This window comes from Kitasatospora sp. NE20-6, assembly GCF_045862635.1.
Genome location: NZ_BPRL01000081.1, coordinates 1 through 44,848 on the forward strand (window position 1 = coordinate 1; position 44,848 = coordinate 44,848).

36 protein-coding genes, 1 tRNA gene, 1 rRNA gene and 1 pseudogene are annotated in these 44,848 nt (G+C 74.0%); 14 read left to right on the forward strand and 25 right to left on the reverse strand.

Annotated elements, in window-relative coordinates:
* Positions 1-99 (forward strand): 5S ribosomal RNA (rrf, locus tag SNE206_RS35640); the annotation flags it as partial.
* 99 nt (positions 100-198) lie between these two features.
* On the opposite strand, the gene SNE206_RS35645 is transcribed toward rrf, so the two are convergent.
* Positions 199-855 carry a class I SAM-dependent methyltransferase gene (locus SNE206_RS35645; protein ID WP_407917722.1) on the reverse strand — a complete coding sequence of 219 codons (657 nt, stop codon included), beginning with the start codon at positions 853-855 and terminating at the stop codon, positions 199-201.
* A 106-nt stretch (positions 856-961) separates the two neighbouring features.
* On the reverse strand, positions 962-1,414 hold the full coding sequence (locus SNE206_RS35650; protein ID WP_407917723.1) for an N-acetyltransferase family protein: 453 nt from the start codon (positions 1,412-1,414) through the stop codon (positions 962-964).
* Positions 1,415-1,549: 135 nt separating this feature from the next.
* Between SNE206_RS35650 and SNE206_RS35655 the strand changes: the two genes are divergently transcribed.
* Positions 1,550-3,793: an ATP-dependent RecD-like DNA helicase gene (locus tag SNE206_RS35655; RefSeq protein ID WP_407917724.1), complete on the forward strand. Its 2,244-nt coding sequence runs from the start codon at positions 1,550-1,552 to the stop codon at positions 3,791-3,793.
* 225 nt (positions 3,794-4,018) lie between these two features.
* Positions 4,019-5,308 (forward strand): citrate synthase, encoded by a 1,290-nt coding sequence (locus SNE206_RS35660; RefSeq protein WP_405011286.1) that lies wholly within the window; start codon positions 4,019-4,021, stop codon positions 5,306-5,308.
* Positions 5,309-5,386: 78 nt separating this feature from the next.
* Here the strand turns inward: SNE206_RS35660 and SNE206_RS35665 are convergent, their stop codons facing one another.
* Entirely contained in the window at positions 5,387-6,427 is a 1,041-nt protein-coding gene (locus SNE206_RS35665) for an IS30 family transposase (RefSeq protein WP_407917755.1), read from the reverse strand.
* Positions 6,428-7,350: 923 nt separating this feature from the next.
* Here SNE206_RS35665 and SNE206_RS35670 point away from each other — a divergent pair.
* The gene (locus tag SNE206_RS35670) at positions 7,351-8,070 is read left to right on the forward strand and encodes an SDR family NAD(P)-dependent oxidoreductase (protein ID WP_407917725.1); all 720 of its coding nucleotides are present in this window, start codon (positions 7,351-7,353) and stop codon (positions 8,068-8,070) included.
* 60 nt (positions 8,071-8,130) lie between these two features.
* Here SNE206_RS35670 and SNE206_RS35675 read toward each other — a convergent pair whose 3' ends face one another.
* Together SNE206_RS35675 and SNE206_RS35680 are read right to left on the reverse strand one after the other, a co-directional pair.
* The gene (locus tag SNE206_RS35675; protein ID WP_407917726.1) at positions 8,131-10,395 is read right to left on the reverse strand and encodes a heavy metal translocating P-type ATPase; all 2,265 of its coding nucleotides are present in this window, start codon (positions 10,393-10,395) and stop codon (positions 8,131-8,133) included.
* 63 nt (positions 10,396-10,458) lie between these two features.
* Positions 10,459-10,677: a heavy-metal-associated domain-containing protein gene (locus SNE206_RS35680; RefSeq protein WP_407917727.1), complete on the reverse strand. Its 219-nt coding sequence runs from the start codon at positions 10,675-10,677 to the stop codon at positions 10,459-10,461.
* Positions 10,678-10,924: 247 nt separating this feature from the next.
* Between SNE206_RS35680 and SNE206_RS35685 the strand changes: the two genes are divergently transcribed.
* On the forward strand, positions 10,925-12,100 hold the full coding sequence (locus tag SNE206_RS35685; protein WP_407917728.1) for a PP2C family protein-serine/threonine phosphatase: 1,176 nt from the start codon (positions 10,925-10,927) through the stop codon (positions 12,098-12,100).
* 40 nt (positions 12,101-12,140) lie between these two features.
* Here SNE206_RS35685 and SNE206_RS35690 read toward each other — a convergent pair whose 3' ends face one another.
* The gene (locus SNE206_RS35690; protein WP_407917729.1) at positions 12,141-13,835 is read right to left on the reverse strand and encodes a bifunctional 3'-5' exonuclease/DNA polymerase; all 1,695 of its coding nucleotides are present in this window, start codon (positions 13,833-13,835) and stop codon (positions 12,141-12,143) included.
* A gap of 182 nt (positions 13,836-14,017) precedes the next feature.
* On the opposite strand from SNE206_RS35690, the gene SNE206_RS35695 reads away from it, so the two are divergent.
* Positions 14,018-16,042 carry a M3 family metallopeptidase gene (locus SNE206_RS35695; RefSeq protein ID WP_407917730.1) on the forward strand — a complete coding sequence of 675 codons (2,025 nt, stop codon included), beginning with the start codon at positions 14,018-14,020 and terminating at the stop codon, positions 16,040-16,042.
* A gap of 24 nt (positions 16,043-16,066) precedes the next feature.
* On the opposite strand, the gene SNE206_RS35700 is transcribed toward SNE206_RS35695, so the two are convergent.
* Positions 16,067-16,744 (reverse strand): TetR family transcriptional regulator, encoded by a 678-nt coding sequence (locus tag SNE206_RS35700; RefSeq protein ID WP_407917731.1) that lies wholly within the window; start codon positions 16,742-16,744, stop codon positions 16,067-16,069.
* Positions 16,745-16,873: 129 nt separating this feature from the next.
* On the opposite strand from SNE206_RS35700, the gene SNE206_RS35705 reads away from it, so the two are divergent.
* Complete coding sequence (locus SNE206_RS35705) at positions 16,874-18,109, forward strand: acyl-CoA dehydrogenase family protein (protein WP_407917732.1); 1,236 nt, start codon at positions 16,874-16,876, stop codon at positions 18,107-18,109.
* 51 nt (positions 18,110-18,160) lie between these two features.
* Here the strand turns inward: SNE206_RS35705 and SNE206_RS35710 are convergent, their stop codons facing one another.
* The 3 genes from SNE206_RS35710 to SNE206_RS35720 form a co-directional block, all read right to left on the reverse strand.
* On the reverse strand, positions 18,161-18,943 hold the full coding sequence (locus tag SNE206_RS35710) for an enoyl-CoA hydratase/isomerase family protein (RefSeq protein WP_407917733.1): 783 nt from the start codon (positions 18,941-18,943) through the stop codon (positions 18,161-18,163).
* A 32-nt stretch (positions 18,944-18,975) separates the two neighbouring features.
* Positions 18,976-19,395 (reverse strand): RidA family protein, encoded by a 420-nt coding sequence (locus SNE206_RS35715; RefSeq protein ID WP_407917734.1) that lies wholly within the window; start codon positions 19,393-19,395, stop codon positions 18,976-18,978.
* An 86-nt stretch (positions 19,396-19,481) separates the two neighbouring features.
* Complete coding sequence (locus tag SNE206_RS35720; RefSeq protein WP_407917735.1) at positions 19,482-20,063, reverse strand: GNAT family N-acetyltransferase; 582 nt, start codon at positions 20,061-20,063, stop codon at positions 19,482-19,484.
* Positions 20,064-20,126: 63 nt separating this feature from the next.
* Here SNE206_RS35720 and SNE206_RS35725 point away from each other — a divergent pair, with 63 nt between their 5' ends.
* Complete coding sequence (locus tag SNE206_RS35725; protein ID WP_407917736.1) at positions 20,127-20,732, forward strand: TetR/AcrR family transcriptional regulator; 606 nt, start codon at positions 20,127-20,129, stop codon at positions 20,730-20,732.
* Between the two features lie 49 nt (positions 20,733-20,781).
* On the opposite strand, the gene SNE206_RS35730 is transcribed toward SNE206_RS35725, so the two are convergent.
* Positions 20,782-20,857 (reverse strand) — tRNA-Arg (locus tag SNE206_RS35730).
* A gap of 643 nt (positions 20,858-21,500) precedes the next feature.
* Between SNE206_RS35730 and ssb the strand changes: the two genes are divergently transcribed.
* The 5 genes from ssb to SNE206_RS35755 all read left to right on the forward strand — a co-directional run bounded on the left by ssb (position 21,501) and on the right by SNE206_RS35755 (position 27,092).
* Complete coding sequence (ssb, locus tag SNE206_RS35735; RefSeq protein WP_407917737.1) at positions 21,501-22,124, forward strand: single-stranded DNA-binding protein; 624 nt, start codon at positions 21,501-21,503, stop codon at positions 22,122-22,124.
* Positions 22,125-22,436: 312 nt separating this feature from the next.
* Positions 22,437-23,813, forward strand: a complete 1,377-nt coding sequence (locus SNE206_RS35740) for a Cys-Gln thioester bond-forming surface protein (protein WP_407917738.1) — start codon at positions 22,437-22,439, stop codon at positions 23,811-23,813.
* A gap of 233 nt (positions 23,814-24,046) precedes the next feature.
* The gene (gene ettA, locus SNE206_RS35745) at positions 24,047-25,711 is read left to right on the forward strand and encodes an energy-dependent translational throttle protein EttA (protein ID WP_407917739.1); all 1,665 of its coding nucleotides are present in this window, start codon (positions 24,047-24,049) and stop codon (positions 25,709-25,711) included.
* Between the two features lie 134 nt (positions 25,712-25,845).
* Positions 25,846-26,286, forward strand: coding sequence for an acyl-CoA thioesterase (locus tag SNE206_RS35750; protein WP_407917740.1), 441 nt, complete (start codon positions 25,846-25,848; stop codon positions 26,284-26,286).
* A gap of 20 nt (positions 26,287-26,306) precedes the next feature.
* A complete protein-coding gene (locus SNE206_RS35755; RefSeq protein WP_407917741.1) occupies positions 26,307-27,092 on the forward strand; it encodes a hypothetical protein in 786 nt (261 codons plus the stop codon).
* A 134-nt stretch (positions 27,093-27,226) separates the two neighbouring features.
* On the opposite strand, the gene SNE206_RS35760 is transcribed toward SNE206_RS35755, so the two are convergent.
* From SNE206_RS35760 to SNE206_RS35805, 10 genes are all read right to left on the reverse strand, one after another.
* On the reverse strand, positions 27,227-27,631 hold the full coding sequence (locus SNE206_RS35760; RefSeq protein WP_407917742.1) for a globin: 405 nt from the start codon (positions 27,629-27,631) through the stop codon (positions 27,227-27,229).
* 112 nt (positions 27,632-27,743) lie between these two features.
* Complete coding sequence (locus SNE206_RS35765; protein ID WP_407917743.1) at positions 27,744-28,880, reverse strand: ABC transporter permease; 1,137 nt, start codon at positions 28,878-28,880, stop codon at positions 27,744-27,746.
* The gene (locus tag SNE206_RS35770; RefSeq protein WP_407917744.1) at positions 28,877-29,794 is read right to left on the reverse strand and encodes an ABC transporter ATP-binding protein; all 918 of its coding nucleotides are present in this window, start codon (positions 29,792-29,794) and stop codon (positions 28,877-28,879) included. Before SNE206_RS35770 ends, SNE206_RS35765 begins: the two co-directional genes overlap by 4 nt.
* 109 nt (positions 29,795-29,903) lie before the next feature.
* Positions 29,904-31,412, reverse strand: coding sequence for an FHA domain-containing protein (locus SNE206_RS35775; protein ID WP_407917745.1), 1,509 nt, complete (start codon positions 31,410-31,412; stop codon positions 29,904-29,906).
* Between the two features lie 45 nt (positions 31,413-31,457).
* The gene (locus SNE206_RS35780) at positions 31,458-32,789 is read right to left on the reverse strand and encodes a VWA domain-containing protein (RefSeq protein ID WP_407917746.1); all 1,332 of its coding nucleotides are present in this window, start codon (positions 32,787-32,789) and stop codon (positions 31,458-31,460) included.
* Between the two features lie 49 nt (positions 32,790-32,838).
* Positions 32,839-34,239, reverse strand: a complete 1,401-nt coding sequence (locus SNE206_RS35785) for a PP2C family protein-serine/threonine phosphatase (protein ID WP_407917747.1) — start codon at positions 34,237-34,239, stop codon at positions 32,839-32,841.
* A gap of 3 nt (positions 34,240-34,242) precedes the next feature.
* Positions 34,243-36,741, reverse strand: coding sequence for a tetratricopeptide repeat protein (locus tag SNE206_RS35790; RefSeq protein ID WP_407917748.1), 2,499 nt, complete (start codon positions 36,739-36,741; stop codon positions 34,243-34,245).
* Positions 36,734-38,161, reverse strand: a complete 1,428-nt coding sequence (locus SNE206_RS35795; RefSeq protein WP_407917756.1) for a hypothetical protein — start codon at positions 38,159-38,161, stop codon at positions 36,734-36,736. The genes SNE206_RS35790 and SNE206_RS35795 overlap by 8 nt, the downstream gene beginning before the upstream one ends.
* Before the next feature lie 172 nt (positions 38,162-38,333).
* Entirely contained in the window at positions 38,334-39,293 is a 960-nt protein-coding gene (locus SNE206_RS35800) for a glutamate ABC transporter substrate-binding protein (protein ID WP_407917749.1), read from the reverse strand.
* Between the two features lie 13 nt (positions 39,294-39,306).
* Positions 39,307-40,716 (reverse strand): hypothetical protein, encoded by a 1,410-nt coding sequence (locus SNE206_RS35805; protein ID WP_407917750.1) that lies wholly within the window; start codon positions 40,714-40,716, stop codon positions 39,307-39,309.
* 251 nt (positions 40,717-40,967) lie between these two features.
* Between SNE206_RS35805 and SNE206_RS35810 the strand changes: the two genes are divergently transcribed.
* Positions 40,968-41,543 (forward strand): nucleosidase, encoded by a 576-nt coding sequence (locus SNE206_RS35810; RefSeq protein ID WP_407917751.1) that lies wholly within the window; start codon positions 40,968-40,970, stop codon positions 41,541-41,543.
* A gap of 77 nt (positions 41,544-41,620) precedes the next feature.
* Here SNE206_RS35810 and SNE206_RS35815 read toward each other — a convergent pair whose 3' ends face one another.
* The 4 genes and pseudogenes from SNE206_RS35815 to SNE206_RS35830 all read right to left on the reverse strand — a co-directional run.
* On the reverse strand, positions 41,621-42,043 hold the full coding sequence (locus SNE206_RS35815; protein ID WP_407917752.1) for a hypothetical protein: 423 nt from the start codon (positions 42,041-42,043) through the stop codon (positions 41,621-41,623).
* A 235-nt stretch (positions 42,044-42,278) separates the two neighbouring features.
* Positions 42,279-43,295 (reverse strand): N-acetylglucosamine kinase, encoded by a 1,017-nt coding sequence (locus SNE206_RS35820; RefSeq protein ID WP_407917753.1) that lies wholly within the window; start codon positions 43,293-43,295, stop codon positions 42,279-42,281.
* A 40-nt stretch (positions 43,296-43,335) separates the two neighbouring features.
* Complete coding sequence (locus tag SNE206_RS35825; RefSeq protein WP_407917754.1) at positions 43,336-44,625, reverse strand: 6-phospho-beta-glucosidase; 1,290 nt, start codon at positions 44,623-44,625, stop codon at positions 43,336-43,338.
* A pseudogene (locus SNE206_RS35830) lies at positions 44,625-44,848 on the reverse strand (carbohydrate ABC transporter permease); the annotation flags it as partial. The gene SNE206_RS35825 and the pseudogene SNE206_RS35830, both read right to left, overlap by 1 nt.

The window sequence follows — 44,848 nt, forward strand, 5'->3', positions numbered from 1 at the left end:
AGGGAAACGCCCGGTTACATTCCGAACCCGGAAGCTAAGCCTCGTAGCGCCGATGGTACTGCAGGGGGGACCCTGTGGGAGAGTAGGACGCCGCCGAACAATTCTTCGAGAGAAGCCCCCTCCCCTTGCCGGGAGGGGGCTTCTCTGCGTTTCCGGCCCAGTTTCCGGCACATGCGTGCCGGCGTGGATTTCCGGAGCTCAGGTCCGTGCGATCAGGGCGTACCGTTCGTCGGGCACGACGCGGCCCCAGAGCGCGGCGTCGTGTTCGAGCGGGACGACCGTCAGCTCGCGTACGTGCGGCCGGAGCGCCGCCGCGAGGGTCTCGGCGCGCACACCGCCGGCCCAGGGCAGTCGGGGCACCCCGGGTGCGTACGGGCGGCCGTCGCCGTCGGCCTGGGCCCATCGGCCCTCGACGAGAACGAGGGTGCCGCCGGGCCTGAGCAGTGTCGTCCAGTGGTGGAGGGCGCTCTCCGGCGAGGGCAGGGTCCACACCAGGTGCCGCGAGAGCAGGGCGTCGTAGCCGTCGGGCCGGGCCGGCGGTGCGGCGGCGTCGCCGACGTGCAGGTCGGCCCGGAGCCCCGCGGCGGTGAGCTTGGCCCGGGCCCGGGCGACCATGCGCGGGGCGAGATCGATGCCGGTCACCCGGTGTCCCTGCCGGGCGAGCAGGACGGCGAGCGATCCGGTGCCGCATCCGAGGTCCAGGACGTGGCCGGGCGCGGCCGGGAGCCAGTCGTGGAGGCGGGCGGCCCAGGCGGCCCGGGTGGCCGGGTCGCGGAGCCCGTGGTCGGGTTCTTCGTCGAAGGTGGCGGCTGCGGTGTCCCAGTAGGTGCTGATCGGTGATCGGGCGTCGGTCATCGGCCGAGTGTCGCACCCGCTCCGGACACCGGGGCGGGGACACCGGGGCGGGGACGGCGGGCAAGGGGCGGCGGGCAAGGGGCGGCGGGGAGGGCGTGCGAGGCGGTCAGAGGGCGCGTTTGAAGCCCACGTGGGAGGCGGTGAAGCCGAGGCGCTCGTAGAACCGGTGGGCGTCCGTCCGGGAGGCGTCCGAGGTCAGCTGGACGAGGTCCGCCCCGAGCTCGCGGGCGCGTTCGACGGCCCACCCGACCAGGTGGCCGCCGAGGCCCCTGCCGCGCTCCTCGGCGTGGACCCGGACGGCCTCGATGATCGCCCGGGTGGCGCCGCGGCGGGCGAGGCAGGGCACCAGGGTGAGCTGGAGGGTGCCGACCGTCCGGCCGCCGCGTTCGGCGACGACCAGGTGCTGCTGCGGGTCGGCCGTGATGCGGGCGAACGCCGCGCGGTAGGGCGCGAGGTCGTCGGGCGTCTCCCGGGCGGCGCCGAGCGGATCGTCGGCGAGCAGGGCGACCACGGCGGGCAGGTCGGCACAGGTGGCGGGTCGGATGATCGGATCGGTCATGGACCGACCCTACGGGCGGCCCAGCCGGGCAGGTCGGAGGGTTCCGGGGACGGTGTCCGGTTGTCGGTGCAGGGCGGTACGGTGCGTGGCAGGACGGTCACCGCGTCGAGCGTCGCCAGCACCGGGAGGGGCCACGTGGACACGAAGCAGCAGCCGGAGGTGCCCCGGCAGCTCGCGCAGGTGGACGGTGTGCTGGAGCGGATCACCTACGCCAACGAGGAGACCGGTTACACCGTGGCCCGGGTCGACACCGGGCGCGGCGCCAACGACCTGCTGACCGTGGTCGGGGCGCTGCTGGGTGCCCAGCCGGGGGAGTCGCTGCGGCTGTTCGGCCGGTGGGGCTCGCACCCGCAGTACGGGCGGCAGTTCACGGTGGAGAACTACACGACGGTGCTGCCCGCCACGGTGCAGGGCATCCAGCGCTATCTCGGGTCCGGGCTGATCAAGGGGATCGGCCCGCGTTTCGCCGAGCGGATCGTGGAGCGGTTCGGCGTGGAGACGCTGGAGGTCATCGAGAACGAGCCGAAGCGCCTGATCGAGGTGCCGGGTCTCGGGCCGAAGCGGACGAAGATGATCGCGGCCGCGTGGGAGGAGCAGAAGTCCATCAAGGAGGTGATGGTCTTCCTGCAGGGGGTCGGGGTGTCGACCTCCCTCGCGGTGCGGATCTTCAAGAAGTACGGGGACGCCTCGATCGGCGTGGTGAAGAACGAGCCGTACCGGCTGGCCTCGGACGTCTGGGGCATCGGCTTCCTGACGGCCGATCGGATCGCGCAGGCGGTGGGCATCCCGCACGACAGCCCGGAGCGGGTGAAGGCGGGTCTGCAGTACGCGCTCTCGCAGAGCAGCGACCAGGGGCACTGCTACCTGCCGGAGGAGCGGCTGATCGCCGACGGGGTGAAACTGCTGCAGGTCGACGTGGGGCTGGTGATCGACTGCCTGGCGGAGCTGGTGGCGGAGGAGGGGGTGGTCCGCGAGAGCCTGCCGGGAGGGGGCGGTGACCCGGTCTCGGCGGTCTACCTGGTGCCGTTCCACCGGGCGGAGATCTCGCTGGCCAACCAGTTGCTGCGGTTGCTGAACACGCCGGAGGACCGGATGCCGGCCTTCTCCGGCGCGGCCGGTGCCGCGCTCGACTGGGATGCCGCGCTGGGCTGGCTCGCAGGCCGGACGGGTGCTCAACTCGCGCCCGAGCAGCGGGATTCGGTGAAGCTCGCGCTCACCCGGAAGGTGGCGGTGCTGACCGGCGGCCCGGGGTGCGGCAAGTCGTTCACGGTGAAGTCGATCGTGACGCTCGCCCTGGCGAAGCGGGCGAAGGTGGTGCTGGCCGCGCCGACCGGGCGGGCGGCCAAGCGGCTGGCGGAGCTGACGGGGGCCGAGGCGTCGACGGTGCACCGGCTGCTGGAGCTGCGGCCGGGCGGCGAGGCCGCGTACGACCGGGACCGCCCGCTGGACGCGGACCTGGTGGTGGTGGACGAGGCCTCGATGCTGGACCTGATCCTGGCGAACAAGCTGGTGAAGGCGGTGGCGCCGGGCGCGCACCTGCTGTTCGTCGGGGACGTCGACCAGCTGCCGTCCGTCGGTGCCGGCGAGGTGCTGCGGGACATGCTGTCGGAGGCGAGCCCGATCCCGTCGGTGCGGCTGACCAGGATCTTCCGGCAGGCCCAGCAGTCGGGGGTGGTGACCAACGCGCACCGGATCAACGAGGGTCTGCCGCCGGTGACGGAGGGTCTGCCGGACTTCTTCCTCTTCGCGGAGGAGGACACCGAGCGGGCGGCGGGGCTGACGGTCGACGTGGTGGCGCGGCGCATCCCGCAGCGCTTCGGGCTGGACCCGCGGCGTGACGTGCAGGTGCTGGCGCCGATGCACCGCGGTCCGGCCGGCGCGGGCAACCTGAACACGCTGCTGCAGGCGGCCGTGACGCCGGCGCGGGAGGGTCTGGCGGAGCGCCGTTTCGGTGGCCGGACGTTCCGGGTGGGCGACAAGGTGACGCAGATCCGGAACAACTACGAGAAGGGCGAGAACGGCGTCTTCAACGGGACCGTCGGGGTCGTCACGTCGCTGAGCGTGGAGGACCAGCGACTGACGGTGCGCACCGACGAGGACGAGGAGGTGCCGTACGACTTCGACGAGCTCGACGAACTGGCGCACGCGTACGCCGTGACGATCCATCGGTCGCAGGGGAGCGAGTACCCGGCGGTGGTGATTCCGGTCACTGCATCGGCATGGTCGATGCTGCAGAGAAACCTGCTGTACACGGCCGTGACGAGGGCGAAGAAGCTGGTTGTGCTCGTAGGGTCACGGAGGGCGATCGCGCAGGCCGTTCGGGCCGTCAGTGCAGGTCGCAGGCACTCTGCGCTCGATCACAGGCTCGCGGTTGGATGATCGTCCCAGGGTGCGCTACGGTCCCGGGTTGTCTTGACGTGAAGAGATTTAGGGCGGAACCTGGTTGGGCGCCGATCTTGTCCGGTTCGGACCGGTCATGGCGACAGGTTTTGTATGGCGGGCCCCTTTTCGGCCCACCCCGGGTGCGCGGCTGTCCTCCGGATGGGGGATCGTGGAGACAGTCAGGGCAGTCGGATGAGGATTCATTTCGTCGGTGAGGAAGACGTGAGCGACAACTCGGTAGTACTGCGGTACCAGGACGGCGAGTACGAGTACCCCGTCGTCGAGAGCACTGCGGGCAACGCCGGCTTCGACATCTCGAAGCTGCTCCCGCAGACCGGCCTGGTCACCCTGGACAACGGCTTCGGCAACACCGCCGCGTACAAGTCCGCGATCACTTTCGTGGACGGTGACAACGGCATCCTGCGCTACCGCGGTTACCCCATCGAGCAGCTCGCCGAGCGGGGCAACTTCATCGAGACCGCGTACCTGCTGATCAACGGTGAACTGCCGAAGGCCGAGGAGCTCTCGGTCTTCACCAACGAGATCACCCAGCACACCCTGCTGCACGAGGACGTCAAGCGCTTCTACCAGGGCTTCCCCCGGGACGCGCACCCCATGGCGATGCTGTCCTCGGTCGTCGGCGCGCTCTCCACGTTCTACCCGGAGAGCCACAACCCGTTCGACGCGGAGCAGCGCCACATCTCGACGGTGCGCCTGCTCGCCAAGCTGCCGACGATCGCGGCCTACGCGTACAAGAAGGCGATGGGCCAGCCCTTCGTCTACCCGCGCAACGACCTGAGCTACGTCGAGAACTTCCTGCGGATGATGTTCGCGGTCCCCGCCGAGGACTACGAGATCAACCCGGTCATCGTGAACGCCCTCGACAAGCTGCTGATCCTGCACGCGGACCACGAGCAGAACTGCTCGACCTCCACCGTGCGCCTCGTGGGTTCCAGCCACGCGAACCTCTTCGCCTCGATCTCGGCCGGCATCTCGGCGCTGTGGGGCCCGCTCCACGGCGGCGCCAACCAGGCCGTGCTGGAGATGCTGGAGCAGATCCAGAAGGACGGCGGCGACGTCGACGCCTTCATCCGCAAGGTGAAGAACCGCGAGGACGGCGTCAAGCTGATGGGCTTCGGCCACCGCGTGTACAAGGCCTTCGACCCGCGCGCCGCGCAGGTCAAGATCCTTGCGCACGAGGTGCTCGGCCAGCTCGGCAAGAGCGACGAGCTGCTCGACATCGCGCTCAAGCTGGAGGAGCACGCGCTCAGCGACGACTTCTTCGTCTCGCGCAAGCTCTACCCGAACGTGGACTTCTACACGGGCCTGATCTACCGCGCGATGGGCTTCCCGACCAGCATGTTCACCGTGCTGTTCGCGCTCGGCCGCCTGCCCGGCTGGATCGCCCACTGGCACGAGATGATCAACGACCCGACCAGCCGCATCGGCCGCCCGCGGCAGATCTACACCGGCACCGCGATCCGCGACTACGTGGAGCTCGGCGAGCGCTGACCCGGCTCGTACGAAGGGCCCGGCCGTCCCCCCTCGCGGGGGCTTGGATTCCAGGGGTCGTCGCAACACCATCTGGTTTTAGGTGGTGAGTAGATCACGTAGACGCTCGGCTGGGGTATCCCAGTCGAGCGTCTTGCGTGGGCGGCCGTTGAGTTCCTGGGCGACGTGTTCGAGGTCTTCGGGGCCGTGGACGCTCAGGTCGGTGCCTTTGGGGAAGTACTGCCGCAGCAGCCCGTTCGTGTTCTCGTTGGAGCCGCGCTGCCAGGGTGAGGCCGGATCGCAGAAGTAGACGGGCATGCCGGTGGCCGTGCTGAACTGCTTGTGGCGTGCCATCTCGCTGCCCTGGTCCCAGGTGAGGGAGCCGCGCAGGTGGGCGGGCAGGGTCCGGATCGTGGTGACGAGGCCGTCGCGGACGGTCTCGGCGTCGCGGGCTCCGCCCGGCAGGTGGACCAGCATGGTGTAGCGGGTGCTGCGCTCGACCAGGGTGGCGATCGCGGAACGGCCGCCCGCGCCGATGATGAGGTCGCCCTCCCAGTGGCCGGGCACCGCCCGGTCCTCGACGTCGGCGGGACGGTCGCTGATCATCACCATCGGATCGGTGAAGCGCGAAGTGCGCCGTTCGGGGTCCCGGTGTGGCCTGCGACGGGTCCGGCCGGAACGGATCGCGGCCTGGACCTCGCGTTTCAGGCCGCCGCGGGCCTGGAAGTACAGCGCCTGGTAGATCGTCTCCACGCTCACCCGCATGCTCTCGTCGTCGGGATGCTCCTTGCGCAGAGCGTGGCAGATCTGCTCCGGCGACCACCGCCTGCGCAGCCGCTCCTGGACGAAACGGCGCAGCCGGCCCTCCCGCGACAGTTTGCGTTCCTTGGGACGGGGCCTGCGTGCGGCGGCGGCCCGGTGGGCGGCGTAGGGCTGGTAGCCGTCGTTGCCGAAGTTCGCGTCGAGCTCCCGCTTGACCGTGCTTGCCGGCCGTCCCAGAGTGCGTCCGATCGCCCGCAGCGACCGGCCCGCCGTATGGAGGTCGCGGATCTCCTCGCGCTCGGCGAGCGTCAGGAAACGTGGGTGAAGCTGCTTCTCCAGGGCCGTCAGGCCCACCGGTGCCGTGGTCACACCGCCCATCGTGACGGTCCCCGCCGTGTAGTCGACACGGCGCCCGTCGGGGTAGGTGCGCGAAGAGCTGGTCTTCTTGACGCCCCGGTCCCAGTCCCGGGCCGTGCGCTCGTTCACGCCGACCCGCCGGGCCGCCTCCCGGCCCGCGACGCCCCCGGCCCGCAGCCGCTCGTACTCCTCCCGCCCGGGATGCCTGCGGGGCAGACGCTCCGAACGCCGCCCGGCCTTCCGCGCCCAGCCGAAAGCGGTATTCCGGTTCACCCCCAGCTCACGCGCCACCACGGTCACATTCCCCACGACATCCAGCCGCGCAAGGAAACGCTCCCGCAACCCGGCAAGATCACGCTCAACGCCCACGGTCCTCGCAACTCCCACAGATCGCGGGTGTTGCGAGGACCGTTAGAACCCGAGGGGAGTGGCCGGGCCCTTCGCCGTGCGCGGCCCGGGGGCCGCGGACGAGGTCTGCGGCGCACGGCACCCAGGTGCGACAGCTCCAGGAACGGCCGCTCAAAGCGTCCCTGGCCCCTCGCACCCCGGCGCCGTGCGCCGTGCCGCCGATGAGGTCGGCAGCCGTTCCGGGGCCCGCCGGAGCCCCGTGTGCGGCGGCCGCCCGGAGCGGGGACGCGAAGCCGTTCGCCGCGTCGCCGCGGGCCGGGCACCCGCTGCACTACACACGGTATGACGTATCGGGGGGCCGGGAGTTACGTTCCGGCAGTGTGAGTTCGCTCTCTCCACCCTCCGTGTGCGGGCGTGCCGGATCCGCGCTGTCCCTTATCACACGCTTTCCGGCGTGCTGCGTCACCCTCCCCGCATCGCCGGCGACCCAGCGTGATACGAATCGTCCCGTCCCCGGCCGCGGCCGGGGAGGCCCCGCCGGTGCGGTCCGCCCGCACCTCCGCCGGGCCGTACCCGGACAGGGAGGGAACGCGAGGATGACCAGGAACGTCGTCGTCACCGGTGGCGGTACGGGCATCGGCTTCGAGGTGGCCCGCAGGTTCGCCGACGCCGGCGAACGGGTCGTGATCGTCGGCCGCCGCCGGGCCGTGCTCGAACAGGCCGCCGCGGAGCTGGGCGGGAACGTCACCCCGCTGGTGTGCGACCTCGCCGATCCCGATGCCGTCGAGGCGGCGCTCGGCTCGCTCCCCGCCACCGTCGACGTGCTGGTCAACAACGCGGGCAGCCGCGAGACGGTGATCGGCGCCGGCCCGCACGCCGTCCTCGCCCGCTGGCGCGGCGACTTCGAGCGGAACGTGCTCACCGTCGTGCTGCTCACCGAGTCGATCCGCGACCGGCTCCCCCCGGGCTCCGGCCGGGTCGTCACCGTCAGCTCCATCGCGGCGCTGCGCGGGGCCGGCTCCTACGGTGCCGCGAAGGCGTCGCTGCACGCCTGGAACCACTTCCTCGCGGCGCAGCTCGGGCCGTCCGGCATCACGGCCAACATCGTCGCCCCGGGCACGGTGGCGGGCACCGAGTTCTTCGGGCCGCGGCTGGACGACGCCGAGGTGTCCCGGCGGGCCGCCCGCACCCTGCTCGGCCGGATCGGCGAGCCCGCCGAGGTGGCGGCCGCCGTGTACTTCCTGGCGTCGCCGGAGGCCGCGTTCATCACCGGCGAGATCCTGCACTGCAACGGCGGCGAGCTGCTCGGGCGCTGAGCCCGCACGCCGGAAGGCCCCGGTCGGCGGCTGCCGACCGGGGCCTTGGGCGTACGGGGGTCAGGAGGCGTCGAAGCTCCGCAGCCGGAGGCTGTTGGTGACGACGAAGACCGACGAGAACGCCATGGTGGCGCCGGCCACCACCGGGTTGAGCAGCCCCGCCGCGGCGAGCGGCACCGCCGCGACGTTGTAGGCGAACGCCCAGAAGAGGTTGCCCTTGATGGTGGCGAGGGTGCGCCGGGAGAGCCGGATGGCGTCGCCGGCGGCACGGAGGTCGCCGCGGACGAGGGTCAGGTCGGCGGCCTCGATGGCGGCGTCGGTGCCGGTGCCCATCGCCAGACCGAGGTCGGCCTGGGCCAGTGCGGCGGCGTCGTTCACGCCGTCCCCGACCATGGCCACGGAGCGGCCCTCGGCCTGCAGCCGCCGAACGGTGGCGACCTTGTCCTCCGGCAGCACCTCGGCGATCACGTCCTCGGCGGGGATGCCGACCTCGGCCGCGACCGCCTCGGCGGAGGCCCGGTTGTCGCCGGTCAGCAGCACCGGCCGCAGGCCGAGGGCGCGCAGGTCGGCCACGGCCTCGGCGCTGCCGGGTCGGACGGTGTCGGCGACGACGAGGACCGCGCGGGCGGCGCCGTCCCATCCGACGGCGACGGCGGTGCGTCCGGCCTGTTCGGCGGCGGCACGGGCGGCCGCGAGCTCGGGCGGCAGGTGCTGGGCGTGGTCGGCGAGCAGGGCCTCGCGTCCGGCGACGACGGCGTGGCCCTCGACGGTGCCGAGGACACCGCGGCCGGGCACGTTCCGGAAGCCGTCGACGGGCGGCAGGTCGCCGGTGCGCGCGGCTGCGGCGGCGGCCACGGCGGCGGCGATCGGGTGCTCGGAGGCGTGCTCCAGGGCGCCCGCGAGGCGCAGTGCCTGCCGTTCGTCGACCCCGGCGGCGGTGTGGACGGAGATCAGGGACATCCGTCCGCTGGTGACGGTGCCGGTCTTGTCGAGGACGACGGTGTCGACGCGGCGGGTGGTCTCCAGCACCTCGGGGCCCTTGATGAGGATGCCGAGCTGGGCGCCGCGTCCGGTGCCGACCATCAGGGCGGTCGGGGTGGCGAGGCCGAGGGCGCAGGGGCAGGCGATGATCAGGACGGCCACGGCGGCGGTGAAGGCCTCGGTGGGGCTCCGGTCGAGCAGCAGCCAGGCGACCAGGGTGGCGAGGGCGACGAGGATGACCACGGGGACGAAGACGGCGGAGATCCGGTCGGCCAGCCGCTGGGCGGCGGCCTTGCCGTTCTGGGCGTCCTCGACGAGCTTCGCCATGCGGGCGAGCCGGGTGTCGGCGCCGACCCGGGTGGCCTCGACGACGAGGCGTCCGCCCGCGTTGACCGTGGCGCCGGTCACGGTGTCGCCGGCGGCGACCTCGACCGGCACGGACTCGCCGGTGAGCATGGAGGCGTCGACGGCGGAGGTGCCGTCGGTGACGACGCCGTCGGTGGCGATCTTCTCGCCGGGGCGGACGACGAAGCGCATGCCGACGGCCAGCCGGTCGACGGGGATGCGTTCCTCGCGACCGTCGCGGAGGACGGCGACGTCCTTGGCGCCGAGGTCCATGAGGGCGTGCAGGGCGGCGCCCGCGCGGCGCTTGGAGCGGGCCTCCAGCCAGCGTCCGAGCAGGATCAGGGTGGTGACGGCGGCGGCGGTCTCCAGGTAGAGGGTGGAGGAGGCGTCGCCGGGGCCGGTGGTCAGGGAGAAGCCGTGGCGCATGCCGGGCATGCCGGCGTCGCCGAGGAAGAGGGCCCAGACCGACCAGCCGAACGCGGCGAGGGTGCCGAGCGAGATCAGGGTGTCCATGGTGGCGGCGCCGTGCCGGAGGTTCGTCCAGGCGGCGCGGTGGAACGGGAGGCCGCCGTACACCACGACCGGGCCGGTGAGGGCGAACGCCAGCCACTGCCAGTTGTCGAACTGCAGGGCGGGGACCATCGACAGGAGGACCACGGGCACGGACAGTGCGGCGCCGATCAGCAGCCGGTCGCGGAGCGGGTCGGGGGCGGCGGCCCCCGGGGTGTCCGCCGCGGCCGGCTCGGCGGCGGGCGGCGGGGGGAGTTCGGCGGTGTAGCCGGTCCGCTCGACGGTGGCGATCAGGTCGTCGACGGCGATGCCCTCGCCGAAGTCGATCCGGGCCTTCTCGGTGGCGTAGTTGACGGTGGCCTCGACGCCGTCCATCCGGTTCAGCTTCTTCTCGACCCGGGCGGCGCAGGAGGCGCAGGTCATGCCACCGATCGTCAGCTCGACGCGCTGCCGTGCGGCGGAGTCCGTGCCGTGCGTGGTGGTGCTCATCTCATCTGCTCCTAGGACGAGCGTAGTGGGGACGCGGACGGGGGCCGCGCCCCCGGGACGGCGTCAGGCCGTGCGTCCGACCAGCTCGTAGCCGGCCTCGTCGACCGCGGCGCGGATGCTGTCGTCGTCGACCGGCCGGGCGGAGGTGACGGTGACGGTGCCGGCCCCGGCGTCGGCGGTGACCCCGGTGACGCCCGGGATGCCGGAGACCTCCGCGCTCACCGACTTCTCGCAGTGGCCGCAGCTCATGCCGGTGACGGTGTAGGTGACGGTGCTGGACATCGGGTGCCTCCGGTCGGTCTGTCGGGCGCGGGCAGTGGCGCCCGTGCTCCCTTCCTCTCACAACACCATACCCCCCTGGGGTATTTCCGCCCGGGGTGGAGGATGTGGCGTGGATCGCGGAGCGCTCCGCCGACAGCAGACGGTAGCCGCAGCGGCACCGTGGGCTCCCGTCCGGGCCCCGCGTGTCACCCGGTGGCCGACGGCGGCGCGCACGGCCGCCCGCGCTGCCGTCCGCTATGTTCGGCCTGTGTTCCGGATCAGCCGAGCCCAGCGGGCCGAAGCGCCCGACCCCACCGGGCTGGCACCTGCCCGCCGCAGGACCGCCCTGCTGGCGACGGACCTCCAGGACCTGTCGTTCCGGCGCCGCGCCACCCCGTCCCTGCTGGCCGTCCTCGCCGTGTCCGTCGTCGACTTCGTCTCCGGCCAGGACCGCTACCTCGCCCCGCTGATGGTCATGGTGCCGTCCATCTCCGCCCTCCTGCTGACCCCGGTCGAACTCCTGCTGGTGTGCGGGGTCGGCTTCCTCTCCCTGCTGTGGCTCAGCAACTACGACCAGGTCGCCACTTTCAACGACGGCCGCTTCCTCTACGGCGCGCTGCTCAGCTACATCGTGCTGACCTTCTTCAGCGCGTACGTCGCCGAGCTGCGCATGCGGCGCGCCGCCGCGTTCGCCGCGGTCAGCTCCGTTGCCGAGGCGGCCCAGCGCGCCCTCCTGCGACGGCCGGGACCGACCGTCGGCCCGCTCGACCTCGCCGTGCGGTACGTCTCCGCCGCGGACGCCGCCCGGATCGGCGGCGACCTCTACTCCGTGCTCGACACCCCGCACGGCACCCGGGTGCTCGTCGGAGACGTCCGCGGCAAGGGGCTCGGCGCCGTGCAGACCGCCGCCGTCGTGCTCGGCGCCTTCCGGGAAGCCGCGTACGACGAGGAACGCGTCACCGCGGTCGCCGGGCGGGTCGAGGCGAGCGTGGAGCGGCACGTGCCGGACGGCGAGTTCACCACGGCGCTGTTCGCGGACTTCCGCGAACCCGGCTCGGTGGAGCTGCTGCACTTCGGGCACGTCCCGCCGATCCGGGTGGGCCAGGACGGCACCGTGAGCGTGCTGGAGGCCGACGAGCCGTGGGTGCCGCTCGGCCTCGGCCCCCTGGTGCCGGGCGAACCCACCGGCTCCCGGGTGCGGTTCGGCCCGCACGACGTGCTGGTGCTCTGCACCGACGGCGTGGTCGAGGCCCGCCACCGCCGTACCGGTGACTTCTACCCGCTCGCCGCCCGGGTCGGCCCGCTCGTCCGCGGCGCGTCACGCTCCGCCGGCGAGCTGGAGGCCGCGGTCGGCCGCGTCTACGCGGACCTGCTCGCCCACACCGGGGGCGAGCTCGGCGACGACGCGCTGCTGATGCTCGTCAGCCGCCCCGACCGGACCTGACCGGACCTGACCCGACCGCCGCACCCCGGCGTGCCGGCCGCTACTTCGCGTCCGCGTAGCAGTCGACCACCGCGGTGCTCATCGGGAAACGGACGGGCGAGTCGCCGAACACCAGGGTCCGGGCCTCGTCCGCCGCCGCGGCGATCTCCGCGGCGACCGCGTCGGCGAGGTCCGTCGGGGTGTGCACCAGCACCTCGTCGTGCTGGAAGAACACCAGGTGCGGCCGGTCGGCCCCGGAGCCGAACACGGCGAGGCGGCGGCGCAGCCCGGCGAGCAGGGCCAGCGCCCAGTCGGCGGCGCTGGCCTGGATGACGAAGTTGCGGGTGAACCGGCCGCGGGCCCGGGCCGAGCGGCCGCCGGCCTCGCCCGCGGTCTCGGGCGCCTCGGTCAGGTCGAGCCAGTCGGCGGACGGCGGCGGGCAGGTGCGGCCCAGCCGGGAGCGGACGATGCCGCCGTCCTCGCCGGTGCGGGCCGCGGCCTCCACGTGGCCCATGGCGGCCGGGTAGCGGCGGCGCAGGGTGGCGAGGAGCGGGCCGATGTCGCCGCCGGTCTGGCCGTACATGGCGCCGAGCAGGCCGAGTTTGGCCTTGGCCCGGTCGCCGTGGAAGGCGGTGGCGGCGAGCGCCTCGTACAGGTCGCCCTCGGCGGCGCTGCGGGCCAGACCGGTGTCGCCGGACAGGGCGGCGAGCACCCGGGGCTCCAGCTGGGCGGCGTCGGCGACGACCAGGGACCAGCCGGGGTCGGCGACCACCGCGCGGCGCAGGATCCGCGGGATCTGCAGGGCGCCGCCGCCGCGGCTCGCCCAGCGGCCGGAGACGACGCCGCCGACGACGTACTCCGGGCGGAAGCGCCCGCCCCGCGCCCACGCGGCCTGCCACGCCCAGCCGTGCGCGGCGTGCAGCCGCGACAGTTCCTTGTAGCGGATCAGCAGGTCGGCGGCGGGGTGCCCGACGCCCCGCAGCTCCCAGCTGCGGGTGGAGGACAGCTGCACGCCCCGGTCGGCGAAGGCGCGCAGCACCTGGGTGTGCGAGTCCGGGTTGAACGGGCGGCCCCCGAGGGCCTGCTGCAGTTCGTCGGCCAGCTCGGCGAGCCGGCGCGGCTGCGCGCCGGGGATCTGCGGGCGCGGCCCGAGCAGCTCGGTCAGCAGGAGGTCGTGCAGGTCGGTGCGCCAGGGCAGGCCGTCGCGGGCCATCTCCGCGGCCAGCAGGCCGCCGGCCGACTCCGCGGCCACCAGCACCCGGAAGCGGGCGCGGGCCGCGTCGTCGCCGATCGCGGCGATCCGGCGCAGCTGCTCCGCGTGGACGGCGACGACGGCCTCCAGCGGGTCGGCCCCCGGGGGGAGCTGGAGCCGGTCCGGGGCGAAGAGGCCGGCCTGTTCGTCGTCGTCCGGGGCCGCCTCGGGCAGGTCGGCGGGCACGGGCAGGCCGCGCAGCCGGGCCCACGCGGCGCCCAGCGAGCGCGGTTCGCCCCAGCCCCCCTCGTGGCCGAGCAGCAGCGGCTCGGTCAGCCGCAGGTCGTGGCAGCGGGCGAGCCGGACGGGCAGCAGCGGCGCGTAGGCGCTGTCGGCGGCCGCGTACACCCAGCGGGGCCGTTCGGCTGCCTCGACGGCCGCGACGGCGGGGCCGAGGAGGGCGGCGTGCTCGGGCGGGCCGAGGGGGGTGCCGTCGTCGGCGAGCGGCTGCAGCCGGCCGCCGGGGCCGTGCGGGTCGGGCGCCAGGGCGTAGCGGGGGGCCATCGGCGGCCTCCTCTCCTCGGTCGTCGCAGCCCGGCGCGGGTACGGCGGCGGGCCTGCTCCGACCGTAGCGCGGTGGACCGACAACGCCCCGCCCCGGCCGTGCGCGGCGAGCTTCCGCCAGCGAGGGAACCCGCCTCCGCAGTCCGTAGGCGGCGGTCATGACGGCGCGTAGGGTCGGCGGAATGAGCGACAATCCCTTCTTCACGACCAGCACCCTGGTCCACGAGCTGCCGCCCTTCGCCGAGATCCGCGAGGAGCACTACCTGCCGGCGTTCGAGCAGGGCATGGCGCTGCAGCTCACCGAGATCGCCGGGATCGTGGCCGACCCCGAGCCGCCGACCTTCGACAACACCCTCGTCGCGCTGGAGCGTTCGGGGGCACTGCTGCGGCGGGTCCGGCTCGCCTTCGAGAACAAGGGCGACGCGGACACCACCCCCGGTCTGCAGGAGCTCGACGCGGTGATCAGCCCGCGGCTCGCCGGTCACCAGGACGCGATCCACCTCGATGCGGGGCTGTTCGCCCGGATCGACGCCCTGCACCGCACCCGCGGCACCCTCGGGCTGGACGGGGAGTCGCTGCGGCTGCTGGAGCGCCGCCACACCGCGTTCGTGCGGGCCGGTGCCGAACTGCCGGCCGACAAGCAGCTGCGGATGCGCGCCGTCAACGCCGAACTCGCCTCGTGCGCGACCGAGTTCCGCCGCAACCTGCTCGACGGCACCCGGGCCCGCGCGGTCGTCGTGGACGACCCCGCCCGGCTGGCCGGGCTGTCGCCCGACGCGATCGCCGCCGCCGCCGCGAACGGCCGCGCCCTCGGGCACGACGGCCGCTACGTGCTCAGCCTGAAGAACTTCTCCAACCAGACCGAGCTGGCCCAGCTCGCCGACCGCCCGCTGCGCGAGCAGCTGCTGGCCGCGTCGCTCGGCCGGGCCGCCGGCACCAACGGCCCGCTCGCGATCCGGATGGCCGCCCTGCGCGCCGAACGCGCCGCCCTGCTCGGCCACCCCAGCCACGCCGCGTACGTCGTCGCCGACGAGACGGCCGGCAGCGTGGCGGCGGTCGAGGCGATGCTCGGGCGGCTGGTCGCGCCCGCGGTCGCCAACGCGGAGCGGGAGGCGGCCGAACTCCTCGCCGCCGCCCGCGCCGACGGTCTCGACACCATCGCCGCGCACGACTGGGCGTACTACGCGGAGCGGGTGCGGCAGGAGTCGTACCAGGTGGACGCGGCCGCCCTGCGTCCGTACCTGGAACTCGAACGGGTGCTCCACGACGGGGTGTTCCACGCGGCCCGGCTGGCCTACGGGGTGACGCTCACCGAGCGGCTCGACCTCACCGCCTACCACCCGGACGCCCGGGTCTTCGAGGTCGCCGACGAGGACGGCACGGCGCTCGGCCTGTTCGTCGGCGACTTCCACGCCCGTGACTCCAAGCGCGGCGGCGCGTGGATGAACGAGCTGGTGCCGCAGTCCGGTCTGCTCGGCAAGCGTCCGGTGGTGGTCAACAACCTCAACATCGCCAAGCCCGCGCCGGGCGAGCCCGCGCTGCTCACCTGGGACGAGGTGCGCACGCTGTTCCACGAGTTCGGGCACGCCCTGCACGGGCTGTTCTCCGACGTCCGCTACCCGCTGTTCTCCGGCACCGCGGTGCCCCGCGACTTCGTCGAGTTCCCCTCGCAGGTCAACGAGATGTGGATGGTGCGGCCGGAGGTGCTGGCGGCCTACGCGCGCCACCACGTCACCGGGGAGCCCATGCCGGCCGCGCTCGTCGAGCGGATGGCCGCCGCGGAGGCCTTCGGGCAGGGCTTCCGGACGGTCGAGTACCTCGCCGCCGCCCTGCTGGACTGGGCCTGGCACACGCTGCCGGCCGGCCGGGAGGTCGCGGACGCCGAGGAGTTCGAGCGCGAGGCGCTGCGCGGGTACGGGCTCGCGGTGGACGCGATCCCGCCGCGCTACCGGACGGCGTACTTCAGCCACGTCTTCGCGGGCGACTACAGCGCCGGGTACTACGCCTACATCTGGTCGGAGGTGCTGGACGCCGACACCGTCGAGTGGTTCCGCACCAACGGCCGCGACGTGCGCGGCAGCGGCGAGGTGTTCCGGCGCGAACTCCTCGCCCGCGGCGGCAGCCGGCCCGCCCTGGACTGCTTCCGGGCCGTGGTCGGCCGCGACCCGGAGATCGGGCCGCTGCTGGAGCGCCGCCGGCTCGGCTGAGGGCTGTCCGCCGTCGGCCGGGGCTCAGTCCTCCCCGGCCGGCGGCGTCACCGGCGGCAGGACGGGCGGCAGTGCGGCGGCCGCCGCGAGGCGCCCCCACAGCAGGTCGGCGAGGGCCTGCACCATCCGGGCCCGCGGGCAGGGCCGCTGCTCCAGCCACCAGTCGCCGGCGGCGAGCACCATGCCGGTGATCGCCCGGCCCCAGGCCTCGGAGAGCAGCGGCCCGTCCGCGCCGAGGTCGACCTGCCGCTGCACGGCGCCGGTGATCTCCTCGGCGATCCGGCGGAGCGCGGGGGCCAGTGCGTTGCCGGCGCCGGTCGGGTCGCCGGGCTCGGGGTGGGTGAGCAGCCGGTAGACCTGCGGCCGGGACTCGATCGCGGCGAGGTAGGTGTCGATGACGTGCTCGACCTGGTCGCGGCGCTCCAGGGGCTCGGTGAGCGCGGCGCGCACGGCGGCCAGCAGGCCGGCGGTGTGGCGCTCGGTGAGTGCGCCGATGAGGCCGTTCCGGTCGCCGAAGTGCCGGTAGAGGATCGGCTTGGTGATGCCGGCCTCGGCGGCGATGGTGTTCATGCTGGCGCCCGGGCCCTCGCGCTGGACCACCCGGTCCGCGGCGTTGAGCAACTGCTCGCGGCGGTGCTCGCCGGAGGGTGCTGCGGCTGGGGTCGGCACGGTGGTGCGCCTCCTCGGTACGGGCGTTGACATGGGCTACCAATGAGTAGCAGACTCCGTCGATGTTACCCGAGGTAACACGCGTTCGGGCACCGCCGTCCCGGCCGCACGCACCCTTCTCCTGCGCACGCCCCTGCGCACACTCCTGCGGAGGTACGCCCGATGAGCACCTTCTCCCTCGACCCCGGCCCGGACCAGATCGCCGTCCGCGACTGGCTGCACGGCTTCGCCGCCGACGTCATCCGGCCCGCGGCGGCCGAGTGGGACGAGCGCGAGGAGACCCCCTGGCCGGTCATCCAGGAAGCCGCCAAGCTCGGCATCTACTCGCTGGACTTCTACGCCCAGCAGTACTTCGACCCCTCCGGCATCGGCATCCCGATCGCCATGGAGGAGCTCTTCTGGGGCGACGCCGGCATCGGCCTCTCCATCGTCGGCACCACGCTGGCCGCCGTCGCGGTGCTCGCGAACGGCACCGAGGAGCAGATCGGCACCTGGGCGCCGCAGATGTTCGGCACCCCGGACGACGTCAAGGTCGCCGCGTTCTGCTCGTCCGAGCCCGACGCCGGGTCGGACGTCTCCGCCCTGCGCACCCGGGCCGTCCACGACGAGGCCACCGACGAGTGGGTGATCGACGGCACCAAGACCTGGGCCACCAACGGCGGCATCGCCCACGTGCACGTCGTCGTCGCCACCGTCGACCCGGCGCTCGGCGCCCGCGGCCAGGCGTCCTTCGTCGTACCGCCCGGCACCCCGGGCCTCGCGCAGGGCCAGAAGTTCAAGAAGCACGGCATCCGCGCCTCGCACACCGCCGAGGTCGTCCTCGACGGCGTCCGGGTGCCCGGCCACTGCCTGCTCGGGGGCAAGGAGAAGCTCGACGAGCGCCTCGCCCGGGCCCGCGAGCGGGCGGCGGGCGGCGGATCCCCCTCGTCCAGGGGCCGGAACGCGGCCATGGCGACCTTCGAGGCCTCCCGGCCCGCCGTCGGCGCCCAGGCGATCGGCATCGCCCGCGCCGCCTACGAGGTCGCGCTCGACTACGCGAAGACCCGCGTGCAGTTCGGCCGGCCGATCATCGACAACCAGGGCGTCGCCTTCCAGCTCGCCGACATGAAGACCCGCATCGACGCGGCCCGGCTCCTCGTCTGGCGCGCCTCCTGGATGGCGGCCAACAACCAGCCGTTCACCGGCGCCGAGGGCTCGATGTCCAAGCTGTACGCGGGCGAGACCGCGAAGTGGGTGACGTCCCAGGCCATGCAGATCCTCGGCGGCAACGGCTTCACCCGCGAGTACCCCGTCGAGCGGATGCACCGCGACAGCGCGATCTACACCATCTTCGAGGGCACCAGCGAGATCCAGCGCCTGGTCATCGCACGGGCCGTCTCGGGGATGCCGATCCGCTGACGCGCCCCGGACCGGGCCCCGGCCGCCCCGGCGCCGGGGCCCGGTCCGCGCTCAGAACCGCGGCTCGCGCCGCTCCAGGAACGCCGCCAGGCCCTCGCGGACGTCCGGCGCCGCACGGGACGCGCGCTCCCACGGCGCCACGGCGGCCGCCGCCTCCTGCGGCGGGACGGCCAGCGCCGCCTTCACCGCGCCGATCGACTGCGGCGAGCGCTTCGCCAGCAGCCGGGCGAACTCCGCCGCCCGCCCGTCGAGCTCGGTGGCCGGCAGCACCTCGTCCACCAGCCCGAACCGCTCCGCCCGCTCGGCGGTCACCAACTCGCCGGAGAACAGCAGGTACTTCGCGCGGGCCGGCCCGACCAGCCCGGCCAGCCGCACCGTCGGCACCGCCGGGTAGACCACGCCCAGCTTCGCCGGGGTGATGCCGAACCGTGCGTCGTGCGCGGCGAACCGCAGGTCGCAGGCGACCGCCAACTGGCACCCGCCGCCCACGCACGCGCCGTGCACCACCGCGACGGTCGGATGCGGGAAGGCCGCCAGCGCCTCCTCGGCGGCCACGTTCTGCGCGTGGTAGGCGTCGGCCCGCGCCGGGTCCGCGTACACCTCGGACAGCTCGGCGATGTCCGCGCCGGCGCAGAACGTGCGCTCCGCGCCGGTCACCAGCAGGACGCGCACGGCGGGCACCGCCGCCAGGCGCTCCAGCACGCCCGGCAGGCCCTGCCACATCGCGAGCGTCATGGCGTTGCGCCGGGCCGGCCTGTCCAGGACGAGCGTGGCCACTGGGCCGTCGAGCTCCGCGCCCAGCCCGGCGACGCCGGTCTCGAACACTTCGGCCATCACTGCCTCCGGGGGGTGGGACGGGGTGCTCCTCACCCTTCCACAGCGGCCTCGCCGCCCACCACGGCCGTCACTGTGATCTCCACCAACTGGCCGGTGTAGCCGAGGCAGGAGACCCCGAGCAGCGTCGAGGTGTGCGGGCCCTCGGCCAGGCCGGACGCGTCGACGACGTCCCAGACCTCCGCCAGCGCCGCCGGCTCGTCCGACACGACGTACACGGTGCTGGCGACCACGTCCGGGAGGGTGCTGCCGACGTGCGCGAGCGCCGCCTCCAGGTTGGCGAGCACCTGCCGGGTCTGCGCGACCCGGTCACCCGGGCCGACCAGGCCGCCCCCGGCGTCCAGCGGCACGCCGCCGGCCAGGAACGCCAGCCGGGTGCCCGGAGCCACCACCGCGGTGTGGGCGTAGCCGGGAGGGGGGAACAGGCTGGGGACCGTACTGCGCTGCACCATGCGGAGGGCCTCCTCGGTCGGGGTGTCGGAAGGCGGCCGGCGGACCGGCGCGCCCGCCCCGATGATCGGCGGCCGGTGACGTCCTGTCACCCGGATTTCGCGGCGTCCCCCTCCGGGGCCGCCGGTCCGCCGCGCCACTCGTGCGCGAGGACCGACCAGACCTCCATGTCCTGCCGGACGCCGTCGTTGAGGAAGTGCTCGCGCATGACGCCGTCCAGGTGCATGCCCATCCGCCGGGCGACCGCCCGGCTGCGGGCGTTGTGCGTGCCGTTCCACCACTCGACCCGGTGCAGGCCGCGCTCGACGAGGGCGTAGTCGATCAGGCACCGGACGGCCGCGCTCACCAGGCCGCGACCCTCGCCCTGCTTCTCCGTCCACGCGCCGATCTCGCACACCCCGGCGGCGGCGTCGAAGGAGACGAACATGACGCCGCCCACCAGCGTGCCGCCGCGCCGGATCCCGAAGATGCGCCCGCCGCCGGCGGCCTGCCGGTCGGCATATCCCTGCAGGGTCGCGCGGGCGGATTCGAGGTCGACCGACCGCCGGGCCCACGGTATCCACGGGTCGGTGTGCGCGCGGGCGCGATCCATGTGGGCGAGGAATTCCTCGGCCTGCCAGGGTTCGAGCGGGCGCAGCTCGGCATCCTCGGCGAGCGGTACGGCGTACACGGCGGATCCCTCCGGTCGGGGCGGCGTCTGCATAACAAACGTTTGGTAGGTACCATAGCGCCCATGACGCCCGCCCGCGGAGACCACGACGCCCGCCGCCGCGACGTCTCCGAGGCGGTGTGGCGGGTGCTCGCGGACCGCGGGTTCGGCGGCCTGACCCTGCGCGCCGTCGCCGCCGAGATGGGCGCCACCACCGGGCTGCTCACCCACTACTTCCCGAACAAGCGGGCCCTGGTCGCCTACGCGCTCGACCTCCTGGACCGGAGGTCGGCCGCCCGGCCCAGGCCTGCGTCGGAGGCGTCCGCCCCGGCCGGGGGGCTCGCACTGCTGCGCGCCGTGCTGCTCGACATCCTGCCGCTGGACGCCGAGAGCGCGGCCGGCAACCGGATCTGGGTGAGCTCGTGGGACGTGGCGCTCGCCGACACCGAGCTCGCGGCCGAGCACGCCGAACGCTACCGGCGGTCGCGGCGGCGGCTCACCGCGCTCGTCGCCGAGGCGCAGCGGTGCGGCGAACTGCCCGCCCGGGATTCCGCCGCCGCGGTCGCCGCCGCCGCCCAGAGCTTCGTGCTGGGCCTGGTGGTGCAGGCGCTGTTCGCGGCGGAGGAGTTCTCCGCGGAGCGCCAGACCGCCCTGCTGGACGGGTTCCTGGCGGGCCTGGCGGCGGCCTGAGGCCGCGGCCCGGGGGCCCTGCGGGTGGTACGGCGCGCATGCGCCGCGGTGGCGCCCCCAGCAGGATTCGAACCTGCGACCTACCGCTTAGAAGGCGGGTGCTCTATCCGCTGAGCTATGGGGGCAAGACCGTGGTCGGGCCCGCCGTGCGCCGACCGCCGGGGCGGTCTGCCTGCGGGCACGCGGCGGTGCCCGTGGCCGGGCTCCGTGGTGCGCTCCGGCGACCGGACCTCCACCCGTACCGGCAGGGCGTGCCCGGGACAGGATAAGGGTGACCGGATCCTTCGCCGGGCCTTGCAGCGCCGCGTCGGGTGTGTCGGCCCGGGCGGAGCGGTCCGATAATCGCAGGTGAAGGCCGGACGTGCAGCGGTCTGGGAGCATCTGGAGCCGGACGTTGTGCAGTCGTTACGGGGCTGCCGCCCCACCTGTTATGGATTCGCCCGGGCGGGGATTGCCCCGGGTCCGCGGGGTGGGGGCCGGATATGGCTTCCTTCGGTCGGATGACCTGGACGGAAGCGGAGCGGGGCCACCCGTTCGGGGCCCGGAGGCGGGCCGGGGTGGCCGAGTGATTGTCATGACCTCGCAGGCCGCAGGGGTTCCGGAGTGGTGGAATTTCCGCCGAAATTCATTCTCCCGAGTGTGTCGAGTTGTCCACACCCTTGAGTTTTCCACAGGTTCGCGGGGTGCGTCCCGGAATTTCCGCCCGCTCGGCCAACATCTCGGTGCGGGCGAATCCGCCCGGGTATTTCCGCAACAGGGAGGCTTTCCGTGAACGAGACCCTCGTGACGATCGTCGGCAATGTCGCGTCGACGGTCACGTACGGGCAGACGTCGGCCGGCGTGCCCGTGGCCAACTTCCGGATGGCGACGACCGAGCGCCGCTTCGACCGGGCGGCCGGCGACTGGGTGGACGGCGAGACGAGCTGGGTGACGGTGGTGGCCTGGCGGTGGCTGGCGACCAATCTCGTGAGCTCGGTCACCAAGGGAGACCCCGTGCTGGTCAGCGGCCGACTGAGGGTCAGGGAGTGGGGCGAGGACGACCGTCGGCGTACGAGCGTCGAGATCGACGCGCGCTCCGTGGGGCACGATCTGTCGCGCGGCACCTCGGCGTTCAGGTGGGCCGTCCGCGGGCGGTCCGATCCGCAGGGTGCCGGGAGCGGCACGGCGCGCCCGGCACGGGCCGACGCCGGTGGGCCGACCGGGATCGGCGAGGCCGTGCCGGAGTGGATCGTCGCCGCGGTCGGCGCCCGCCGCGCGGCCGAACAGGCCGCGGTGCAGGCCGCCGAACGGGCCGCGGCCGGTGCGACGGACCCTGCCGGCGGTGCCGGAGCCGCGGCCCCGGCGTCCGGGGCGCCGGCGCTGTCCGCGGCGGCCGGGTCGGATGCGGACTGACCGTCGCGAAGGCCACTGGGTCGCCCACGGATCAATCAGGAGGGCGGGGTGATTGCCCGTAAGTTCCGGCGAAGCGTCAACCGCGCCGATGCGCAAGATCCTTGATAACGGAACAGCAACGGAACTGTCCTGGTTCGGCACGGTCGTGGGATGCGTCTCGCGGCTCAATATGATGCGTCTGGTCCACAGATGTGCAGCGGTGCCACAGGGGGCACCGCTTTGCAGGGCGGGCTGCCATCGGCAGAACCCGGCCCGGAGGGATCACTCATGTTCCACACCCAGAGGCGGGCTGTCTCCCGCATAGCAACTGTCATGCTCGCGTCCGGTATGGCCGTGACGGGCGGCCTGATGGCCGCCGGGGCGGCGTTCGCCGACGGCGGCGCGGGCATCACCGCGACGCTGCAGCCCACACTGCTCAGCGGCTCGGTCGACACCGGCGGCGGCCACGTGATCCAGGGCGGCCTGTTCACGCTCAAGACGGACGACGGCAAGTACATCCAGACGTACTGCATCGACATCGACCACGGCGTCAAGATCAAGGACTCCGTCAAGTACCAGGAGTCCAACTGGGCCTCCAGCTCCCTCGGTGCCCCCGGCAAGGCCGAGGCGGCGGGCAAGATCCGCTGGATCCTGGAGCACTCCTACCCGAAGCTCTCCCTCGACGCGGTCAAGACCGCCGTGGGCATCACGGGTGAGTTCACCAAGGAGGACGCCGCCGCCGGCACCCAGGCCGCCATCTGGCGCTACTCGGACAACAAGACCGCGGCGACCCCCCTCGACGCCGAGGCCAAGCAGCTCACCGAGTACCTCGCCGGCAGCAAGAACACGGGCCTGCCGTCCGAGCCGGCGCCCTCGCTCGACCTCGACCCGGCCGAGGTCGCCGGCAAGTCCGGCACCAAGCTCGGCCCGTTCACGCTCAGCAGCAGCGCCGACCTGGTGAAGCTCTCCCTGACGGGTGACTCCTCCGGCGGCAAGGTCAAGCTGCTCGACAAGGACGGCAAGGCCGTCACCGACCTCAAGGGTCCGATCGCCAAGAACACCCAGCTGTTCCTGGACGTCCCCGCCGGCACCGCGGCCGGCTCGGCCTCCGTCAAGGCCTCCGCCACGGTCACCGTGCCGACCGGCCGGGTGTTCCTCAGCGTGGGCTACACCCCGTCCAAGCACAGCCAGACGATGATCCTCGCCGGGTCCGAGGAGCTGAGCGTCTCCAAGACCGCCAAGGCGACGTGGACCCAGGCGAAGGGCCCGCTGCTGGCCACCTCCGCCAAGGTCGACTGCACCGCGAACGGCGTCCGGGTCAGCGTCACCAACTCGGGTGACCAGCAGGCCACGGTCACCGTGACCCCCGGCAAGAGCATCACCGTCCCGGCCGGCAAGACCGAGACCCTGCTCGTGCCCGTCGCCGAGGACGCCACCTACGACATCAAGGTGAGCGGCCCCGGCCTCACCGAGGAGTTCAAGGGCATCCTCGACTGCAAGACCAGCAGCACCACGGGCGGCGGAAGCGGCACCCCCACGCCGACCCCGACCCCGAGCACCGGCACCACCACGGGCGGCAGCCTCGCCACCACCGGTGGCGGCAGTGAGACCCCGGTCATCGCCGGTGTCGCCGGTGCCCTCGTGGTCGCCGGCGGTGCCGCGGTCTTCGCCCTGCGCCGCCGCGGACGCCACGGCCGCACCTCGGCCTGAGCGGACCGCACCGGGGCGGTGCCCGTACCCGGCAGCCGCCGCCCGGCGGTGACGCCGCCGGACCGGGCACCACCCCCCGGCCCCGTCCTCCGTACCGATCGGAGGGCGGGGCCGTTCCCGTTCCCGTTCCTGTTCCCGGGCCTGCGACCGGCAGAGTTCGGGAGGCCCGGCCCGGTGCGGCACAATGGAAGGCTGCAAGCCGAATACTCCCGACGACGCCGGAGCGATCTCACGTGGCGGAATACATCTACACCATGCGCAAGGTGCGCAAGGCGCACGGCGACAAGGTCATTCTTGACGACGTGACGCTCTCCTTCCTCCCCGGAGCGAAGATCGGCGTCGTCGGCCCCAACGGCGCGGGCAAGTCCACGGTGCTCAAGATGATGGCCGGGCTCGAGCACCCCTCGAACGGTGACGCCTTCCTGTCCCCGGGCTTCACCGTCGGCATGCTCCTCCAGGAGCCCCCGCTCGACGACTCCAAGACCGTCCTCGAGAACGTCGAGGACGGTGTCAAGGAGATCAAGGGCAAGCTCAACCGGTTCAACGAGATCGCCGAACTCATGGCGACCGACTACTCCGACGCGCTGCTCGACGAGATGGGCCGCCTCCAGGAGGACCTGGACCACGCCAACGCGTGGGACCTCGACGCCCAGCTGGAGCAGGCCATGGACGCCCTGGGCTGCCCGCCCGGCGACTGGCCGGTCACCAAGCTCTCCGGCGGCGAGAAGCGCCGCGTGGCACTCTGCAAGCTGCTGCTGGAGGCCCCCGACCTCCTGCTCCTCGACGAGCCCACCAACCACCTCGACGCCGAGTCGGTGAACTGGCTGGAGCAGCACCTCGCCAAGTACGCCGGCACCGTCGTCGCGGTCACCCACGACCGGTACTTCCTCGACAACGTCGCCCAGTGGATCCTGGAGCTCGACCGCGGTCGCGCGTTCCCCTACGAGGGCAACTACTCCACCTACCTGGAGTCGAAGCAGAGCCGCCTCAAGGTCGAGGGCCAGAAGGACGCGAAGCGCGCCAAGCGGCTCAGGGAAGAGCTGGAGTGGGTCCGCTCCAACGCCAAGGGCCGCCAGGCCAAGTCCAAGGCCCGCCTCGCCCGCTACGAGGAGATGGCGGCCGAGGCCGACAAGATGCGGAAGCTGGACTTCGAGGAGATCCAGATCCCGCCGGGCCCGCGCCTGGGCAGCATCGTCGTCGAGGTCGACAAGCTCTCCAAGGGCTTCGGCGAGAAGCTCCTGATCGAGAACCTCAGCTTCACCCTGCCCCGCAACGGCATCGTCGGCGTGATCGGCCCCAACGGTGCCGGCAAGACCACGCTCTTCAAGATGCTCCAGGGCCTGGAGACGCCGGACGACGGCATGGTCAAGGTCGGCGAGACCGTCAAGATCAGCTACGTCGACCAGAACCGCGCCAACATCGACCCGAAGAAGACCCTGTGGGAGGTCGTCTCCGACGGCCTCGACTGGATCAACGTCGGCCAGGTCGAGATGCCGTCCCGCGCCTACGTGTCCGCGTTCGGCTTCAAGGGCCCGGACCAGCAGAAGCCCGCAGGCGTGCTCTCCGGCGGTGAGCGCAACCGCCTCAACCTGGCGCTCACCCTCAAGCAGGGCGGCAACCTGCTGCTCCTCGACGAGCCGACCAACGACCTCGACGTCGAGACCCTCTCCTCGCTGGAGAACGCCCTGCTCGACTTCCCCGGCTGCGCCGTGGTCATCTCCCACGACCGCTGGTTCCTGGACCGGGTCGCCACCCACATCCTCGCGTACGAGGGTGACAGCAAGTGGTTCTGGTTCGAGGGCAACTTCGACTCGTACGAGAAGAACAAGATCGAGCGGCTGGGTGCGGACGCGGCCCGCCCGCACCGCGCCACCTACAAGAAGCTGACCCGCGGCTGATCGTCCACGGATGGACAGCCGGCGGCAACGCCGACGCAACAACGGCCGGGCAGGCTGCCTCTCGGGGCGGCCCGCCCGGCCACCCGCCCGGGTTCGTCGATCCACGGGCGAACGGAAGTCTGAGGAGAACGTTCGTGGCACGCCACATCTACGCCTGCCCGCTGAGGTGGTCCGACATGGACGCCTTCGGCCACGTCAACAACGTGGTCTTCCTCCGCTACCTGGAGGAGGCCCGGATCGACTTCATGTTCACCCAGGCCGCCGAGGCCGGTGCGGGGGAGTTCGCGGGCGGCTCCGTGGTGGCGCGCCACGAGATCGAGTACAAGCGGCCGCTGGTCCACCGCCCGGCCCCGGTGACCATCGAGACCTGGGTGACCAAGATCGGCGGCGCCTCGCTGACGGTCTCGTACGAGATCAAGGACACGGCCGCCGACGGCACCGACACCGTCTACGTCAAGGCCTCGACCGTCGTCGTCCCCTACGACCTCGCCGAGGGCCGGCCGCGCCGGATCAGCCCCGTCGAGCGGGAGTTCCTCTCCCGCTTCATGGACGTGCCCGCCGTGGCCGCCGCCTGAGCCGGACGGTACGAACCGACGTGAACCGCACCCCGGTGACCGGCAGTCCCCCGGCCCTCCTCCTGGCCGAGAACGGCGGCGCCGCCGACCTCGCCGCCTTCCTCACCCGCCTGCTGCGCTTCGACCGCGCCGCAGCGGTGCGGCTGCAGGCCGTCCCCGGCAGCGGCGGCGACGGCGTCCTCGCCGTCTTCGGCCGGCTCCCGCTCGGAACGTCCGGCGCCCTCGCGATCCGTACCGCACGCCTCGCCGGACCCGGCACGCCCGGTACGCCCGGCATCTCCGGCACGCCGGCCGGAGCGGTCGGCGCTCCGCGCCCCGCCGTCGGGATCACCGTCTCCGCCGACGTCACGGTCTCCGCCGGGCAGCTCCTCGACGCCGTCGACACCGCCTCGGGCACCGTCCGCCTGCCCGCGCCGGTCACCGGCCCCGCCTGGGCCGGCCTGCTGCCGCCCCGGACGGGCTGGCAGCTCGTCGCGGAACCCGCGGCGTTCGAGGTCTTCCCCGAAGTGATGGCAGCCGTGCGGGAGTTCCGCGAGCGCAGCGAGGCCGTCCCGGAGCACCACCGCAACCGCCAGGTGCTGGACGCCCTCGCGGACGAGATCTGGGCCCGGCCGCTCGGCGGCGTTCCCGGGCTTCCCCTGCGGGCGGCGCACGCGGCCCACGTCATCGGCTTCCTGCGGCCGGCCGTGCCGCTCACGGTGCACCGGGCGGGCGGGTGGCTGCGGCTCAGCGCGCCGGCCGGTTCGATCGCCGTCCGCGGTGCCGCGGCGCCCGGTGCAGGTCTCGGCCTGAGCCCGCTGCGCTGACGCGCCCGCCCGGGAGCGGCCGCCCGGCACACCTGCGTCCGGCACACGTGCGCCCCGGCACGCGTACGTCCGGCACAGGCCCGGCAGGTGCGGTCCGGGCGCGGCTCACGAGGCGCGGGCCCGGGGCCCGGCGGTCAGCCGGCGGTGTTGATCATCGAGGCGGCGGCGTAGGTCAGGTAATCCCAGAGCTGCCGCTCGGCGTCCTCCGGCAGGGCCAGCTCGTCGAGCGCCGTGCGCATGTGCCGCAGCCAGGCGTCGTGCGCGGCACGGTCCACCTGGAACGGGGCGTGCCGCATCCGCAGCCGCGGGTGGCCGCGCTGCTCGCTGTAGGTGCGGGGGCCGCCCCAGTACTGCATGAGGAACAGCGCGAAGCGCTCCTCGGCGGGCCCCAGGTCGCCCTCCGGATACATCGGCCGCAGCAACTCGTCCGTGGCGACGCCCTGGTAGAAGCGGTGCACCAGCCGGCGGAAGGTGTCCTCGCCGCCGACGGCGTCGAAGAAGGTCTCCTCGGGAAGCGTGCTCTGCCGGATCTCGTTCACCCGACCATGGTCGCAGACGGCCGCGAGGCCGTACACCAGGACCTTCGGCGTACGACCTCCGCGGCTGCTGCGGCCGGGACGGCTCCGGACGGAACCGCTCCGGGCCGGACGGCTAGACGTCGTCCCAGTTGAAGAAGCGCCATGCGACCAGGCAGAGCACCGCCGAGAAGGCGAGCAGGCCGCCCATGGTGGGCAGGGCGTCCATCACGCCGCCGCCGCGGCTGAGCACGGACTGCGCGGCGGTGACCAGGTAGCGCAGCGGCAGCAGCTTGGAGACCGTCTGCAGCCAGCCGGGGCCGCCGTCGAGCGGGAAGAACGCGCCGCCGAGGAAGGACATCGGGAGGATGATCAGCTGGTTGATGCCGTTGGCCGCCTCCTCGGTCTTGGCGAGGCTGCCGGTGACGAGCCCGATCGACATGAAGGCGATGGTCGCGCAGAGCACGAGGGGCACCACCAGCCACCAGCTCCCCGTGAGCTTGAGCCCGAAGAACGGCATGGTGGCGATGGCCAGGAAGATCGCGGTCTGGGCCAGTGCCACGATGCAGTTGACCGTGACCCGGGCGCCGATCACGGAGCCGATCGAGACCGGGGCCAGCCGCAGCCGGCGGAGCACCCGCTTGGTGCGCCAGTTGATCAGGGTGAACGACGCGCCGTAGACCGCGCCCATCGCGATGGCCCAGCCCAGCAGGCCGGGGGTGAGGTACTGGATCGGCTTGAGCGACTCGTCCTCGACCTGGCTCGGGGCCAGCGTGTACGCGGGCGGCCTGCCCGCCGCGGCCTGGTTGGCGGCCTGCACGACGGAGTCGATGACCGCCCGGACGCTGCCCGCGGTGACCTGGTCGGACGCGCTGTAGCGGAGCACCACCCGGCCACCGGGGCCCTGCTCCACGAGGGCGTCGAGGTCGCCCTTGCGGACCTTCTCCAGGGCGGCGCCCTCGTCCTCGAACTTCGTGATCTTGAGGACCTTCTCCAGATCGGCACGGCTGTCGCCCTGGACGGCGTCCAGCACCTGCACCGGGCCCACCTGGGCGATCTCGACGTGGGCGGTGCCCGCGCCCTTGAGCAGGGTGCCGAAGAGCAGCAGGAAGATCAGCGGCATGATCAGGGTGAAGAAGAGCGTGCCGCGGTCGCGGACGAAGCCCAGCAGCATCACCCTGACCAGCCCGACGAACGCGCTGGCGCGCTCGCCGTCGGACGGCGGGCGTTCGGCGGGGCGCGGCCCGGCCGTCGTGGGGGTGGTGACGGTCATGCCCGGTACTCCCGTCCGGTCAGCCGGAGGAAGACGTCCTCCAGGGTGGCGCCGCGGACCTCCAGGCCACGCAGGGCGTTCTGTTCGGCGAGGACGGAGAGCACCGGCGCCGGGATGCGGGTGGAGACGCTCAGGGAGACGCCGTCGTCGTCCAGCGCGGAGACGTCGGCCCCGGCCGCGGTGAAGAGCGCACGGGCGGACTCCGGGGCGAGCAGACCGGATTCCACGCTGATCCGGACGGTGTCGTCGATCTCGCGGACCAGGGCCGCGGGGGCGCCCGTCCTGAGCACCTTGCCGTGGTCCATGACCGAGACGCGGTCGCAGAGCACCTCGGCCTCGTCCAGGTAGTGGGTGGTGAGGACGACGGTGCGGCCCTCGGCGTTGATGTCGCGCAGGAGGTCCCACAGGTTGCGGCGGGCCTGCGGGTCGAGTCCGGTGGTCGGCTCGTCGAGGAACACCAGCTCCGGGTCGTGGACGAGGGCGCAGGCGATGGAGAGTCGCTGTGCCTGGCCGCCGGACATCTTCTCGGTCTGCACCCCGGCGGAGTCCGTGAGGCCGACCCGTTCCAGCATGGCGTCGGCCCGCTTCGGTCCGACACCGTAGAAGGAGGCGAAGGTGCGGATCGTCTCGCGGGCGGTGAGCCGGTTGAAGAAGGCGGACGCCTGGAACTGCACGCCGATGCGCGGCAGCAGGGCGGTGTTGCGCGGCCAGGGCTTCAGCCCCAGCAGTTCGACGCGGCCCTCGTCGGGCTCGCGGATGCCTTCCAGAATTTCCAGCGTGGTGGTCTTTCCGGCGCCGTTGGGACCGAGGATCCCGTAGAACTCGCCGGTGTCGACGGTGAGTGACACACCGTCGACGGCTTGGACGTCCCCGTACCGCTTCCGTATTCCCTCGGCGGATATCGCTGCAGTCATGTCACATGACCCTAGGCCGTGGGACGGCGTTCCTGCAGGTGGTTGCCGACAAAGCAGGGCCGGCACCGGAGTTCCGGCGCCGGCCCTGCTCCGTCGTGCGGACGTTCCGTCAGGCGCGGTGCAGCGTGATCGTCGTCCACGCCCCGATGTGGATGCGGTCGCCGTCGTTCAACGGGATCGCGGTGTGCGGCGGCACCGGCTCGGCGCCGCCGTTCATCGTGGTGCCGTTGGTGGAGTCCTGGTCGACCAGCACCCAGCTGCCGTCCGGCTGCTCGGCGAGCAGCGCGTGCTGGTGCGAGGCGCCCGGGTCCTCCGGCGGCACCGACAGGTCGATCTCCGGCACGGTGCCGCGCTGCTGGCTGCGGCGGCCGATCCGCAGCTGGCCGCGGCCGGTCAGCGGGATCCGCCGCTCGGGGCTGTACGGCGGGAAGTACAGCCCGGAGGCGTCGGGGCCGCTGCGGGTCATCATGTCCGTGAAGTAGTCACGGTCGGCGCCGACCACGGCGATCCACTGGGTGCGGGTGGGCGGCGGCGAGGCCGGTCCGCCGGGGTGTCCGTGTCCCTGCGGCGGGCGGCCCGGCATCTGGCCCGGAGCCTGACCGGGCGGGCGGCCCGGCATCTGGCCCGGAGCCTGACCGGGCGGCCGGCCCGGCATCTGGCCGGGACCCTGACCGGGGGCCTGGCCCGGCGGGTAGCCCGGAGTGTGGCCGGGCGCTCCCTGCTGCTCGGTGCCGGGGGGCGCCAGCCGGAACGACGTCCCGAAGTCACTGCTGGGTGCGCCGGTGCCGGGCTCGGCGTAGACCGGGCCGGTCCGCTCGAAGCCTTCCGGCTCGCCGAAGGGGGCCGGGGCCGGCCGGTCGAAGCCCTGCTTCTCGAACGCCGACGGCTGGTACGGGCCCGACGGCGGTGCGGGCACGGGCCCGGGGGCGCCCGCCGGGGGCGGGAAGCCGTAGCCGCCCGGACGTCCGGGACCGCCCGGCGGCGGGGGCGCGGTCGGGGGTGCCACCGGCGGTGCGGCCGGGGCCTGGGCGCGCGGCGGGGCCGACAGGTCGTAGTCGTACCCGCACTCCTCGCAGTACCGGCCGGTCTGCGGGCTGCGGCAGATCGGGCAGGTCACGAGGCCGGCCGTGATGTCGGGGGAGCCGCCGGGGGAGCCGCCGATCGAGAGCCCGCCGAGCCCGCCGGAGCGGTGCTCGTACGAGGGCTCCTCGTACCCCTGATCGGGGGCGTAGCCCTGCTCCTCGTACGGCGACCGGCCGTACGGCGAGGACTCGTAGCCGGGGCGCTCGTACGAGGGCCGCTCGTAGGGGCTCCCGCCGCCGTACGGCGACTCTCCCGGACCGCCGTGACCTGGACCGCCGTGACCGCCCGGACCACCGTGACCGGGACCACCGTGACCGGGACCGCCGTGACCGGGGCCGCCCTGACCCGGGTGGGGCGGGGCGGTGGAGGCCGGGGGCGGTGGAGGGTAGCCGGGACCGGCGGGCGCACCGAACGGTGAACCCGCACCCGACGGGGCGCCCGGGACGGCCAGGCCGGGCGGCGGAGTCATCGGGAAGCCGCAGAAGTCGCACCAGTCCTCGGCCTGCGACTCATGGCCCCTAGGGCAGATCGGCATCAAGTCCCCCACATTCCAGCAGGTCCGGCCCCGGGAGGTGGCCGGTCATCTCTTCACACGTACGGTCTTGGTCGACCGGGTCTCGAGTGTCATCGAGTCGGCCTCGCTCACGTTCTTACGGAATCGAACCGTACCCTCCCGCGCGTCCACCACGTCCACCACCTTCTCGAGCAGACGGAAGGTGGCGTCGTTGCCGGTCGCGTGGGCGAGCCGGACGGCCGCGCCGAGCTTGGCGGTGGCGCGGTCGACGTCGCCGACCCGGTGGGCGGCGAGCCCCTCCTGGATCGAGGAGGCGAGCTCGGCCTGCCCCGTGTAGTGCGCCACCTGCTGGTTGATGCGGGTGGAGGAGGCCAGGTCGTCGGTCCACACGGCCCGGACGAGACCCTGCGAGAGTACCTCGGCGGTGCCGTCGGGCTGCGGCAGGACCAGGCTGATACGGGCGGCGAGCATCTCGTCACCCACGGCGGCGGCGGGCACCTCGATGCAGACGTGGTAGTCGCGGCTCTCGTCACCCCAGGAACCGGTCGGGTAGTCGCCGGCCCGCGGGCCGCTGTCGGAGCGGCGGCCGGTGAGGTCCTCGACGGCGGGGGCGACCTGCTTGACGTACTTCACGACGGCGTTGGCCGGGGTCCAGACCCGCAGGGCGACGTCCGCGACCTGCTTGTCCATGGTCTTGGCCATCATGGTGCGGAAGTCGTCGGCGAGGCCGGAGGGCTCCGCCACGATGTCGACGGTGCCGAGCAGCGCGGAGGATATCCGGCGCAGCTCGGCGACCTCCCAGTCGGTGCCGACGCCGCGGCAGTCGGCGGTGAAGGATCCGGAGGCGCGGTCGAGGACGGCCTGCAGCGCGGAGGGCTTCTCGTGCTCGTTGCGGCCGTCGGTCAGCAGGATGCCGTGCCGGATGGAGAGGTCGGGCCGGGTCTCGAACAGTCGGTGGGCCAGCGCGAGCCAGGTGCCGATGGCGGTGCCGCCCATCGGGGTGAGCTTGCGCAGGGCGGTCCGGGCGGCCTCCCGGGTGGCGGGGGAGGCGACGGCGAGCACGCCGCCGCCGGGGTAGACCTCGGCGGCCTCGTGGGTGCCCGCGACGACGGCGAAGGCGACGCCGTCGCGCAGGGTGTCGACGGCGGCCGCGGTCGCCTCCCGCGCGTTGCGCATCTTGGCGGCGGGGTGGTCCATCGAGCCCGAACAGTCGATCATGATCACCACGGCGGCGTCGGCCGGTGCGCCGGCGGTCAGCGGGCGCCCGCCCGAGGTGCCGCCGCCGGTGGCGGTGACCGTGACGATCGCGTTGACCTCCCGCGAGCCCTCGGCGAGGTACTCGTTCTGGAAGATGTCGACGCTGAAGTGGGGCGCGTTCGGCTTGGACAGACTTGCCATGGCGTGAGAGCTCCTGTCGAGCGGTCAGGCGGGTGGTCGTCGGTCGTGCTCAGTCGTTGGGTGCCGGTGCGGGCGGCGCGACGGCGGGCGGCGCGGCGGGCGGTGCGAGCGGCGCGGGCGGTGCCGGCAGGGCACCGGGTGCACCCGGCGGGAAGGCCGGCCTCGGCGGTGCGGGAGGTGCCGGGGGTGCCGGGGGTGCCGGGGGTGCGGGCGCCGCGGCGAGGTCCGCGAGCGTGACGTCGTACCCGCCCCCGCCCGCGTACGGGCCCGCGCCCCCGCCTGCGTACGGGCCGGCCGCCGGGGCGGGCCGTGCCGGTGCCGGGGCGGCGGCGCGCTGCACCGGCAGGTCGAGCAGCGTGGCTTCGTGGTCGCCGTCGTCCGGGGTGATCGGCAGCACCGCGACGGTGATGTTGTCGTGGCCGCCCGCGGTGATCGCGAAGTCGACCAGTGTCCGGGCGGCGGCGAGCGGCTCCGTGCGGGCGTCGGCGCGCACGAAGAAGGCCAGGTCGGTGGCGGCCTCCGCGTAGTTCCACAGCCCGTCGGTGCAGATCAGCAGCACACCGGGCACGTGCGGGGTGAACGAGACGGTGTGCGGCAGGAGTTCCTCGGCGTCGGCGCCGAGCCAGCCGGTGATGGCGTGGGCCCGCGGGTCGGCGTACGCCTCGGCCTCGGCCATGAAGCCGGCGGAGACCATGCGGGCGGCCCAGGAGTCGTCCTCGGTGAGCCGGTAGGGCTCGGCGGACTCGCGGTCGTCGGGGATCCAGTACGCGCGGGTGTCGCCGACCCAGCCGATGGTGACCAGCCCGGCCGCCGAGATGGCGCTGACGTAGGTGCAGGCGGGTGCGTTGAGGCCGCCGCCGGGCTGGGCGGGGGTGCGGCCGTCGTAGGCGAGCCCGGTGACGGCGCGGGCGGCCTCGTCGATGGCCCGGCGCATGGCGGCGCCGGGGTCGATGCCCTGTTCGAGGGAGCTGAGCAGGGATTCGGACGCGGCGTCCACGGCGGTGGCGGAGGCCTCGTCGGGGCGGGCGGAGGAGGAGACGCCGTCGCAGACCACGGCGATGACGGCGGGCGAGCCGCCGGGCAGCGAGGTGCCGGCGATGGTGAAGGCGTCCTCGTTGCGGTGGTGGCGCAGGCCGCGGTCGCTGACCCCGGCGACGCCGGCCATGGCCCGCTCCTGGTGGTCGCGCGGACGGGGCTGCGACCTGCCGCAGGCCTCGCACCAGCCGTCGGCGGTGACGCCGGGGGCCTGGCAGTGCACGCAGGTGACGGTCGAGGGGGCGGCTTGGGGCATGTCAGGGAGCGTGCCGCCGGGCGCGGGCCGGTGGTCGGTGACCACCGCGGGCGCGGGCGGCGCCGCGGGGGCTTTCAGGTTGCGCCCGCACGACCCGCAGTAGGCGTCCTGCGGGTCCAGTGGCTCGGCACAGCTCGGGCACACGGTCTGCTGCGGCATTGCTCACACCCACGTCCGGGGGCGGCACCGGTTGGCGCGCTCCACCATCTCGATCCTCGTCTCGGCCCGGTCGGACAACCGCGCCAACATCCGGTAGGAGTGTTCCAGAGCGAAGCGCAGTTCCCGTTCGTCCGCAGGATGTCCGAGCACTTCGGGGGCGGGGTCGGCGGCGGGGGCGGCGGGTCCGGCGGCCGGGGTGCCGGACCGGCCGGCCAGCACCCAGCCGAGTGCCGCGTCGAGGACCTCGACGGAGAGCTCCTCGTGCCGCCGGGCGTCGAGGGAGAGCGCGGTGAGCTGCTCGGAGCAGCGGGCCAGGTCGGTGCCGAGGGGGTCGGTCGCGGGGCGTGCGCGCAGCCGTGCGCGGACGGCGGCGATCCGGGCGGCGGTGTGGTGCGCCGACGACTCGGGCACCGCTTCCAGGGCAGCGACGGCGCCGGGCCGGTCGCCGGCCGCGAGCCGCACCCGGGCGAGGCCGAAGGCGGCGCCGACGTAGGTGTGGTCGGTGGTGGCGACGAGCCGGTAGAACTCGGCGGCGTCCTCGCCGTTGCCGAGGAGCTCGGCGCAGGCGGCGAGCGCCAGCTTGGGGGCGGTCTCGCCGGGGAAGGCGTCGTAGACGGCGTCGAACGCCTCGGCCGCGGTGACCGCGGCTCCGCGGGTGAGGGCGGTCAGGCCGCGGTACCAGACGGCCCGCCAGTCGCCGGGGTGGTCCTTCTCGATCCCGTCGAGGGCGGTGTCGGCGGCGGTGGTGTCGCCGAGTTCCAGGTGGGCACGGAGGGCGCGCAGCCGGAGTTCGAGCGAGGGCGCGGGGGCGGTGGCGAGTGCGGCGAGCGCCTCGGCGGGCGTGCCGCCGGCGAGCGCGGCGAGGAAGCCGGCGTTGGCGTCGGCGGTGTCGACGCGGGGGACGGGCAGGGCGAGCGCGGCAGCGGCCGGCTCGGGCGGGGCGGCGGCGAATTCGGTGTCGACGACCCGGGTCTCGGGCCCGAAGAGCGTGGAGAGGGCGGGCCGGGGCCGGCCGTCCTGGAGGGCGAGGACCTCCCGCAGGACGCCGGTGAGCTGGTCGGCCATCTCCTCCGCGGAGGCGAAGCGGCGGGCCGGGTCGGGGTCGGTCGCGCGGACGAGGAGCCGGTAGTAGGACTCGTACTGCGCGAGGAGCGGCACCTGCTCGGGGCCGGGGAGTTCGTGCCGGTGGGTGGTGGCGTAGCCCTGGAAGTCGAAGGTGAGCACGGCCAGGGTGCGGGCCACGGTGTAGAGGTCGGAGGCGGGTGACGGTCCGTCGGTGGCGATCTCGGGCGCCTGGTAGCCGACGGTGCCGTAGATCGGCCCGTCGTCGTCGGCACGGCGGACGGCACCCATGTCGATGATCTTGAGCGAGTCCTCGCTCTGGATGACGTTGTCTATCTTGAAGTCGCAGTAGACCAGGCCGCGGCCGTGCAGGTGGCCGAGCGCGGGCAGCGCCTCCAGGGCGTACGCGAGGGCCTGCTCGACCGGCAGCGGGTCGCGGCGGCCGTCCGGTGTGCGGCGGTCGTTGGCGATGTCCTTGAGCGACCGTCCGCCGACGTACTCCATGACGATGTAGCCGTCGGTGGAGCCCGTCCGCAGGTCGGGGTGCTCGACGAAGTTGATGATGCGGACGATGTTCGGGTGGTCGACCTCGGCCAGGAAGCGGCGTTCGGCGATGGCCACCGCGAGGGCGTCCTCGTCACCGGTGTCGAGCAGGCCCTTGAGCACCACCCACCGGTCGTTGACCCGGCGGTCGATGGCGAGGTAGATCCAGCCGAGGCCGCCGTGCGCGAGGCAGCCGGCCACCTCGTACTGGCCGCCGACGAGGTCGCCGCCGCGCAGCTTGGGCGTGAAGGAGTACGGCGTGCCGCAGGAGGTGCAGAAGCCGTCGGGCCGGCCGGTCACGTCGTTCTTCGAACGGCCCACCGGGGCGTCGCACTTGGAGCAGAACCGCTTGCGCTCCGGCACCTCGGGGTCGGTCAGCACGGCCGCGGCCGGGTCGGGCCGCGGCACGGGGGGCACGGTCACCAGACCGGCGCCGAGGTTGCCGCGCCGGCCGGTGCCCGCCGAACCCTTGCTGCTGCGCACGGAGACGGAGCGGCCGCTGCCGGTGCGGACGGACCGGTGCGAGCGCGACCGGCCGGACATCGTCCGGGCGGACCCGGAGCGGCCGGTGCCGGCCGCGCCCGAGGAGTCCGGGGCGCTCCGCTGGGCGGGCAGGGCGGCGCCGCCCGCCGGGGCGGCCTCGGCGGCCAGGCCGCACTCGTCGCAGTAGCCGTCCGCGTCGATCGTCCCCGGGCAGTTCCGGGTGCACCGCACCGGCCCGGTGCCCACGACGGTCGTCAGCCCCACGACGGTCGGCGGACCCGCCGGGGCGGGTGCGCCCGCCGCGGACCGGCCGGTGCCGCCCGCGGGGGCGGCGAGGCCGCACTCGTCGCAGTAGCCGTCCGCGTCGATCGTCCCGGCGCCCGAGCACTCCGGCCGCGTGCACGTCTCACCCATCGGTTCCCCCGCCCCCCTGAGCGTCCTGCACCGGCCGGGCGTCCCGTGGTGCCGGTGTTCCTGCGTCCTGTCCGTGTCCGTGTCCGTACCCGTGGCCCGCGTCCTGCCCTGCCTGGCCGCCCGTCCCGGCGGGCAGCGCCGCAGGTCCCGGCCGTACGGCGTGCTGGAAGCGGGCCACCGCCTCCGCGGCCGCGCGGAGGTCGCAGGGTGCGCTCCACAGCAGCCAGCGGGCCTTCTCGAACCGCTCGACGACCTCCGGGTCCTCGGTGATCCCGAGCCTGGCGGCCATCGCCCGGTACGCCTCCAGCCGGCCGCGCAGCTCGGCCCGGACGGCCAGCGGCTGCGCCACCTCGGTCAGCGACTGCCGGGCGCGGTTGAGTTCCTTGGCGGCCGCGTCCTCCAGGGCGTCCAGCACCGGCCCGAGCCGGTGCCACTGGCCGCCGCGCTGCAGGTCGACGGCCAGCGCGATCCGCTCGCGCAGCGCGGAGGCCGGGCCGGGCACCGCCGGGACCTCGGTCGAGGCGATCTTCGCGAGCACCTCGCCGCGGGCCCGTCGTGCCTCGGAGAGCGTGGCGTCGGCGCGCTGCAGCAGGTCCCCGACCTGCTGCAGCCGCTCGTGCGACTCGTCGCGGAGCCGCAGCAGTCCTTCGAGCTCCACCCGGACGTCGTCGAGCGCGCGCCCGGCCCGGTCGAACCGCGTGGTGTCGACCGCCCCGCCGGCGGCGCGGATGCCCGCGGCCGGCCCCGCCGGACCGTCGTCGCCGCGCTGGGCGGGCACCCGGGCGGGCCGCCACAGGGCCAGCGGGTCGGAGATCACCTCGGCGCGCTGCGCCGTCAGGTCGTCCGCGAGCCCGGCGAGGTCGTCCGCGAGCGGGTGGCCGCCCGGCCGGACGCCGACGGAGACCGCCAGCATCTGCACGCGGTGCAGTTCGGTGAGCAGCAGGTCGATCCGGGCGGGCAGCGCCGACCAGACCGCGTCGACGGCGGTCACCACCTCCAGCACGGCCGCGTACCAGCCGTTCATGCGGTCCAGCACGTCGGCGAGGCTGACCTGCTCGACGAGCCGGGCGGGTGCGCCGATCCTGGCGGCGCCGTCGGGCAGCTGGCTGCCGGCGACGGTCACCGAGGCGCCGCCGAGCAGCTCGCCGAGTTCGGCGAGTTCGGCCGCGCCGGGCCGTGCGCGGCGTGAGCGGACGGCGCGGGCCGACGCCAGCGTCTCCGAGTAGCGGTCGAAGAGCGTCCAGAGCGCCGACAGGCCCTGCCCGGCGACGGACCAGCGCTCCTCGGTGCGCCCGCTCAGTGCGGCGCCCTCCAGCAGCCGACGGCCCGGATGGTCCTGCAGGTCCAGCAGCGCCGCCTCCACGGCGTCGCGTTCGGCGCCCAGCCGCGCGAGTGCGCGGTCCACCTCCTCCCGGTTCATCGCCGGGCCGGCAGTTCCTGCCAACGGTCCTTCCTCTCCGGTGCGGTCGTCCGTTCCCGGGGGCTCCGCCACCGTCCGGCGGTGCGGTGACGGCGGCCCCGTACGACGGGGCCCCGGGTGACGGGACGACGGGTGACGGGACGACGGGTGACGGGACGACGGGGTGACGAGACTACGGCAGGTACTGCGCGGAGGAGGCACCCATGCTGGGTGCCAGCCAGCGGTCGTAGCTGCGCTGCCACCCGCCGCCCGCCCGGTAGTCGGCCAGCGCCTGGTTGACCCAGGCGACCAGGTCGGGTGCGGACTTGTTGACGGCGACACCGGTGTAGCCGGGCAGGATCGTCTCCGGGAGCACCCGGACGGTCGGGTCCTGGGCGGCCTGGGCGGCGGCCAGCGTGGTGTCGGTGAGCGTGACGTCGACCAGGCCGAGCTGCATGAGGACGAGGCAGTCGAGCTGGTTCTCCACCACCTTGATCTCGGAGGTGCCGCGCGGGTCGCGCTTCAGCTCGACGTCGGAGGAGGAACTGGCGGGGGTGCAGGCGCGCTTGCCGCGGAAGGCCTCCGCGACGGTCTTCGCCTTCGACGAGCGGGGCACCACCGCCTGCTGCCCGGAGCGGAAGTACGGCACGGAGAACGACACCTCCTTCAGCCGGTCGCACGTGATGCTCATGGTGCGGGCGATGATGTCGACCTCGTTGTTCTTGATCGCGTCGATCCGGCGGGCGGTCGGCACGGTCTTCAGGGTGACCTTCTCCGGGTCGCCCAGGACCGACGCCGCGACGGCCCGCGCGAGGTCGATGTCGAAGCCCTCGATGCGGCCGTTCTGCGGGTTGCGGAAACCCCAGTTGAAGCTGTTCTGGTCGACACCGACGATCAGCGTGCCGCGCTGCCGGATCTGCCGGATCCTCGCCCCGGACGGGTCCTTCGCCGGGGGTGCGCTCTTCGTCAGGTCGCAGCCCGCGGCGGGGGCCAGCTCCGGTGCGGCCGCCGCGGCCGCGGCCGCGGCCGGCACGGGCCGGTCGGGCGCGGTGCGGGCGTCGCCGCCGGTGCCGAGCACCGCCGCGGTGACCGCGAGGGCGGTCACGGCCGCGCCCGCCGCCGCCCGGGTGCCTGTCGTACGGATCGCCGTCATGCCCGTCCCCCCTCTACCGGTACTCGGCCAGTCGGCGGCCGATGCCGCGGACCGTGGCGGCCGCGGCGGCCACGGCGAGGACCGCCGCGCCGACCGCGAGCGCGTCGTACCCGCCGGCGACCCCGGAGGTCTCGGCGGTGAAGCGGGCCTGCTCGGCCGCGCCGGCCGCGGCGAGTTCGCGGTCCGTCGCGGTGAACGCGGCGTCGGCCGTGGTGTCCGCGCCCACCGCGACGGTGGTGCGCAGCGCGGTGTCGTAGTCACCTGCGCGGTCGCTCGCGGCGGCCCTGGTGTGCCGGGCGTCCCATTCGGCGAACTGCTTCCCGGCTGCCGAGAGGTGGGCCCGGGCCTCGCCGGCGGGCGCCTCGTTCTCGGCGGCGTGCAGCGAGCCGGTGCCGGTACGGCCCTTGCCGTCGGCGGTGGGCGCGCCACCGAGTGCTTCGGTGACGGCCTGCCAGCGTTTGGCGTAACTCTCGCTGGCACCACGGGAGATGTAGTGGAGGTTCTCGGCGGCGCGGGCCTGCAGCACCTCGGTGCGGGCGCGGCCGAGCGCCTGCAGCGGTTCGGCGCCCTCGGTGCGGCCCGCGGCGAGCGAGGCCGACGCGGCCAGGCCGCCGACGGCGAGCCAGCCGGTGGCGAGCAGCACCGCCAGCGAGGCCGCGACCAGGCCGGGGTTGAACACCCGGTTGGTGCGGCGGAACAGGTGCAGCTGGTACGCGCCGAGGGCGCCCAGCACGGCGAGGCCGGCCAGCACCGCGCCCCACGGCAGGGACTCGGCCCGGTCGGAGTCGTCGTCGCGGCGCTGCGACTCGGCGGTGACGAGCTGTTCGGCGGCGGGGAGGATGGTGTTCTGCATGACCCCGGAGGCGTACCGGAGGTAGGCGCCGCCGAGCGGCAGGCCCTGCCGGTCGTTGGCCCGGGCGGCCTCCACCAGGCCGGCGTACTGCGGCAGCTGCTGGTTCAGCTCGGATATCCAGCGCTGGGCGGGGGAGTCCGCGGTGCTGCGGGCCGCGGCGCGGGTGAGGAGCCGGGCCGCCGTGGCGAGGTCGTCCTCGTAGCGCTTGCGGACCTCGGGGGGTTCTTCGCCGGCGAGGAGGAAGCCGGTGGCGGCGCTGGTGTCGGCGTCGGCGAGGGAGCGGTAGATGTCCGCCGCGTCCTGGCTGAGCGGCTGGCTGTGCGCCACCAGCCGGTCGGCGGCGCCGGCCCGGGCGGAGGCCTGCCAGGCCGCCACCGCGCCGAAGAGCAGCACCACGGCGACCAGCACCGCGCCCGCCAGCCGCAGTCGGCCGGGCGGTGTGCGGGACGCGAGCCGGAGTTCGGCCAGCCGTTCCCGGCCGTCCTGCAGCCCGGGCAGCCGCGACGTGCCGCCGCGTCCGCCCGGCGACGGCAGTGGTGCCGTCGCCCCGATGACCGCCGGTCTCGTCACCCGGCCCACCTCCCCCTTGCCCCACCCCGGTGCCGGGGCATCCCCGACGCCAGCAGTATGGCCGTCCCGTGTGACGGCCACACGCGAGTTGTGCTGATCTTGAGGTCGCACCAAAGACCCGATCCGACACCTATCCGTACTTTTCGTGCGCCACCGGTGAACATTCGGCGGCCTGCCGGTACGGCGGTGCGGGGGCGCCGGTGGCCGGGACGGCCCGCCGGGGCCGCGGCGGCGGCCCGTAGCATGGGCGCATGCGTCTGCTCGGCACCATCACCCCGGACCGTCCGCTCCTCGTCGTCGCCGTCCGCGAGGAGGCCGCACATCTCGGCGAGCGCCTCCCCGTGCTGCTGACCGGCATGGGCAAGATCAACGCCGCGGCCTCGCTGGCGACCGTCCTCGCCCGGGGCCCGCACCCGTCGGAGGTCGTCAACCTCGGCACGGCCGGCGCGCTGCGGCCCGGCCTGGCCGGCGGCACCCACGAGATCGCCCGGGTGCTGCAGCACGACATCGACACCCCGGTGCTGCGCGAACTCACCGGCCGCAGCTACGGCGAGGCGATCACCCTGGCCGACGGCGACGGCCTCACGCTGGCCACCGGTGACCTGTTCGTCTCCGACCCGGAGGCCCGCGACCGGCTGGCCCGCGAGGCCGACCTCGTCGACATGGAGGGCTACGCGCTCGTCACCGTCGCCCGGGGCGCGGGGGTGCCGGTGCGCCTGGTGAAGCACGTCAGCGACGAGGCGGGCGACGGCGCGGCCCGCACCTGGCGCGAGTCGGTGGACGGCTGCGCGAAGATCCTGGCGGCCTGGGCCGACGACCGGCTCTGACGGCCGGTGCCGGCCCGCGGGAGGCACGGAGGCCGGGACCGTCGCGGTCCCGGCCTCCGTGCTGTCCGTCCCGCTGCTCAGGCGTTGATCTGCACGCCGGTCAGCGCGGGCACGAACTGGTCGAGCTCGGTGCGCCAGTAGCGGGCCACGTTGAGGCGGGTCGGCTTCTCCTCCCCGGGGAAGTGGAAGCGCATCGAGCTCCACAGGGTGGCCCGCTTGACCTCGGTGACCAGCGCGCGGGCCTGCTCCAGCGGCACGACGTGCACGAGCTCCTGCGGGCGGTTGCTCATGCGGGCGGCGCGGTGCACGACGACGACGCGCTCGGTCAGCGTGACGAAGTAGTACTTGACGAAGAGCTGGCCGATCACGCCGAGCTGGCTCATCAGCCACGGGCTGGGGCCGGTGACGGTGTGGAAGGTGACGACGGGCCGGTCGTTCGGCTCGATCGCGGCGATCGCCGCGGCGACCTGCTCCTGCATGGTGGACTTACGGATCGCCATCGGGCGTGCTCCCCCTGGGGACGGTCAGCGGGTCCGAGGTCCGGGCCCGTCTGCGAAGCCGGGAGCGTAGCGGCCATCGGGCCGTCCGATCAAACGTGCGATCCTGCCCGGCCCGATTCGTGACCCGGTGTTCACCGTTCGAGCACGACGGCCGACCGGCCGCGGGGGCAGGAGGGGGCCGCCGCCGCGGCCGGCCCGGGTGTGCGGACCCGGCCGGCCGCGGCGGCGGGGTCCGTCAGGCCGCGGCCGACCGCCGGGCGGTGTACGCCGCGCGCAGCCGCTGCTGCGCCTGCGGGCCCGCGTCGAGCCGGTCGAGGCCGAGCAGGGCCGCGCCGAGCACCGGCGGTGCGACGACCACCCGCGGCTCGGCGAGCGGGGCCGCGGCGGCCAGACGCGCCGTCACGTTGTCGAGGAGCAGCGGATGGCGGGCCGCCAGCACGCCGCCGCCCAGGACGACCGGCACGGGCTCGCCGAGCAGTTCCAGGCGGGTGAGCGCGACCACCGCGAGGCGGACGATCTCGTCGGCCTGGCGGTCGATCAGGGCGCGGGCGGTCGGGTCGCCGTCCTCGGCGGCCGCGAACAGCACCGGGACGATCTCGTGCAGCCGCTCCCGGGGGAGGTCGCCCAGGTGCACGGCCTCGGCGACGGCGGTCGCCCCGGGCAGGCCGAAGTGCGCGCCGATCGCGGGTGCGAGGGCGGTGGCGCCGCCGCGGCCGTCCTCGGCCCGGGTGGCGTGCCACATGGCCTCGGCGGCGAGCCCGCCGCCGCCGCCCCAGTCGCCGGTGAGCATGCCGAGGGCGGGGAAGCGCGCGGTGCGGCCGTCCGGCAGGAGGCCGGCGCAGTTGATGCCGGCGCCGCAGACCACGGCGACACCGCGCGGCCCGTCGGTGCCGGCCCGCAGCAGGCCGAAGGTGTCGTTGGCGACGGCGCCGGTGACACCCCACGGCCGGGCCTCGATCGCGGCGAGCAGCCGCTGCTCCTCCACGGGCAGGTCGGCGTTGGCGAGGCAGGCGCTCACGTGGCTGGTGAGCGGGGTGCCGGGCCGCAGCCCGGCCTGGGCGGCCACGGCCTCGACGAGCGGGGCGAGTCCGGCGATCGCCCGGTCCGCGCCGTCGGGCTGGGGCTGGAAGCCGCCGCCGCGGGCGGTGCCGAGCACGGTGCCGTCGGCGGCGACGAGGGCGACGTCGGTCTTGCTGTTTCCGGCGTCGATGGCGAGGACGCCGGGGATCTGCCCGTCGGAGTGACGGTTCATCGGATTCCCCAGGGGTGGCGCGAGGTGGTCATGTGCGGTGTCACGCCCAGCCGAGGTGGGCGCGGTTGTGGGCGATCAGCCGGTCGGTGAGCTGTTCGGCGCGGTCGAGCTGGCCGATCAGCGGGTGGGCGAGGAGGGCGTCGAAGACCCGGTCGCGGCCGCCCCTGAGAGCGGCGTCGAGGGCGAGGTGCTCGTACGCGGTGATGTTGGCGACGAGGCCGGCGTAGAGCGGTTCGAGGGGCCGCTGGGGCAGCGGGCGAACCCCGGCGGCGTCCACCTCGGCGGGCACCTCGATCACGGCGTCGTCGGGGAGGAAGGGCAGGATGCCGTCGTTGCGGGTGTTGACGACCTGCACGCCGGTGCTGCCGTCGGTGCCCAGCAGGGCGGCGATGAGCTGCACGGCGGCCTCGGAGTAGAAGGCGCCGCCGCGCTTGCCGAGCAGTTCGGGCTTGGTGTCGAGTGCCGGGTCGGCGTACATCTCCAGCAGCTGCCGTTCGATCGCGGCGACCTCGGCGGCGCGCGAGCCCTTCTCCTTCAACTCCTGTACGACCGCGTCGTGCTGGTAGAAGTAGCGGAGGTAGTAGGAGGGCACGACGCCGAGCCGGCGCACGACGCCGACCGGCAGGTGGAGGTCGGCGGCGATCTCCTCGCCGTGGCCGGCGAGGAGTTCGGGCAGCACCTCGCGGCCGGTGGCGGCGCCGGGGGAGTCGAGCAGGGTGACGCCGCGCTCCCAGGTGAGGTGGTTGAGGCCGACGTGGTCGAGGCGTACGAGTTCGGGGGCGACGCCGAGGTGGGCGGCGAACTTCCGCTGGAAGCCGATCGCGACGTTGCACAGGCCGACCGCGCGGTGCCCGGCGGTCTGCAGGGCGCGGGTGACGATGCCGACCGGGTTGGTGAAGTCGACGATCCAGGCGGCCGGGTTGGCCCGGCGGACCTGTTCGGCGATGTCGAGGACGACCGGCACGGTGCGCAGGGCCTTGGCGAGGCCGCCGGCGCCGGTGGTCTCCTGGCCGACGCAGCCGCACTCCAGCGGCCAGGTCTCGTCCTCGTTGCGGGCGGCCTGGCCGCCGACGCGCAGTTGCAGCAGCACGGCGTCGGCGCCGTCGACGCCCGCGGCGACGTCGGTCGTCGTCGTGACGACCGCGCCGTGGCCCTGCCGGGCGAAGATCCGCCGGGCGAGGCCGGCGATCAGCTCCAGCCGGTCGGCGGCCGGGTCGATCAGGACGAGCTCGCCGACCGGCAGGGTGTCCCGCAGGCGGGCGAAGCCGTCGATCAGCTCGGGTGTGTAGGTGGAACCGCCGCCGACGATTGCCAACTTCAGTGCGGACATCAGCCCTTGACCCCTGTCAGTGTCACGCCTTCGATGAAGGCCTTCTGTGCGAAGAAGAAGAGAACGATCACCGGCGCCAGCACCAGCAGGGTCGCCGCCATGGTGAGGTTCCAGTTGGTGTGGTGGGCACCCTTGAAGGATTCCAGGCCGTAGCTCAGGGTCCAGGCGCCCGGGTTCTCGCTGGCGTAGATCTGCGGCCCGAAGTAGTCGTTCCAGCAGCAGA

Coding starts and splice junctions, on each gene's coding strand:
- SNE206_RS35725 (WP_407917736.1), top strand. CDS start 20,127: ATGACGCCCGCCCGCGGAGACCACGACGCCCGCCGCCGCGACGTCTCC.
- SNE206_RS35645 (WP_407917722.1), bottom strand. CDS start 855: ATGACCGACGCCCGATCACCGATCAGCACCTACTGGGACACCGCAGCC.
- SNE206_RS35715 (WP_407917734.1), bottom strand. CDS start 19,395: ATGGTGCAGCGCAGTACGGTCCCCAGCCTGTTCCCCCCTCCCGGCTAC.
- SNE206_RS35770 (WP_407917744.1), bottom strand. CDS start 29,794: ATGACTGCAGCGATATCCGCCGAGGGAATACGGAAGCGGTACGGGGAC.
- SNE206_RS35740 (WP_407917738.1), top strand. CDS start 22,437: ATGCTCGCGTCCGGTATGGCCGTGACGGGCGGCCTGATGGCCGCCGGG.
- SNE206_RS35800 (WP_407917749.1), bottom strand. CDS start 39,293: ATGACGGCGATCCGTACGACAGGCACCCGGGCGGCGGCGGGCGCGGCC.
- SNE206_RS35650 (WP_407917723.1), bottom strand. CDS start 1,414: ATGACCGATCCGATCATCCGACCCGCCACCTGTGCCGACCTGCCCGCC.
- SNE206_RS35780 (WP_407917746.1), bottom strand. CDS start 32,789: ATGGCAAGTCTGTCCAAGCCGAACGCGCCCCACTTCAGCGTCGACATC.
- SNE206_RS35790 (WP_407917748.1), bottom strand. CDS start 36,741: ATGGGTGAGACGTGCACGCGGCCGGAGTGCTCGGGCGCCGGGACGATC.
- SNE206_RS35665 (WP_407917755.1), bottom strand. CDS start 6,427: ATGGGCGGTGTGACCACGGCACCGGTGGGCCTGACGGCCCTGGAGAAG.
- SNE206_RS35680 (WP_407917727.1), bottom strand. CDS start 10,677: ATGTCCAGCACCGTCACCTACACCGTCACCGGCATGAGCTGCGGCCAC.
- SNE206_RS35710 (WP_407917733.1), bottom strand. CDS start 18,943: ATGGCCGAAGTGTTCGAGACCGGCGTCGCCGGGCTGGGCGCGGAGCTC.
- SNE206_RS35775 (WP_407917745.1), bottom strand. CDS start 31,412: ATGCCGATCTGCCCTAGGGGCCATGAGTCGCAGGCCGAGGACTGGTGC.
- SNE206_RS35795 (WP_407917756.1), bottom strand. CDS start 38,161: ATGAACCGGGAGGAGGTGGACCGCGCACTCGCGCGGCTGGGCGCCGAA.
- SNE206_RS35690 (WP_407917729.1), bottom strand. CDS start 13,835: ATGGCCCCCCGCTACGCCCTGGCGCCCGACCCGCACGGCCCCGGCGGC.
- SNE206_RS35765 (WP_407917743.1), bottom strand. CDS start 28,880: ATGACCGTCACCACCCCCACGACGGCCGGGCCGCGCCCCGCCGAACGC.
- SNE206_RS35675 (WP_407917726.1), bottom strand. CDS start 10,395: ATGAGCACCACCACGCACGGCACGGACTCCGCCGCACGGCAGCGCGTC.
- SNE206_RS35815 (WP_407917752.1), bottom strand. CDS start 42,043: ATGGCGATCCGTAAGTCCACCATGCAGGAGCAGGTCGCCGCGGCGATC.
- SNE206_RS35700 (WP_407917731.1), bottom strand. CDS start 16,744: ATGTCAACGCCCGTACCGAGGAGGCGCACCACCGTGCCGACCCCAGCC.
- SNE206_RS35695 (WP_407917730.1), top strand. CDS start 14,018: ATGAGCGACAATCCCTTCTTCACGACCAGCACCCTGGTCCACGAGCTG.
- SNE206_RS35810 (WP_407917751.1), top strand. CDS start 40,968: ATGCGTCTGCTCGGCACCATCACCCCGGACCGTCCGCTCCTCGTCGTC.
- SNE206_RS35820 (WP_407917753.1), bottom strand. CDS start 43,295: ATGAACCGTCACTCCGACGGGCAGATCCCCGGCGTCCTCGCCATCGAC.
- SNE206_RS35825 (WP_407917754.1), bottom strand. CDS start 44,625: ATGTCCGCACTGAAGTTGGCAATCGTCGGCGGCGGTTCCACCTACACA.
- SNE206_RS35705 (WP_407917732.1), top strand. CDS start 16,874: ATGAGCACCTTCTCCCTCGACCCCGGCCCGGACCAGATCGCCGTCCGC.
- SNE206_RS35785 (WP_407917747.1), bottom strand. CDS start 34,239: ATGCCGCAGCAGACCGTGTGCCCGAGCTGTGCCGAGCCACTGGACCCG.
- SNE206_RS35670 (WP_407917725.1), top strand. CDS start 7,351: ATGACCAGGAACGTCGTCGTCACCGGTGGCGGTACGGGCATCGGCTTC.